Origin of the sequence: Streptomyces diacarni (assembly GCF_003323715.1) — a bacterium.
GTDB lineage: Bacteria > Actinomycetota > Actinomycetes > Streptomycetales > Streptomycetaceae > Streptomyces > Streptomyces diacarni.
This window is the reverse complement of the sequence record NZ_QOIN01000021.1, coordinates 1-55,899: the sequence shown is the minus strand read 5'-3', so window position 1 is coordinate 55,899 and position 55,899 is coordinate 1. Positions and strand designations below refer to the sequence as shown.

Annotated in this window: 50 protein-coding genes and 1 pseudogene; 26 read left to right on the top strand and 25 right to left on the bottom strand. The window is 74.1% G+C overall.

Annotation, left to right across the window (positions count from 1 at the left end):
* Window positions 1-163 precede the first annotated feature (163 nt).
* Entirely contained in the window at window positions 164-961 is a 798-nt protein-coding gene (gene erm / locus DTL70_RS01005) for a 23S ribosomal RNA methyltransferase Erm (RefSeq protein WP_114019888.1), read from the bottom strand.
* Between the two features lie 361 nt (window positions 962-1,322).
* Window positions 1,323-1,865, bottom strand: a complete 543-nt coding sequence (locus DTL70_RS01000; protein ID WP_114019887.1) for a hypothetical protein — start codon at window positions 1,863-1,865, stop codon at window positions 1,323-1,325.
* A gap of 242 nt (window positions 1,866-2,107) precedes the next feature.
* Between DTL70_RS01000 and DTL70_RS00995 the strand changes: the two genes are divergently transcribed.
* A complete protein-coding gene (locus DTL70_RS00995) occupies window positions 2,108-2,311 on the top strand; it encodes a hypothetical protein (RefSeq protein WP_114019886.1) in 204 nt (67 codons plus the stop codon).
* A gap of 172 nt (window positions 2,312-2,483) precedes the next feature.
* Window positions 2,484-3,863 (top strand): radical SAM protein, encoded by a 1,380-nt coding sequence (locus DTL70_RS00990; RefSeq protein WP_114019912.1) that lies wholly within the window; start codon window positions 2,484-2,486, stop codon window positions 3,861-3,863.
* A gap of 121 nt (window positions 3,864-3,984) precedes the next feature.
* Here the strand turns inward: DTL70_RS00990 and DTL70_RS00985 are convergent, their stop codons facing one another.
* Window positions 3,985-4,503 carry a DinB family protein gene (locus tag DTL70_RS00985; protein ID WP_114019885.1) on the bottom strand — a complete coding sequence of 173 codons (519 nt, stop codon included), beginning with the start codon at window positions 4,501-4,503 and terminating at the stop codon, window positions 3,985-3,987.
* 60 nt (window positions 4,504-4,563) lie between these two features.
* Between DTL70_RS00985 and DTL70_RS34715 the strand changes: the two genes are divergently transcribed.
* The 3 genes from DTL70_RS34715 to eda all read left to right on the top strand — a co-directional run bounded on the left by DTL70_RS34715 (window position 4,564) and on the right by eda (window position 7,788).
* Complete coding sequence (locus DTL70_RS34715) at window positions 4,564-6,147, top strand: FAD-binding oxidoreductase (protein ID WP_114019884.1); 1,584 nt, start codon at window positions 4,564-4,566, stop codon at window positions 6,145-6,147.
* A 137-nt stretch (window positions 6,148-6,284) separates the two neighbouring features.
* Window positions 6,285-7,085: a peroxide stress protein YaaA gene (yaaA, locus tag DTL70_RS00975; protein WP_114019883.1), complete on the top strand. Its 801-nt coding sequence runs from the start codon at window positions 6,285-6,287 to the stop codon at window positions 7,083-7,085.
* Window positions 7,086-7,155: 70 nt separating this feature from the next.
* Entirely contained in the window at window positions 7,156-7,788 is a 633-nt protein-coding gene (gene eda / locus DTL70_RS00970) for a bifunctional 4-hydroxy-2-oxoglutarate aldolase/2-dehydro-3-deoxy-phosphogluconate aldolase (protein WP_114019882.1), read from the top strand.
* A gap of 33 nt (window positions 7,789-7,821) precedes the next feature.
* On the opposite strand, the gene DTL70_RS00965 is transcribed toward eda, so the two are convergent.
* The 3 genes from DTL70_RS00965 to DTL70_RS00960 are packed head-to-tail and all read right to left on the bottom strand — an operon-like array spanning window position 7,822 to window position 10,750.
* Window positions 7,822-9,084, bottom strand: coding sequence for a bifunctional RNase H/acid phosphatase (locus DTL70_RS00965; RefSeq protein ID WP_181860713.1), 1,263 nt, complete (start codon window positions 9,082-9,084; stop codon window positions 7,822-7,824).
* Window positions 9,081-9,824, bottom strand: coding sequence for a zinc ribbon domain-containing protein (locus DTL70_RS33365; protein WP_181860717.1), 744 nt, complete (start codon window positions 9,822-9,824; stop codon window positions 9,081-9,083). The genes DTL70_RS00965 and DTL70_RS33365 overlap by 4 nt, the downstream gene beginning before the upstream one ends.
* Window positions 9,821-10,750: a Nif3-like dinuclear metal center hexameric protein gene (locus tag DTL70_RS00960; protein WP_114019880.1), complete on the bottom strand. Its 930-nt coding sequence runs from the start codon at window positions 10,748-10,750 to the stop codon at window positions 9,821-9,823. The genes DTL70_RS33365 and DTL70_RS00960 overlap by 4 nt, the downstream gene beginning before the upstream one ends.
* Window positions 10,751-11,069: 319 nt before the next feature.
* On the opposite strand from DTL70_RS00960, the gene DTL70_RS00955 reads away from it, so the two are divergent.
* On the top strand, window positions 11,070-12,647 hold the full coding sequence (locus DTL70_RS00955; protein WP_181860712.1) for a hypothetical protein: 1,578 nt from the start codon (window positions 11,070-11,072) through the stop codon (window positions 12,645-12,647).
* Window positions 12,648-12,993: 346 nt separating this feature from the next.
* Here DTL70_RS00955 and DTL70_RS00950 read toward each other — a convergent pair whose 3' ends face one another.
* From DTL70_RS00950 to DTL70_RS00940, 3 genes are all read right to left on the bottom strand, one after another.
* Complete coding sequence (locus DTL70_RS00950) at window positions 12,994-13,938, bottom strand: 3-oxoacyl-ACP reductase (protein WP_181860711.1); 945 nt, start codon at window positions 13,936-13,938, stop codon at window positions 12,994-12,996.
* A gap of 31 nt (window positions 13,939-13,969) precedes the next feature.
* A complete protein-coding gene (locus DTL70_RS00945; RefSeq protein WP_114019878.1) occupies window positions 13,970-15,052 on the bottom strand; it encodes a Zn-dependent alcohol dehydrogenase in 1,083 nt (360 codons plus the stop codon).
* Window positions 15,053-15,120: 68 nt separating this feature from the next.
* Window positions 15,121-15,978 (bottom strand): MaoC/PaaZ C-terminal domain-containing protein, encoded by an 858-nt coding sequence (locus DTL70_RS00940; RefSeq protein WP_114019877.1) that lies wholly within the window; start codon window positions 15,976-15,978, stop codon window positions 15,121-15,123.
* Between the two features lie 282 nt (window positions 15,979-16,260).
* On the opposite strand from DTL70_RS00940, the gene DTL70_RS00935 reads away from it, so the two are divergent.
* Both DTL70_RS00935 and DTL70_RS00930 read left to right on the top strand, forming a co-directional pair.
* Window positions 16,261-17,586 carry a sensor histidine kinase gene (locus tag DTL70_RS00935; RefSeq protein WP_114019876.1) on the top strand — a complete coding sequence of 442 codons (1,326 nt, stop codon included), beginning with the start codon at window positions 16,261-16,263 and terminating at the stop codon, window positions 17,584-17,586.
* On the top strand, window positions 17,583-18,188 hold the full coding sequence (locus DTL70_RS00930) for a response regulator transcription factor (protein ID WP_114019875.1): 606 nt from the start codon (window positions 17,583-17,585) through the stop codon (window positions 18,186-18,188). Before DTL70_RS00935 ends, DTL70_RS00930 begins: the two co-directional genes overlap by 4 nt.
* A gap of 31 nt (window positions 18,189-18,219) precedes the next feature.
* Here the strand turns inward: DTL70_RS00930 and DTL70_RS00925 are convergent, their stop codons facing one another.
* From DTL70_RS00925 to DTL70_RS00915, 3 genes are all read right to left on the bottom strand, one after another.
* Window positions 18,220-19,653, bottom strand: coding sequence for an MFS transporter (locus tag DTL70_RS00925; protein ID WP_245978891.1), 1,434 nt, complete (start codon window positions 19,651-19,653; stop codon window positions 18,220-18,222).
* A gap of 87 nt (window positions 19,654-19,740) precedes the next feature.
* Window positions 19,741-20,934: a lipid-transfer protein gene (locus DTL70_RS00920; RefSeq protein WP_114019873.1), complete on the bottom strand. Its 1,194-nt coding sequence runs from the start codon at window positions 20,932-20,934 to the stop codon at window positions 19,741-19,743.
* A 72-nt stretch (window positions 20,935-21,006) separates the two neighbouring features.
* A complete protein-coding gene (locus DTL70_RS00915) occupies window positions 21,007-23,331 on the bottom strand; it encodes an acyl-CoA dehydrogenase family protein (protein WP_114019872.1) in 2,325 nt (774 codons plus the stop codon).
* A 200-nt stretch (window positions 23,332-23,531) separates the two neighbouring features.
* Here DTL70_RS00915 and DTL70_RS00910 point away from each other — a divergent pair, with 200 nt between their 5' ends.
* The 4 genes from DTL70_RS00910 (at window position 23,532) to DTL70_RS00895 (ending at window position 27,288) form a co-directional block, all read left to right on the top strand.
* Window positions 23,532-24,191, top strand: a complete 660-nt coding sequence (locus DTL70_RS00910) for a class I SAM-dependent methyltransferase (RefSeq protein ID WP_114019871.1) — start codon at window positions 23,532-23,534, stop codon at window positions 24,189-24,191.
* A gap of 132 nt (window positions 24,192-24,323) precedes the next feature.
* Window positions 24,324-25,181: an N-acetylmuramoyl-L-alanine amidase gene (locus tag DTL70_RS00905; RefSeq protein ID WP_114019870.1), complete on the top strand. Its 858-nt coding sequence runs from the start codon at window positions 24,324-24,326 to the stop codon at window positions 25,179-25,181.
* Window positions 25,182-25,285: 104 nt separating this feature from the next.
* A complete protein-coding gene (locus DTL70_RS00900; protein ID WP_114019869.1) occupies window positions 25,286-26,152 on the top strand; it encodes a DUF5336 domain-containing protein in 867 nt (288 codons plus the stop codon).
* A gap of 125 nt (window positions 26,153-26,277) precedes the next feature.
* Window positions 26,278-27,288 (top strand): LLM class F420-dependent oxidoreductase, encoded by a 1,011-nt coding sequence (locus DTL70_RS00895; protein ID WP_114019868.1) that lies wholly within the window; start codon window positions 26,278-26,280, stop codon window positions 27,286-27,288.
* Between the two features lie 49 nt (window positions 27,289-27,337).
* Here the strand turns inward: DTL70_RS00895 and DTL70_RS00890 are convergent, their stop codons facing one another.
* From DTL70_RS00890 to DTL70_RS00880, 3 genes are all read right to left on the bottom strand, one after another.
* The gene (locus DTL70_RS00890) at window positions 27,338-28,405 is read right to left on the bottom strand and encodes a prenyltransferase/squalene oxidase repeat-containing protein (RefSeq protein WP_114019867.1); all 1,068 of its coding nucleotides are present in this window, start codon (window positions 28,403-28,405) and stop codon (window positions 27,338-27,340) included.
* Window positions 28,402-29,190 carry a class I SAM-dependent methyltransferase gene (locus tag DTL70_RS00885; RefSeq protein ID WP_114019866.1) on the bottom strand — a complete coding sequence of 263 codons (789 nt, stop codon included), beginning with the start codon at window positions 29,188-29,190 and terminating at the stop codon, window positions 28,402-28,404. The genes DTL70_RS00890 and DTL70_RS00885 overlap by 4 nt, the downstream gene beginning before the upstream one ends.
* 68 nt (window positions 29,191-29,258) lie before the next feature.
* A complete protein-coding gene (locus tag DTL70_RS00880) occupies window positions 29,259-30,644 on the bottom strand; it encodes a glycosyltransferase family 4 protein (protein ID WP_114019865.1) in 1,386 nt (461 codons plus the stop codon).
* A gap of 259 nt (window positions 30,645-30,903) precedes the next feature.
* Between DTL70_RS00880 and DTL70_RS00875 the strand changes: the two genes are divergently transcribed.
* A complete protein-coding gene (locus tag DTL70_RS00875) occupies window positions 30,904-31,614 on the top strand; it encodes a TetR family transcriptional regulator (RefSeq protein WP_245978889.1) in 711 nt (236 codons plus the stop codon).
* 12 nt (window positions 31,615-31,626) lie between these two features.
* Here DTL70_RS00875 and DTL70_RS00870 read toward each other — a convergent pair whose 3' ends face one another.
* Genes DTL70_RS00870 through DTL70_RS00860 form a run of 3 tightly spaced genes read right to left on the bottom strand, consistent with a single transcriptional unit; the run spans window position 31,627 to window position 34,015 of the window.
* Window positions 31,627-32,496 carry a 5-oxoprolinase subunit C family protein gene (locus tag DTL70_RS00870; RefSeq protein WP_114019864.1) on the bottom strand — a complete coding sequence of 290 codons (870 nt, stop codon included), beginning with the start codon at window positions 32,494-32,496 and terminating at the stop codon, window positions 31,627-31,629.
* Window positions 32,496-33,227 carry a 5-oxoprolinase subunit B family protein gene (locus tag DTL70_RS00865; RefSeq protein WP_114019863.1) on the bottom strand — a complete coding sequence of 244 codons (732 nt, stop codon included), beginning with the start codon at window positions 33,225-33,227 and terminating at the stop codon, window positions 32,496-32,498. Before DTL70_RS00865 ends, DTL70_RS00870 begins: the two co-directional genes overlap by 1 nt.
* 17 nt (window positions 33,228-33,244) lie before the next feature.
* The gene (locus DTL70_RS00860) at window positions 33,245-34,015 is read right to left on the bottom strand and encodes a LamB/YcsF family protein (protein WP_114019910.1); all 771 of its coding nucleotides are present in this window, start codon (window positions 34,013-34,015) and stop codon (window positions 33,245-33,247) included.
* 151 nt (window positions 34,016-34,166) lie between these two features.
* Between DTL70_RS00860 and DTL70_RS00855 the strand changes: the two genes are divergently transcribed.
* The 5 genes from DTL70_RS00855 (at window position 34,167) to DTL70_RS00835 (ending at window position 38,643) form a co-directional block, all read left to right on the top strand.
* The gene (locus DTL70_RS00855) at window positions 34,167-34,865 is read left to right on the top strand and encodes a GntR family transcriptional regulator (protein ID WP_114019862.1); all 699 of its coding nucleotides are present in this window, start codon (window positions 34,167-34,169) and stop codon (window positions 34,863-34,865) included.
* Window positions 34,866-35,026: 161 nt separating this feature from the next.
* On the top strand, window positions 35,027-35,785 hold the full coding sequence (locus tag DTL70_RS00850; RefSeq protein WP_114019909.1) for a DUF969 domain-containing protein: 759 nt from the start codon (window positions 35,027-35,029) through the stop codon (window positions 35,783-35,785).
* Window positions 35,782-36,750 (top strand): DUF979 domain-containing protein, encoded by a 969-nt coding sequence (locus DTL70_RS00845; protein WP_114019861.1) that lies wholly within the window; start codon window positions 35,782-35,784, stop codon window positions 36,748-36,750. The genes DTL70_RS00850 and DTL70_RS00845 overlap by 4 nt, the downstream gene beginning before the upstream one ends.
* Window positions 36,751-36,760: 10 nt before the next feature.
* Entirely contained in the window at window positions 36,761-37,456 is a 696-nt protein-coding gene (gene pcp, locus DTL70_RS00840) for a pyroglutamyl-peptidase I (RefSeq protein WP_245978887.1), read from the top strand.
* A gap of 86 nt (window positions 37,457-37,542) precedes the next feature.
* Entirely contained in the window at window positions 37,543-38,643 is a 1,101-nt protein-coding gene (locus DTL70_RS00835) for a DUF2891 domain-containing protein (protein WP_114019907.1), read from the top strand.
* Between the two features lie 40 nt (window positions 38,644-38,683).
* On the opposite strand, the gene DTL70_RS00830 is transcribed toward DTL70_RS00835, so the two are convergent.
* From DTL70_RS00830 to DTL70_RS00805, 6 genes are all read right to left on the bottom strand, one after another.
* Window positions 38,684-39,565, bottom strand: a complete 882-nt coding sequence (locus tag DTL70_RS00830) for an LLM class flavin-dependent oxidoreductase (RefSeq protein ID WP_114019860.1) — start codon at window positions 39,563-39,565, stop codon at window positions 38,684-38,686.
* Window positions 39,566-39,646: 81 nt separating this feature from the next.
* The gene (locus tag DTL70_RS00825; RefSeq protein WP_114019859.1) at window positions 39,647-40,315 is read right to left on the bottom strand and encodes a response regulator; all 669 of its coding nucleotides are present in this window, start codon (window positions 40,313-40,315) and stop codon (window positions 39,647-39,649) included.
* Window positions 40,312-41,475: a sensor histidine kinase gene (locus tag DTL70_RS00820; RefSeq protein ID WP_220183584.1), complete on the bottom strand. Its 1,164-nt coding sequence runs from the start codon at window positions 41,473-41,475 to the stop codon at window positions 40,312-40,314. Before DTL70_RS00820 ends, DTL70_RS00825 begins: the two co-directional genes overlap by 4 nt.
* Window positions 41,472-42,287 carry a hypothetical protein gene (locus DTL70_RS00815; RefSeq protein WP_114019858.1) on the bottom strand — a complete coding sequence of 272 codons (816 nt, stop codon included), beginning with the start codon at window positions 42,285-42,287 and terminating at the stop codon, window positions 41,472-41,474. The genes DTL70_RS00820 and DTL70_RS00815 overlap by 4 nt, the downstream gene beginning before the upstream one ends.
* Window positions 42,288-42,503: 216 nt before the next feature.
* Window positions 42,504-42,743 carry a ferredoxin gene (locus DTL70_RS00810; RefSeq protein WP_114019857.1) on the bottom strand — a complete coding sequence of 80 codons (240 nt, stop codon included), beginning with the start codon at window positions 42,741-42,743 and terminating at the stop codon, window positions 42,504-42,506.
* Window positions 42,744-42,857: 114 nt separating this feature from the next.
* Window positions 42,858-44,309: an aldehyde dehydrogenase gene (locus DTL70_RS00805; RefSeq protein ID WP_114019856.1), complete on the bottom strand. Its 1,452-nt coding sequence runs from the start codon at window positions 44,307-44,309 to the stop codon at window positions 42,858-42,860.
* 294 nt (window positions 44,310-44,603) lie between these two features.
* Between DTL70_RS00805 and DTL70_RS00800 the strand changes: the two genes are divergently transcribed.
* From DTL70_RS00800 to DTL70_RS00770, 7 genes are all read left to right on the top strand, one after another.
* Window positions 44,604-45,731, top strand: a complete 1,128-nt coding sequence (locus tag DTL70_RS00800) for a Strvi_7410 family MBL fold metallo-hydrolase (RefSeq protein WP_114019905.1) — start codon at window positions 44,604-44,606, stop codon at window positions 45,729-45,731.
* A gap of 488 nt (window positions 45,732-46,219) precedes the next feature.
* Window positions 46,220-47,596 (top strand): SCO2321 family membrane protein, encoded by a 1,377-nt coding sequence (locus tag DTL70_RS00795; RefSeq protein ID WP_114019855.1) that lies wholly within the window; start codon window positions 46,220-46,222, stop codon window positions 47,594-47,596.
* A 29-nt stretch (window positions 47,597-47,625) separates the two neighbouring features.
* Complete coding sequence (locus DTL70_RS00790; protein ID WP_114019854.1) at window positions 47,626-48,441, top strand: SCO2322 family protein; 816 nt, start codon at window positions 47,626-47,628, stop codon at window positions 48,439-48,441.
* A 3-nt stretch (window positions 48,442-48,444) separates the two neighbouring features.
* Window positions 48,445-49,836 carry an energy-coupling factor transporter transmembrane component T gene (locus DTL70_RS00785; protein WP_114019853.1) on the top strand — a complete coding sequence of 464 codons (1,392 nt, stop codon included), beginning with the start codon at window positions 48,445-48,447 and terminating at the stop codon, window positions 49,834-49,836.
* Window positions 49,833-51,488, top strand: coding sequence for an ABC transporter ATP-binding protein (locus tag DTL70_RS00780; protein ID WP_114019852.1), 1,656 nt, complete (start codon window positions 49,833-49,835; stop codon window positions 51,486-51,488). Before DTL70_RS00785 ends, DTL70_RS00780 begins: the two co-directional genes overlap by 4 nt.
* Before the next feature lie 353 nt (window positions 51,489-51,841).
* A complete protein-coding gene (locus DTL70_RS00775) occupies window positions 51,842-52,762 on the top strand; it encodes an ECF transporter S component family protein (RefSeq protein ID WP_245978897.1) in 921 nt (306 codons plus the stop codon).
* A gap of 643 nt (window positions 52,763-53,405) precedes the next feature.
* The gene (locus DTL70_RS00770) at window positions 53,406-54,080 is read left to right on the top strand and encodes a TetR/AcrR family transcriptional regulator (protein ID WP_114019851.1); all 675 of its coding nucleotides are present in this window, start codon (window positions 53,406-53,408) and stop codon (window positions 54,078-54,080) included.
* 120 nt (window positions 54,081-54,200) lie between these two features.
* On the opposite strand, the gene DTL70_RS00765 is transcribed toward DTL70_RS00770, so the two are convergent.
* Window positions 54,201-54,641 carry a hypothetical protein gene (locus DTL70_RS00765; protein WP_114019850.1) on the bottom strand — a complete coding sequence of 147 codons (441 nt, stop codon included), beginning with the start codon at window positions 54,639-54,641 and terminating at the stop codon, window positions 54,201-54,203.
* A 151-nt stretch (window positions 54,642-54,792) separates the two neighbouring features.
* On the opposite strand from DTL70_RS00765, the pseudogene DTL70_RS00760 reads away from it, so the two are divergent.
* Window positions 54,793-55,779, top strand: a pseudogene (locus tag DTL70_RS00760) (sensor histidine kinase); the annotation flags it as partial.
* Between the last annotated feature and the right edge of the window lie 120 nt (window positions 55,780-55,899).

Sequence of the window (55,899 nt, the reverse complement as noted above, 5' to 3'; positions counted from 1 at the left end):
GCCTTCCGTCCACACGCAGCCAGCATGATGGATACGGATACGACGAGTCTCGCACCGGGCACTGACAACGGCCCGCAGAAGCCGGGGCGCCCTCAGGGTCCGCGGCGGGAAGCTGTGGCCCGGCCTCCGGGCCGCGTCGCTCCGGGCACCCCTGCGTGCCGCCTCAGGAGTGCCCCTCCGCCAGTTGGAAGAGTTCCGCCCACTGCGGGGCCGTCAGTGACTTGGGGAGGGCCGAGGCGGACAGGCCCTGGCGGCGCAGCCACGGGACGATCCGCCGCCGGGGCAGGCCGCGTGCGGCGAGCGGCAGGATCTCGGCCAGGCCGCGGCCCCGGCCGGTGAAGACCCGGTGGACGAAGTCCTGGTACCGGCGGCGCGTACCGGCCGCCAGCAGCGGCTCGGGGCGGCGGGTGACGGTCACCAGGCCTCCGTCGACTCCCGGCCTGGGGCTGAAGGCCCCCGCGGGAACGCGCTCGACCAGCCGGAACTCGTACCAGGGCCACCACTGGGCCGTCATCATCGTCGCCCCGCCCACGCCCGCGCGCCGCCGCGCGACCTCCCACTGGACGAGGAGGACGGCGTCCGTCCAGCCGGGTGCGTGCAGGATGTGGCGGAACATGGCGGTGGTCCGGTGGAAGGGGAGGTTGCCGACCAGGACGTGCGGGGTGCGGGGAGCCTTCCAGCGCAGGAAGTCGGCCTGGCGCACGGCGGTGGTGTCCGTCACCCGCCGGCGGAGCCGGGCGGCCGTGCGGGCGTCCACCTCCAGGACGGTCAGCGGCCGGCCGAGCCGCTCCAGCGGCACCGTCAGCGCGCCGTCGCCGCCGCCGATCTCGATGACCGGTCCCCGGGTGCGGGCGATGAGGGCGACGATCCGGCGGATCGTCGCGGGGTCGGTGAGGAAGTTCTGGCCGAGCTCGTGGCGGCCGTCGTGGAAGGTCGTGTGTCGTGTGCTGTGCCTGGGCACGGGAACTCCGCGGCTTCGGAAGGGAAGCCGGGCAGCACGAAGAGCCGCCCGGCGCTGACGCGCTGGAGCGGCGGAGCTTCTCGCAGAGAGACGGCCGCCGCTACGGGCGGCGGAGGCGCGTCATGGCGGCGCACGCGGCGCAGGAGCAGGCCGCGAAGGCGCAGGAGCAGGCACTCATGGCGCGCACTCTAGGCGGCGCGCTCGTCAGCGCCAACCGAATTACCCGGCCGGGTAGGGCCGGGGCGTGCTATTGCCGTGTCCGGCAGGGCACACGGGAAGGGCGCGGCTCCCACGTCGGCCGCGCCCTTCGTCCGTGGTGGCTGCCTGGCGGAGCAGCCTGGCCCGCACGGGCCGAGCGTCCTCACATGGCGAACATGCGGCCCATGCTCTGCGGGCTCAGGAGGCTTCCCGTCTCGGTGCCGTCGACGGGGCGCACGGTCTCGCGCATGTCCTGCGGCCGCCCCTGCCCTTCCCCGTCCACCCGGCCCTGCTGCTGCGGCCTGGCCTGTTGCGGCCTGGTCTGCTCGACCTGCTGAGGCCCGGCCTGCTCGGGCCGGGTCTGGTCCGGCCCGCCCGGCTGCTGGGGTCCGGCCTGCTCCCGGCCGCTCTGCTGCTCAGGCGCCATCGGCCGCTGGGGCCCCAGCTGTTGCCGGGGGCCACTCGGCTGCTGGGGCCGCATCTCCTGCTGGGGCTCCGTCTGCTGCTGCGGCCCGCTCTGGTGCTGCGGTCGCGTCTCTTGCTGAGGCCCACTCTGCTCGTGCGGCCGCAGCCCGTGGGAGTGGGGGGCGCCGTTGCCGTGGTCGCGGCCGCCCTCGTGTGCGGGGCAGGCGGCGGCCGTTCCCGCCGCGGCGAGCAGTGCGGTGGCGGTCAGTGCGGCGGTGGCGAGCGCGGTGCGCTTGAGCATGGGGTGCCTTTCTCGTGCGCGGCGGCCAGACCCGGTGACGGGGCGTGGCGTCCACCCGGACGGGCGGATGCGGACACGTGCGGGGCTGCCCGGGGCGCGGTGGGGCCATTCGGGATGTATGCGCACTTCACTCGATATACCGGCGCCGAGGTGAGGCGTGCTGACGCCCCCGGGTCCGGGAGCCGAGGGCGTGGGGACCCGGAGGAGGTGCGGGGCGTTGGCCTGGGCTGCACGCTGGGGGTATGACTCCACCGATCGTCGTACACCCTCCGTCCACCACCGGGGGACGGAAGGTGACCGCCCACGCGGAGAGCCTCGGGTTCGCGCACCGGCCCGAAGACGTGGTCGAGTTCCTGCGCCGCGCCGGGCTCGACCCCGCCGACATCCAGCTCGACGACCCGAACCTGATCGAGTGGCGCGGCGGCGGCCCCGACGTGTGGGAGTGAGCGCGGCGGCGGCCCGGGCACGTGTGGGAGTAAGCGGGGCGGCGGGCGACCGAAACCGAACCAAGAGGGCAGGTGTGCGGCTCATTCGGACGCGGGAGTACCGTCGGGTACGCCCCCGGGCCGCGAAGTGAGGAGCCGATCGCACATGCCGCCAACGCCCACTCCCCTGCCGATGCCGTCCCGCCTGCCCTCGGGCAGGCCCCCGCAGCACGAGCAGGAGCAAGGCAACAGGACCGCCCTGATCGAGGACCTGATGCAACGCTTCGAGCACATCCCGCGGGAGGCCGTGCTCAAGGAGGACCTGCTCCGCGGCGGGATGGCCTTCGACGACTCGGCGCTCAGCGACACCACCGACGAGGCCACCGGCGAGGTGAAGCCGAAGTCGTACTTCATCTTCTCCTTCGACCACCGCACCCTGCCCGAGCTGGGTGAGGCCGCGCTGCGCCGCCCGCCGGAGGAGGTCGTACTGACGGGCGGTCCGTACGACCTGCGCCGCACCGTCGTCTCCGTACGGGTGAACCCGGACTCGCCGTACCGCGTGAAGGCGGGCGAGGACGGCGCTCTCGGGCTGTACCTGGACGGGAAGCGGATCGCGGACGTCGGGCTGCCGCCGATGCCGGACTACTACCGGCACGCGCTCGCGAACGGGAAGTCCGTGATGGAGGTGGCGCCGACCATCCAGTGGGGCTACCTGATCTATCTGACCGTCTTCCGGGTGTGCCAGTACTTCGGTGCCAAGGAGGAGTGCCAGTACTGCGACATCAACCACAACTGGCGGCAGCACAAGGCGGCCGGGCGCCCCTACACGGGCGTCAAGCCGGTCGAGGAAGTGCTGGAGGCGCTCCAGATCATCTCTGACCACGACTCGCTCGGCGCCTCGCGGGCCTACACCCTCACCGGCGGCTCGATCACCTCCAAGGTGCAGGGCATGGACGAGGCCGACTTCTACGGCCGGTACGCCAAGGCCATCGAGGAGCGCTTCCCGGGGCGCTGGACGGGCAAGGTGGTGGCCCAGGCGCTGCCCAAGGAGGACGTGCAGCGCTTCCACGACTACGGCATCAGCATCTACCACCCCAACTTCGAGGTGTGGGACAAGCGGCTGTTCGAGCTGTACTGCCCCGGCAAGGAGCGCTATGTCGGCCGCGAGGAGTGGCACCGCCGCATCCTCGACTCGGCGGACGTCTTCGGCCCGCGCAACGTGATCCCGAACTTCGTCGCGGGGGTCGAGATGGCGGCTCCGTACGGCTTCGGCTCGGTGGACGAGGCGATCGCCTCCACGACCGAGGGCCTGGACTTCTTCATGTCCAACGGGATCACCCCGCGCTTCACGACCTGGTGCCCCGAGCCGACCACGCCGCTGGGCAAGACGAACCCGATGGGTGCGCCGCTGGAGTACCACATCAGGCTGCTGGAGGCCTACCGCAGCGCGATGCAGCGGCACGGGCTGTCCTCGCCGCCCGGATACGGTCCCGCGGGCGCGGGCCGCGCGGTCTTCTCCGTCAGCTCGTTCATGGACACGCTCCCGTCGGAGGAGGGCGCGCCCGTAGCGTAGGGCGGACCCCGCGCCCCGGAAGGGGCGCGGGGAACGGCGCGACAAGCCACACCCCACCCGCAGCCCGCACACTGCGAGCAGTGTCACTCCCTGCCGGAGCAAGCCCGAAAACGCCTGGCGCCTAGCGCCCCGTCGCTCCGTCGGTCTGCTCGCGGAGGATGTCGGCGTGGCCCGCGTGGCGGCCGGTCTCCTCGATCATGTGGACGAGGAGCCAGCGCATCGTCGGGCCTTCGGCCCCCGCGCGCAGCGAGCGCGCGCCGCGGCGGCCGAGGTCGTCGCAGGAGGCGATGATCTCGTCGGAGGCGCGGATCGCGTCCTGGTAGGCGGCGATCAGCGCCTCGCCGGTCTCCCCCGCCTCCGGCGGCGCGTCGTCGTCCAGCGGCTGTTCACCGCCGTCGCCCGCGTAGCCCCACACGAACCAGTTGTGCTCGACCCGGGTCAGGTGCTTGACGAGGCCCAGCAGGCTGGTGCCCGACGGCACTCCTGGCGCGAGGCCGACCTCGTCGGTGAGCCCGGCGGCCTTCGCGATCACCGCCTTGCGCATATATCCGAGGAAGGCCGTCAGGGTCTCCCTCTCGCCGCCCTCCGCCTGGGGCGGCCCTACATCTCCACGCGCGGAAAACCCGGTCACATCAGTCATGCGCCCGACTGTAACCACAATTGGCTGGCGGGCGCCCCCGCCTGCTGGTTGGCTACGGTGATGACTCCCCCGCACCCGCCCCTTCCCGTGGCCGGCACGAGTGGTGAGGCGGGGCGGCCACCGGGGGGAGCCGGGGGTGCGGCGCGGGGGCACCGGGCGCGCGGGGCCGGCCGCCCGGAGCGGCTCGGCGAGGCGGCGTGGGCGGCGCTCGGCGCGGGAATGGACGGCACGCTGCTGCGCCCCGGGGACCGGGACTTCACCGCCGCGCGCAAGTTGGCCAACCCGCGCTTCGACGCGGTCCGTCCGGCCGCCGTGGCCTACTGCGCGGGCCCCGGCGACGTCGCCGAGTGCCTGGCGTTCGCCCGCAGGTTCGGGGTGCCGGTGGCCGTCCGCAGCGGCGGGCACTCGTCCGCGGGCTGGTCCACGGGCTCGGGCAGGCTCGTCGTCGACGTGCAGAGGATGGCGGAGGTCAGCGCGTCGGGGCGCAGCGCCACCGTCGGGGCCGGGGCGAAACTGCTGGACGTGCACGCCGAGTTGGCCTCGCACAAGCGGACCATTCCGGCCGCCGCCGCGCCGACGGTGGGGATCTCGGGGCTGGCGCTGGGCGGCGGGATCGGGGTCGTGGCCCGCGCCTACGGGCTGACGTGCGACAGCCTCACCGGGGCGACGCTCGTCACGGCAGACGGGCGGGAGCGCCGGGTGGCCGAGGACGGCGACGCCGACCTGTTCTGGGCGCTGCGCGGCGCGGGGAACGGCACCTTCGGCGTCGTCACCTCCCTGGAGTTCCGCACCCATGTGGCGCCCGCCTGCCTCACGTTCTTCCTGACGTGGCCGTGGGAGCACGCGGCCGACGTGGTGCGCGAGTGGCAGCGGTGGGCGCCCGTGGCGCCGGAGGAGATCTGGGCGAACCTGCACTTGTCGGCTCCGGCCGGCGGCCGCCCCGGCAGCGTGCGGGTCTCGGGCCTGTCGCTCGGGGCCCGCCGCGAGCTGGAGAACCACCTCGACCGGCTGGTGGGCCGCGCCCGGGGCCCGCGCCGCGGTCCGCGGACGCAGGGGATGCCGGCGGACCTCTCGCTGCGGCGGCACTCGTTCCTGGACGCCGTCAAGGTGCTGGGCGGCGTCTCGGGGTGGACCCTGGCCCAGGCACACCAGCGGGGCACGCTGCCCGGCCGTACGAAGCGCGGCAGGGTGCCCCGCCAGTCGTACGCGGTGCGCTCGGACTTCTGCACCCGCCCCCTGCCACCCGAGGGCATACGCGCGCTCGTGGCACGCGTCGAGCAGCTGGTCCGGCTGCGCGGCGACGGGTCGGGCAGCGTCACGCTGCACGCGCTGGGCGGCGCGGTGCAGCGACCGCGCCCGGACGCCACCGCCTTCGTGCACCGCGACGCGCGGTTCCTGGCGCAGTACGCGGCCGGCTGGCAGGAGACCGCGGGCGCCGAGGCGGTGGCGGGTCTCCGCGGCTGGCTGGACGCCACGCACGCGGCGATGCGGCCGTGGGCCAGCGGCTTCGCCTACCAGAACCATCCGGATCCGGCGCTGCGCGACTGGCGGCACGCCTACTACGGCAGCAACGCCGAGCGGCTGACCAAGATCAAGGCCATGCACGACCCCGACCGGCTCTTCTCCTTACCGCAGGCGCTGTGAGCCCCCACGCCTCTCCTACCGCGTAGCAGCGTGAGCCTCGCACGCCCGGCGGCGCACGGTTCCGTACGCTGGCTCTCACACCGTCACCCCGCTTCCGGACCCCTGCCCGGGAGCGCCCCCGGACAAGGAGAAGTGCCGTGCTCGTGCTGTTGCCGCCGTCAGAAGGGAAGGCCGAGGGCGGGCGGGAGGGCCCGTTGGAGTTGGCCTCGCTCTCCCTTCCCGAGCTGACGTCGGCCCGCGAGACGGTGCTGGAGGAGCTGGTCGCGCTCTGCCGGGCGGACGAGGAGAAGGCCCGCGAGGTGCTCGGGCTCAGCGAGGGGCTGCGCGGCGAGGTCGCCAAGAACGCGGGACTGCTCACGGCGCCCACCAGGCCGGCGGGCGAGCTGTACACCGGGGTGCTGTACGACGCGCTGGACCTGGGTGGTCTCAGCGCCGCTGCCGCCCGCCGTGCCGCACGCTCGCTGCTGGTCTTCTCCGCGCTGTGGGGCGCCGTCGGCACCGGGGACCGCATCCCCTCCTACCGGCTCTCGGGCGGCGTGAAGCTGCCCGGCACGGGGTCGCTGGGCCGGTACTGGCGGGGGCCGTTGGAGTCGGCGCTTCCGCAGGCCGCCGGTGAGGGCCTGGTGCTCGACCTGCGCTCGTCGGCGTACGCCGCGATGTGGAAGCCCAAGGGCGACACGGCGCGGCGGACGGCCACCGTGCGGGTGTTGCAGTCGAAGACCGTGGACGGTGTGGAGAAGCGGTCGGTCGTCAGCCACTTCAACAAGGCGACGAAGGGCCGCCTGGTGCGGGCGCTGCTGGAGGAGGGCGCAGAGCCGCGGACCCCGCAGGAGCTGGCCGACGCGCTGCGCGACCTCGGCTACGTGGTGGAAGGCCCGCAGGGCGAGCCCAAGCCGGGGGCGGCGAGCGCGCTCGACGTGGTGGTGACGGAGCTGTAGGGGAAGCCTCGCGTTGCAGGGGGCGCAACGGCTGTTGCGCGGCGTGCGCGAGGAGGGGCAGCATACGCGTATGAGCAGCCCCGCCGCCCCCTCCGTCCTCGATCTCGCCCCCGTCATCCCCGTCGTCGTACTGGACGACGTCGAGGACGCCGTGCCCCTCGCCCGGGCGCTCGTGGCAGGCGGGCTGCCCGCGATCGAGGTGACGCTGCGCACCCCGGCGGCGCCCGCGGCGATCCGGGCGATCGCCGAGGCCGTCCCCGAAGCCGTCGTCGGCGCGGGGACCGTGCTGGGCCCGGACAACGTGCGCGAGGCGGTGGAGGCGGGCGCCCGCTTCCTGGTCAGCCCCGGGTGGACGGACACGCTGCTGGAGGCCATGCGCGCCTCTGGCGTGCCGTTCCTGCCCGGCGTCTCGACGACCTCCGAGGTCGTCGCCCTCCTGGAGCGCGGCGTGCGGGAGATGAAGTTCTTCCCCGCCGAGGCGGCGGGCGGCACCGCCTACCTCAAGTCGCTGGCCTCGCCCCTCCCCCAGGCCCGCTTCTGCCCCACGGGCGGCGTCTCGGCCGCCAACGCGGGCTCGTACCTCGCCCTGCCCAACGTCGCCTGCGTGGGCGGCACCTGGATGCTCCCGGGGGACGCTCTCGCCGCCAAGGACTGGAACCGCGTCAAGGCGCTGGCGGCGCAGGCCGCGACGGCGGGCCGCTGACCCGCCGCCCTCCGTGCGGCCTTCCGGCGGGGGCTACCGCAGGTGGGCCGTGTCGTTGAGCAGGCGCAGCGAGGCGTTGCCGTCGGCGTAGTAGGCGACGGCCGTAAGGGAGGCGGCGGCGAGCTCCATGCGGAAGAGGGACTCCACGGGCGCGCCGAGCGCCAGCCTGACCAGGGTCTTGACCGGGGTGACGTGGCTGACGACGAGCACGGTGCGGCCCGCGTAGCGGGCCAGGAGCTGGTCGCGGGAGCGCGCCACCCGCCGGGCCACGGCGTCGAACGACTCGCCTCCTGAAGTGGGCGAGGCGTGGGCCGAGCCCAGCCAGGCCTGAAGGTCCTCGGGGTGGCGTTCGCGGACCTGGGCGAAGGTCAGCCCCTCCCAGGCGCCGAAGTCCGTCTCGCGCAGCCCGTCCTCCGTGCGGACGCTCAGCCCGAGGCGCCCGGCGACCGCCGCGGCCGTCTCCTGGCAGCGGCGCAGGGGCGAGGCGACGACGGCCTCGATGGTGCCCCGCGCGGCCAGCGCGTCGGCGACGGCGGCGGCCTGCCGCCGCCCGACGGCGGAGAGTTCGGGATCGCTGCCGCCGCTGCCGGAGAACCGTTTCTCGGGGGTGAGCGCCGTCTCGCCGTGCCGCAGCAGCACGAACGTGGTGGGCGTCCCCATGTCCGGGCCCCAGCCGACGCGGACGGCGGGAGCGGTCGGCCCCGGGTCGGTGGAGGCCGGCCCCGGGTCGGTGAAGCCGGCGTCGGCGGAGCCCGTGTCGGCTGACCCCACGCCTGCGGAGCCCGTCGCGGCGCCGGCCGTGTCGAGTTCGGCGGTGGAGGCGCCGGGCTGCCAGCTGACGCCGCGCTTGCCCGCGTCCATCGCCTCGTTGGCGAGCCGGTCGGCGTGCTTGTTCTCCGCGCGGGGGATCCACTCGTAGGTCACGGCCTCCGGCGGGAAGACGGAGCCGGCCTCCAGCGCGAGAGGCCGCATGTCCGGGTGCTTGATCTTCCAGCGCCCCGACATCTGCTCGACGACGAGCTTGGAGTCCATCCGCACCAGGACGGCGGCATCGGCGTCCAGTTCGTGGGCGGCGCGCAGCCCGGCCAGCAGACCGCGGTACTCGGCGACGTTGTTGGTGGCATGGCCGAGGAACTCGGCGGTCTCGCGCAGGGTCTGCCCCGAGGCGGCGTCCCGGACGACGGCGCCGTAACCCGCCGGGCCCGGGTTGCCCCGGGAGCCGCCGTCGGCCTCGACGACGAACGTCCGCCGGGCCGGGGCACCGCCGGTCTCCGGCCGGGGGTGCCCCCAGCTCACAGGCCGGACTCCGGGGTCCGCACCAGGATGCGGCGGCAGTTCTCGCAGCGGACCACGGTGTCGGCGGGCGCCTCGCGCACCTCGTTGAGCTCGGTGATGTTCAGCTCCAGGCGGCAGCCCTCGCAGCGGCGCTGGAAGAGCTTGGCGGCACCGACGCCGCCCTCGCGCTCGCGGATCTTGTCGTAGAGCTTGATGAGGTCGTCGGGGACGGCGGCGGCGATGGTCTCGCGCTCCTTGCGGACGCTCTCCACCTCCGCGTCGATCTCGGCGAGCGCCGCGTCCCGGCGGGCGGTGGTCTCCTGGAGCTCGGTACCGACGGACTCGACGCGCTCGCCGAGTTCGGCCGCGCGCCCTGTGGCGGACTCGCGGCGCTCCATCACCTCCAGCACGACGTCCTCCAGGTCGCTCTGGCGCTTGGCCAGCGAGGCGATCTCGCTCTGGAGGTTCTCCAGGTCCCTGGGGTTGGTGACGGCGCCGGAGTCGAGACGCTGCTGGTCGCGGGTGGCGCGCTGGCGGACCTGGTCGACGTCCTGCTCGGCCTTGGTCTGCTCGCGCGCCGTGTCGCTCTCCTCCGTCTGCGCGGCCACGAGCAGGTCGCGCAGCTGGGCGTGGTCGGCCTCCAGCCGCTGGATCTCCTCGTGCTCGGGCAGGGTCTTGCGCTTGTGCGCGAGCTGCGACAGGCGGATGTCGAGTGCCTGGACGTCGAGCAGGCGGATCTGATCGGCGGGCGCGGCGTTCAGTTGGGGGCTCCCGGGGTGAGGTCGTGGGCGGTCGGTGCGGTGGGGCTGGGCGTGGCAGGCGAAGTGAGCGGGGACGCCTGCGGCAGCGAGGGCGCGTGCGCGGTCCACGGGTCGGTCACGGTGCGGGAGACCTGGGTGCGCAGGTCCCAGCCCTCCCGTTCGGCGATCGCGTCGAGCTGCGCGGCGGCCTGCTCGCACCAGGGCCACTCGGTGGCGAAGTGCGCGGCGTCCAGCAGGGCGAGCGGCGCGTGTTCGCGGGCCTCGGAGGCGGGGTGGTGGCGCAGGTCGGCGGTCAGGTAAGCGTCGACCCCCGCGGCGCGTACGGCGTCGAAGAGGCTGTCGCCCGAACCGCCGCACACCGCGACGGTCCGCACGGTCGCGGTCGGATCGCCGGCGACGCGGACACCCTGCGCGGTGACCGGCAGCGCGGCGGCGGCCGCCTCGAGCAGGTCGCCGAGGGCGAGCGGGCGGTCGAGCGCGCAGACCCTGCCCAGCCCGCGGCGCCCCTCGGGGTCCGTGGGGTCGGGCACGAGGGGCCGCAGCACGCGCAGCCCGAGCGCGGAGGCGAGCGCGTCGGAGACGCCCGGGTCCGCTGTGTCGGCGTTGGTGTGGGCGACGTGCAGGGCCACTCCGCCGCGGATCAGGGTGTGGACGACGCGGCCCTTGAAGGTGTCGGCCGCGACGGTGGTCGTCCCGCGCAGATAGAGGGGGTGGTGGGTGACCAGGAGTTGGGCGCCCGTGGCGACGGCCTCGTCGGCGATCTGCTGCACGGGGTCGACGGCGAACAGGACGCGGCTGACGCGGGCCTCGGGATCGGTGACGTCGCCGCACACGGTGCCGACGGCGTCCCACTGCTCGGCACGCTCGCGCGGCCACAGGGCGTCGAGCGCTGCGATGACTTCGAAGAGGGCGGGCTGTGCTGGCACGGGGGCAAGGCTACCTGTCCCGCCCGAGGTCTCCCCCGGCCCCTGCGGCCCCTTCTTTCCGGGCGCCGGGCCCGGCGGTCCTCCGCACGTCCCGGGGTCGGCGGTCGCGGACGGGTGGGCGCCCGCCGCGCGCGGACACGGCCCGTTTCCGGCCCGGCGCGCACCGCCGTCGCCGGCGTGGACCGCCGGTCCCAGCACACCGCGGGGCGCCGTCGCAGGCGAACACCGTCTTCGGTCACCCTTACGCGTGAAGCGCCTCGGTCCCCGTCGTGCGCCCGCGACGGCGCCCCTAGTTTCGGTCACCGGAGGTGATCGAGGCATGACGGCGAGTGTCGCGAAGGTCATGAACGGGAGCTTCACGGTCGCGGCGGACGGCTCGTATGCCGCCCGTCTCACCACGCGCGCCGGCACGGAGCTGTGGTACCCCGAGCGCTGGACGCTCGGCGGTCCCGAACCGTACGCGGTGCCGCTGCCCGTGAAGCAGCCCGAAGACCCCGGCAGCGGCGTGCTGCCGCTCGCGGACGGGCGGGTGCTCATCGCCCGCCCGGCACCGGGGCACCACTCCCTGGCCCTGCTCTACCCCTCCGGGCCCGACACCGGCGAACTGCGCCTGGGCACCGTGGAGACGGACGAGCTGCGGCTGCTGCCCCCCGCCCCCTGCGGCATCCGCGCCTACGCGCTCGCCGCGGCAGCGGGCGGCCGCGCCACCGACGTGTGGCGGGTGACACCCGGCGCCCCGCGTGCGCTCGAACGCGTCGCGCGGATCGAGGCCCGCTGCTCCGGCGGCGCCTGGCTGGACCCGGAGGGGCGGCTGCTCGCGGTCGAGGCCCAGGGGCCCGGAGGCGAGGGGCCGACCAAGACGGTCGCCGTCGATCTCGCCGCGGGTGGCGCGGTCTCGCCGCTCCTCCAGATCACCGAGAAGAGCAACGACCGCCTGCTGCTGGCCGACCCGGACAGCGGACTGCTGCTCGTGAGCTCCGACGCGCCCGGCGAGGAACGGCTGGGCTGGGGCGTGCTGGGCAGCCACCGTCCGGTGCGCTTCCCCGAGGTGCTGCACCCGGCCGGGACCCGGCTCACCCCGATCGCCGTTCAGCCGGGCCAGACGCTGCTGCCCGAACGGTGCGGGGTGGCGCTGCGCGTCGACGCGGCGCAGGGCACCTGGCCGGCCGTGTGGCGCCCGGGGCTCAAGGAGTTGCGGCACGTGGCGAGCCCGCCGGGCTGGCTGACGGGCAAGGGTCTGTGGACGGCCGACGGCGAGCTGCGGGTCCCCTACTCCACGGCACACAACCCGTGCGGGCTGGCCCGCATGCGCGCGCCTCTGCCTGACGGTGAGGAGTCGGCGGCCGGGAGCGAGCGGCGGCCCGAGGACCCCACGAAGGGAGCCGGGACGCCCGCGCCGGGTGCGGACACACCACCGTCCGGGGCCCCGCCGGCGCCCCGGACGCCGACGCGGGCAGCGGCCCCCTCCCCGGGCTCGCCTCCCTCCCCGTCCGCCTCCCCTGTCTCGTCCCCGCCGCCCTCTCCGCCGCCGCCCTCGTCGGAGTCTCAGCCCCCCTCGCATGCACAGCCCCCCTCGCATGCACAGCCCCCCTCGCATGCGCAGCACCCGCCCGCGCACCCGGCGCGTCCGGCGTCTCCTCCGCCCTCCCCCGGGGCCGGCGAGCCACCGCGGCAGGCCGAGCCCCAGCGGCAGGCCGGACCGCCGGCTTCCGGCACGGGCGGTGACGTCACGGGTCTACAACATCGAGGTCACGGAGGGTCGCCCTCCGGGCTGCTGGGTTCCCTGGTCCGCCGGGCCGTTTCCGCAGGCGGCACGGGCTCGTTCGGGGCCCTGGGAGAGACGGCGCGCAAACCGGTGCCGCTCCAGCAGGCTCCGCTGCCCACCGGCACGGCGTGACCAGCGGCTGAAACGGCCTGAAGTCGGCTGCTCCCGGTCGTTAAACTCCGCCGGGTACGACGGCAGCAAGCGATTGACGGAGTGACATCACGATGTCCGACACCCAGACCGAGACGCCGAGCGACACGCAGACGGCCGGCGAGGGGACTCACCGGGGGAAGCACAGGGGGGAAGCCGCCGCACGAGAGGAACAGACCGTACCCGCGCAGGGACGCCACCGCCGTCCCGAACCCGCGTAGTGCCCCGTGCCGCGCGGCGATGTCCGCCGCGCGGCACGGCGAAGCCCCGGCCGCCCGCCCGACCCACGGCGGCCGGGGCTTCGCCGTACGGCCCTTCCCGCGCGCGCTCAGCCCTTCGAAAGGCCGAGCACCTCGCCCGCCGCGAAGGTCTCCTGCGGGGAGCGCGCGCCGAAGAAGGGGGTCAGCTTCTCGTCCAGTTCCGCCACGGTGAAGACCTCCTTGTCCGTGTCGAACTTCGCCGCCACCTTCGGCCTCTCCAGCAGCGCCACCATGCCGCCGTGCACCACCAGGAGCTGCCCGTTGACGCGAAAGGCGGCGGGCGAGGCCAGATAGCCCACCAGCGGGGAGACGTGTTCGGGCGCGAGCGGGTCGAGCCCCTCGTCGGGCGCCGCGAAGCCGGCGAAGACGTCCTCGGTCATCCGGGTGCGCGCCCGGGGGCAGATGGCGTTCGCCGTCACCCCGTACTTGGCCAGCGCGCCCGCCGTGGAGGTGGTCAGACCGACGATGCCGCCCTTGGCCGCCGCGTAGTTGGGCTGGCCCGCCGAGCCCGCGACGAACGCCTCGGAGGAGGTGTTGACGATCCGCCCGTAGACCGGGCCGCCGGCGGCCTTGGACCTCTCGCGCCAGTGCGCGGCGGCGAAGCGGGTGGTGTTGAAGTGCCCCTTGAGGTGGACGCGGACGACCGAGTCCCACTCGTCCTCGCTCATCGAGAAGACCATCCTGTCCCGCAGGATGCCGGCGTTGTTGACCAGGATCTCCAGCGAACCGTAGGTGTCGACGGCCAGCCGCACGAGCTCCTCGGCCTGACGGAAGTCGGCCACGTCGCCCTGGTGGGCGACGGCCTCGCCGCCCGCCGCGCGGATCTCGGCGGCGACCTGTTCCGCGGGACCGGCCGACGCCTCGCCGCTCCCGTCCCTGCCGGGCCGCCCGAAGTCGTTGACCACGACGCGGGCCCCGAGGCGGGCCAGCTCAAGCGCCTCGGCGCGGCCCAGTCCGCGCCCGGCACCGGTGACGATCGCGGTCCTGTCCTGCAAACAACCCGCCACTGACATGTCCGTCCTCTCGAAGTCGCTGCGGTGGCCGTCAGAGAGAGATGCTGGTGCGCAGCGCCTCGCCGGTGCGCATCTGGTCGAGCGCGTCGTTGATCTCGCCGAGGCTGACCCGGTGGGTGATCAGCGACTCCAAATCGATGCGGCCGGCCCGCCACAGCGCCACCGCACGGTCGTAGGAGCGCAGCACGTCGCCGCCGCCGTAGAGGGAGGGCAGGATGCGCTTCTCGTCGAAGAACAGCTCGAACATGTTGAACTGGAGCTGGTCGTCCATGGCGCCCGCGCCCACCACGCACAGGGTGCCGCCGCGCCGGGTGGTCTCGTAGGCGGTACGGGCCGTCGCGGACCTGCCGACCACCTCGAAGACGTAGTCGAAGCCCTCGTCGCCCGTCAGGCGCTGCTTCGCCGCGGCCAGTTCGTCGGGGGCGACGGCCTCGGTCGCGCCGAACCGCAGCGCCGCCTCGCGACGGGAGGCGACGGGGTCGACGGCGACGATCCGCGCGGCGCCGCACGCCCTGGCCCCCTGGATGGCGCTGACGCCGACACCGCCGCAGCCGAGGACGGCCACCGACGAGCCCGCCTCGACCCGCGCGGTGTTGAACGCCGCGCCCAGCCCCGTGGTGACCCCGCAGCCGATCAGGGCGGCGATCTCGAAGGGCACGTCGTCGGGGATCGGCACCGCGCACGGCGCGTCGAAGACGGCCTCCTCGGCGAAGGTGCCGGTGCCGGCGAAGCCGAAGACGTCCGTGCCGCCGGTGGTGCGGCGGAAGTTGGCGGTGCCCGCGTTCATGAACCCGGTCAGGCACAGGTGCCGCTGGCCGCGCCGGCAGGAGGGGCAGGTGTTGCAGGCGGGCAGCCAGCACACCAGGACCCGGTCACCCGCCCGTACGTGGGTGACGCCGTCCCCCACCTCCAGCACCTCGCCCGCGCCCTCGTGGCCCGGCACGAACGGGGCGGGCTGCGGGAGGGTCCCGTTCATCGCGGACAGGTCGGAGTGGCACAGCCCGGTGGCCCGGATGCGGACGCGTACCTTGCCGGGGCCGAACCCGGCGGGCTCGACGTCGTCGACGACCTCCAGCTCGTCCTGACCGGTCTCGTGCAGTACCGCTGCGCGCATCTCGGACTCCTTCACGTCGAGAGGTGGTCGAGGGGTGGTCGAGAGGTGGTCGAGGGTTGGGTACCGGCTCAGGTGTGCGTGACCACGGCGTCCCCCAGCACGACGGCGTCATCCCGCTCGGCAGCCGTGGCCGTCAGCTGGAGGCGTGCCTCGTCCAGGCGCCAGACGCGCACCCGCAGGGTCTCCCCCGGGTAGACGACCCCGGCGAACCTGACGGCGTAGGAGGAGACGCGGGTGACGTCCCCGCCGAGCACCTCGTCGACCACGGCCTTCAGCGCCATCCCGTACGAGCACAGTCCGTGCAGGATGGGCCGCTCGAACCCGGCCAGCCGGGCGAAGTCGGGGTCGGCGTGCAGCGGGTTCCAGTCCCCGGAGAGGCGGTAGAGCAGCGCCTGCTCCTCCCGGATGGGGCGGTCGGCGACGTGGTCGGGGTCCCGCTCGGGAAGCTCCATGCGGGCCGAGGGGCCGCGCTTGCCGCCGAAGCCGCCCTCACCGCGGACGAAGAGCTGGGCCTCGCTGGTCCACAGCGGCCCCTCCGCGTCGGTGACGTCGGTGCGCAGGACGAGGACGGCGGCCTTGCCCTTGTCGTAGAGGTCGGCGAGCCGCGAGGTGGAGGTGGCGCGGCCGCCCACGGGGAGCGGCCTGTGGGTGACGACGGACTGGGTGCCGTGCAGCACCGCCGCCAGGTCGACCTCGATGCCGGGCGCGGACAGGCCGCCGACGACACCCATGCCGGCGCCCGCGACGGTGGCGAACGAGGGCAGGACGTGCAGCCTGCTCTCCAGTGTGTAGCGCAGCTCGGCCGGGTCCGTGGCGGGTACACCTGCGCCGAGGCCGAGGTGGTAGAGCTGGACGTCCTTGTGGTCCCAGGAGATCTCGGTGCTGCGGGGTTCGGCCGCGAGGGCCTTCGCTGCGTCGATGGGCATGGGGTGGCGGGCTCCTTGCGTCCTACGGGCTGCTCTCGGCGGGGGTCCTGGCCCGGTCGTCCGCACCGTCGGCCGGGCCAGGACCGCTTCGGGCCGGTCGGAATGAGAACACGTTCTAACCGATCCGGGGGCTACCTGTATAACGCAGCGTCCCGCACATGGGAAGACCTGATGCCCCGTCAGCCAAGGCGGGGATCCGGGCCCGGCCGTGACATTCGTCCTGCTCGGCCGCCCACATCCGGATCTGCACCGCCCGCCGCCCGGCGCCGTACCGTCGTCGCCATGACGACAGTCGCAGGCACACCCACAGCGCCGCCGGGGGCACCGGCCGATCCCTCGGCCGAGCGGCACCGGGAGCGGGCCGCCCTGGGCAAGGGGCCCGGCAAGTACACCTTCCTGCCCTGGCTCCTCATGGGACTGGGCGCCTTCTCCCACGTGATCCAGGGAAAGTCCGGCAACCCCTGGATCGGCGGGGCCGCGCTGCTCGCCTTCAACAGCCTCTACATCCTCGTCGTCTTCACCGCCTTCGACCCGCGCCACCGCGACCGGCGCACCCCGCTGTACGGGCTCGCCGGGCTGACCGCGCTCACCCTCGCGGTGGCCGTCGGCTACGGCGGGGCGTGGACGATGTTCTTCCCACTGCTCTCACTCGCCTCCGGCGCCGTACGGCAGCTGCGCGGCAGGCACCTGGGCGTGTGGCTGATCGCGCTGAGCGGCACCGCCGGATTCGTCACCGGCTGGGACCACGGCCACGGCGACATCTCCAGCGCCGTGGGCGTCGGCTACGGCACGTTCGTCTCCGGCATGGTGACCGCAGCGGTGCTGGGGCTCTTCGACACCGTGCGGCAGCTGGAGGACACCCGGCAGGAGCTGGCACGGACCGCCGTGGAGCGCGAGCGGCTGCGCTTCTCCCGCGACCTGCACGACCTGCTCGGCCACACCCTGTCGGTGATCGTCGTCAAGGCGGAGGCCGTCCGCCGGCTGAGCGCCCGCGACCTGGACGCCGCACTCGCACAGGCCTCCGACATCGAGGCCGTCGGCAGGCAGGCGCTCACCGAGATCCGCGAGGCGGTCAGCGGCTACCGCGAGGGCAGCCTGGCCACCGAGCTGGAACGGGCCCGCTCCGTGCTGGAGGCGGCCGCCATCGCCCCCGAGGTGCGCTGGTCGGGCCCACCGCTGCCACCGCAGACCGAGGCGCTGCTGGGCTGGGTGATCCGGGAGTGCGTCACCAACACGGTGCGGCACAGCCATGCAGGACGCTGCGAGATCGAGGTGCGGACGACGGCGGACCTGGTGCGCGTGACGGTCACCGACGACGGACGCGGCCCCGCACAGGACGGGCGCGGGGCCGGCGCGGAGGGCTGCGGGCCGGGTGAGCCGGACTCCCGCGTACGCTCCGGTGACGCACAGCGCGCCGCCTTTGGCCCGCGGACCGCCGCGGGCCCGAGGGCCGGTACCGGACTGAAGGGGCTGACCGAGCGGCTGGCGGCGGCGGGCGGCACCCTCCACGGCGGCGCCGACGGGCGGCGCGGCTTCCGGGTGGTCGCCGAACTGCCCGTGGACGCCGAGACGGCCGAGGCCACGACCGAGGAGAGGACGCGCCGGTGACCAGGGTCCTGCTGGCGGAGGACCAGGGCATGATGCGCGGCGCGCTCGCCCTGCTGCTCGATCTGGAGGAGGACATGGAAGTCGTCGCCCAGGTCGCCTCCGGCGACGAGATCGTCCCCACCGCGCTGGAGGCGGAACCCGACGTCGCGCTGCTCGACATCGAGCTGCCGGGGCGCAGCGGGCTGGACGCGGCCGCCGAGCTCCACGAGAGGCTGCCCTCCTGCACGGTGCTCATCCTGACCACGTTCGGCCGGCCCGGCTACCTGCGCCGCGCCATGGAGGCGGGCGCGGGCGGCTTCCTCGTCAAGGACGGCCCCGTCGAGGAGCTGGCCTCAGCCATCCGCAGGGCCCTGGCGGGCGAGCGCGTGATCGACCCGACGCTGGCGGCCGCCGCGCTCAGCGCCGGGCCCAACCCGCTGACCCGGCGCGAGTGCGAGGTGCTCTTGGCCGCGGCCGACGGGTCGACCGTCGCCGACATCGCCGCACGGCTGCACCTGTCGGGGGCGACGGTGCGCAACTACCTGTCCGCCGCCATCGGCAAGACCTCCACCCGCAACCGCATGGAGGCCGTCCGCGCGGCCCGCCAGAACGGCTGGCTGTGACGGCGCCCCGCAGCGGCGGATGCCCGCGCTCTCAGGGAAGTTCGGGCGCCGGAGCCGGCTCCCGCTCCGGCACCACCGGGGCCCGCTTCAGCGTCCTGGGCAGTGCCGCCAGCATGAACAGCGTGCACGCGCCCAGCAGGACCGCCCCGACGGAGAAGGCCATGCCGTATCCCGCGGCCAGCGAGGCGGCGTCGTGCCGCCCGCCGGTGCGGGCCGCGGCGGCCGTGGACAGCACGGCCAGCCCCAGCGCCCCGCCCATCGTGCGTCCCGTGCCGAACAGCCCGGACAACAGGCCCGCCTCGCCCGGCTTTTCGGTCGCCGTCGCGATGGTGGCCAGCGGCGTCGCGGCCAGCCCCGCGCCGAGCGCCATCACCACGCCGGGCCCCAGGATCGCCGTCACGTACTCGCCCTGCGCGTCCATGGTGCCCTGCCACAGGTAGCCGAGCCCGGCCATCGCCGCGCCGACCACCGCCAGGTACCGCTCGCCCATCCGCGCCATCAGCAACGGCGCCACCTTGGAGCCCAGCACGATCGTCAGCGAGTGCGGGACCAGCGCGAAACCCGCCTGGAGCGGCGTGTATCCGAGCACGTTCTGGGTGTAGAGCGACAGGAAGTACCACATGGCGAACATGGCCAGGCCGTTGATGAAGATGGCGGCGTTCGCGGCGGAGACGGCACGGTTGCGGAAGAGCCGCAACGGCACCAGCGGCTCGGGCGACCGCGCCTCGGCCAGGACGAACAGCCCCAGCAGCACGAGCCCCGCCACCAGCGGGCCCAGCGCGCTGGGAGCCGCCCAGCCCGCGCTGTCGGTCCGCACGATGCCGTAGGCCACCGCGCCCAGGCCCAGCGTGACCAGCAGCGCGCCGGGCACGTCGAGCCTGCGCACCGTCTCCTCGCGGCTCTCGGTGAGCCAGACGGCGGCCGCCGCGACGACCAGCGCGCCGATGGGCACGTTGATCAGCAGCACCCAGCGCCAGGAGAGCGCGTCGGTGAGCACCCCGCCCACGAGCCCGCCCGCGGCGCCGCCGCCCGCGCCCACCGCCGACCACGTGGCGATCGCCTTCGTCCTGGCCGGGCCCTCGGGGACGGACGTCGTCAGCAGCGTCAGTGTGGCGGGGGCCAGGATGGCGGCGCCCATGCCCTGGATGCCGCGGGCCGCCAGCAGGTGCCACGGCTCCTGCGCGAGGCCGCCCGCCAGGCTCGCCGCCGTGAACAGGGCGAGGCCCGCGAGGAAGACCTTCTTGCGTCCGAACAGGTCGGCGGCACGGCCGCCGAGCAGCATCAGCCCGGAGAAGGTGAGGGTGTAGGCGTTCACGACCCACTGCAGGCCCGTCTCGGACAGCGCGAGGGTGTCGCGCATCGAGGGCAGGGCGACGTTGACGACGGACACGTCCAGCACGACGAGGAACTGGCCTGCGCAGGCGGCCAGCACGACCGCCCAGAGGCGGGGCGCGGAGAGGGGCATGCGCGCAAGTGTGTCATTTTCACCTGCCCCCTCCCCCGTGGTTTTCCGCCCCGGCGAAGGTGCGGTCATGCGGGGGGCCGGGGGGACTCAGCGCCGCAGCAGCGTCACCACCGCGGCGCCGCCCAGGCCGATGTTGTGGGCCAGGCCCACGCGCGCGCCCGCCACCTGGCGGGACTCCGCGGTGCCGCGCAACTGCCAGACGAGTTCGGCGCACTGGGCGAGGCCCGTCGCCCCGAGGGGGTGCCCCTTGGAGATCAGCCCGCCCGAGGGGTTGACCACCCACCGGCCGCCGTAGGTCGTCGCCCCCGACTCCACCAGCGGTCCCGAGCCGCCCTCCGCGCACATGCCCAACGCCTCGTAGGTGAGCAGTTCGTTGACCGAGAAGCAGTCGTGCAGCTCGACCACGTCGACGTCCTCGATGCCGAGTCCGCTCTCCTCGTACGCCTGGCGCGCGGCGGCCCGCGACATGGGGCGGCCCACGACGTCGATGCACGAGCCCGTGGCGAAGGAGTCCTCGGTGTCGGTCGTCATGGCCTGCCCGACGATCTCCACGGCGTGCTCCGTCAGGCCCCTCTCGCGCACGAAGCGTTCGGAGGCGACCAGGGCCGCCGCCGCGCCGTCGGAGGTGGGCGAGCACTGGAGCCGGGTCAGCGGGTCGTGGATCATCTTGGCGGCGAGGATCTCGTCGCGTTCGTAGACGTCGCGAAACTGTGCGCGCGGATTGCCCGCCGAGTGGCGGTGGTTCTTCTCGCCCACGGCGGCGAGCTGTTCACGCGTGGTGCCGTACCGCTCCCTGTGCTCGCGGGCCGCGTTGCCGAAGATCTGCGCGGTGGGCGGACTCGCCTCGAAGCCGTGCCCGGCCGCCATGACGCCGTAGTGCCGGGCGACGGGCGAGGTGGCGAAGTCGCCCGAGTCCGCGCCCGCGCCCAGTGCGCCCTTCTGCATCTTCTCGAAGCCGAGGGCGAGGACGCAGTCGTTGACCCCCCAGGAGACGAACTGGCGGGCCAGCATCAGCGCCGTGGAGCCCGTGGCGCAGTTGTTGTTGACGTTGTAGACGGGGATGCCGGTGAGGCCGAGTGCGTAGACGGCGCGCTGGGCTGCGGTCGAGGGCTGGTGGCAGTGGCCGACGGCGGCCTGTTCGACGGCGTCGTAGGCGAGTCCCGCGTCGCTCAGCGCCGCGCTGCCCGCCTCCTGGGCCATGTCCCAGTACTGCCACTCGCGGGTTTCGGGCTTGACGAAGGGGGTCATCCCCACGCCGATGACGAACGCCTTGCCTGTCATGGCTGCTCCTTGCGTCGGGGAGAGCGTTCGGACGAGCTCGTCGCGCGAGCTCCGGATGAGGGGGAGCGCGCTTCAGATGAGGGGGCGCGGCTCCGGGTCGCGTGGCAGTCCGAGGAGGCGTTCGGCCACCACGTTGAGCTGCACCTGGGTGGTACCGCCCGCGATGGTCAGACAGCGCGACATCAGGAACTCGTGCACGGCCCGCTCACCCTCGCCCTCGCACACCGCGCCGCCCGCGCCGAGGAGTTCGAGGGCCAGCTCGGCGATCCGCTGCTGGTGCGGGGTCTGGATGAGCTTGCGGACACTGGCGCCGGCGCCCGGATCCAGGCCCTCGACCCGCTGGAGCGTGGTGCGCAGCCCGATGCAGGCCAGCGCGTGCGCCTCGGCCGCCAGCGCGCCGATCCGCTCCCGCACCGTGTCGTCGATGCCCTCCTGTGCGCCGCCGCTGGGATCCAGCCGGGCGAGGAGCGCTTCGAGCCCCGTACCGAAGGTGAGCTGATCGGCCATGTGGACGCGTTCGTTGCCGAGGGTGTGCCGGGCCACCCGCCAGCCGTCGTTCACCTCACCGACCACCGCGTCGGCCGGCAGCACGGCGTCGTCGAACCACACCTCGTTGAACAGCGCGTCGCCCGTGATCTCCTTCAGCGGGCGCACCTCCAGCCCGGGGGTGTGCGCCATGTCGACGAGGAAGAACGTCAGCCCCTCGTGCTTGGGCGCCTCCGGGTCCGTGCGCGCCAGCAGAATGCCCCACCGCGCCCACTGCGCCGCCGACGTCCACACCTTCTGGCCGTTGATCCGCCAGCCGCCGTCCCCGGTCCGCTCCGCACGGGTGCGCAGGGAGGCCAGGTCGGAGCCCGCCTCCGGCTCGGAGAAGAGCTGGCACCACAGCACCTCGCCGCTCAGCGTCGGCAGCAGGTGGCGCTCGCGCTGCGCCTCGGTGCCGTAGGTGAGCAAGGAGGGCACGACCCAGGTGGCGATCCCCAGGTCGGCGACCTTCACGCCGTGCTCGTCCAGCTCGCGCTGCACCGCCAACTGCCGCACGGGCCCCGCCCCCAGGCCGTACGGCTTTGGCAGGTGCGGGGCCGCGTAGCCGGTCGGCGCCAGTGCGCGGCGGACCGCCGCCGGGTCCTGTCCCCGCAGCGGCGCGATCACCTCGCGCGCCTGCGCGCGGTAGCCCTCCGCCTCGGACGGCAGCCGCATCCGCAGTCTGCGGCGGGCGCCCGCGCCCGCGAGCCGGGCGGCGCGCAGCCGGTGCGCTGCGCCGGTGCCCAGCAGCTGCCGGGCGACCACGGCGCGGCGCAGGTACAGGTGCGCGTCGTGTTCCCAGGTGAAGCCGACGCCGCCGAGGATCTGCACACAGTCCTTGGCGCAGGTGTGGGCCGCCTCCAGCGCGGCCGAGGCGGCGAGCGCCGCCGTCAGCCCGCGGACCGCCTCGGGGTTCTCCTCGCCGTGCTGTCCGGCGGGCACATCCGCCGCCCGCGCCGCCTCCTCGTCCGGCGTGCGGGAGGCGCGGGCCGCGTCCCAGGTGAGGGCCCTGGCCTGTTCGAGGCGGACGAGCATGTCGGCGCACAGGTGCTTGACGGCCTGGAACTGGCCGATGGGACGCCCGAACTGCTCGCGGGTCCTGGCGTACTCGGTCGCGGTCGCCAGCGCCCAGGCGGCGAGGCCGCACGCCTCGGCGGAGAAGAGGACGGCGGCGACCTCGCGTACGCGGTCGTCATCGAGAGGCAGCGCGCGGGCCGCCGGCACCTCAAGGCCGCGGGCGGTGACCTGGGCGGTGGGGCGCAGGGGGTCGGCGCTCTCCTGCGGGCTGATGTCGAGCGCTTCGGCGTCGACGGTGAGCCACACGGTGCCGGACGGGGTGCGCGCGGCGAGGAGCAGCACGTCGGCCTGGGCTCCGCCGAGAACGGGTGGGGCGGTGCCGTCGAGCACGTAGGAGGGGCCGTCTCCGTCCCCGGGCGCCGCGGTGAGGGAGCCGGGGGTGAGGGCGAGGGCCGCGACGCGCGCGCCGGTGGCCAGCGCCCCGAGCAGTGCGGTGTCCGAGCCGCCCGCCGTGCACAGGAGTTCGGAGGCGAGCACGTGCGGCAGGTAAGGACCCGGAAGCGCGGCCCTGCCGGTCTCCTCCACGACGACGGCCAGGTCGAGCAGGGAACCGCCCGCGCCGCCCGCGTCCTCGGGCAGATGGATGCCGCACAGGCCCTGTTCCGCGAGCCCCTTCCACCAGTCAGGACGCTCCCGGCCCGGCGGCGCCTCCAGCGCCGCGCGCCGCTTCGCACCGGGGACGGCGCGCGCCAGCCCGCCCCGTACGGAAGCGGCCAGGTCCCGGTGCTCCTGGGTCGTTCCGATGCCGCCTGCGATGCGCGTGCTTGCGCTGCTCACGGTGCTCCCGTCGGCCATGCGGGCACACTAGAACACGTTCCACCAAGAGGGAAGGTGCGCGCCGACAGCGAGACGGACACCGGGGACCGCCCGCCGAGGACCCCACGGCACCTACCCCGGGAGGGAAAGCGGCGGTAGGGCAGCATGACCCGGTAGCGCTCCGGCCGGGCAAGGGCCGCACAGCGCGGGCGCGCGTCCACGACAGGTAAGGAACACCGATGAACCAGCCCTCCCCCACCCCCGGCGGCGCCGCCGCTCCACAGCCGCGTACCCTCGCCGCGTTCGAGGCGGCGAAGGGCTTCATGCCCCGGGACGAGGGCCTGGCGCTGTACGCGGCGGCAGCGGAGGCGGGGGCGCTGGGGCTGCCCCTGCTGGAGGTGGGCACCTACTGCGGGCGCTCCACACTGCTGCTGGCGGACGCGGCGCGCGCGGCCGGGGTGACGGCGCTCACGCTCGACCACCACCGCGGGAGCGAGGAGCAGCAGCCCGGCTGGGAGTACCACGACCCCGAGGTCGTCGACCCGGTCGTGGGCGCGATGGACACCCTGCCCACCTTCCGGCGCACGCTGCACGCGGCCGGCCTGGAGGAGCACGTGGTCGCGCTGGTCGGACGCTCACCGCGGGTGGCCGCGCTGTGGGGGACGCCGCTGGGTCTCGTCTTCATCGACGGCGGCCACACGGAGGAGCACGCGAGCGCCGACTACGAGGGCTGGGCCCCGCATCTGGCACCCCGCGGACTGCTGGTGATCCACGACGTCTTCCCCGACCCGGCGGACGGCGGACAGGCGCCGCACCACATCCACGAGCGCGCCCTGGCCTCGGGCGCCTACGACGCGGTTTCCGCGACGGGTTCCCTGCGGGTCCTGCGGCGGCGCTGAGCGCGGCCCCCTCCGCTCCCCCACCGGGTGCCCGCGGCCACCGCGCCAAAGGCGGCGCGGTGGCGAGGGCTACCATCTACGCCCGTGTCGAATGGAGGCTACGTGAGGCGACGGCGGCGGACGGGTCAGCGGATGGCGGCGGCGGTGACTGCCGCGCTCGTGTGCCTGGGCACCGCCGGATGCGGCGCGTTCGGCGGGGACGGTGACGAGGACGGCAAGCCGCGCGCGAAGGACGGGGACCACTCCGCCGCATCCTCCCCGGCCTCCCCCAGCGCACGGGGAGGCAAGAAGCCGGCGGACGAGCCGCTGCGCGGCAAGGTGATCGTCGTCGACCCCGGCCACAATCCGCACAACCGCGACCAGCCTGGCAAGATTTCCCGGAGCGTCGATATCGGCACGGGGAAGAAGGAATGCGACACCACGGGCACCGCGACCAATTCCGGTTACGCGGAGGCCGACTTCACTCTCGACCTGGCGCACCGGGTCCGTACGCAGCTTCGCGAGCGCGGGGCCACCGTCAGGTTCACCCACGACGGCGACGAGCCGTACGGCCCATGCGTGGATGAACGCGCGGAAAAGGGAAATCAGGCGCAAGCGGACGCGGCCATTTCACTCCATGCGGACGGCGCGCACGCGGGAAGCCGCGGTTTCCATGTGATTCTTCCCGCATCCGTCCACGAGGGCGCCGCTGACACCCGCGACATCGTCACGCCTTCTCGACGGTTCGGTACCGATCTGCGCGACGCTTTCCACGCGGCCACCGGCGAACAGCCCGCCAACTATCTTGGTGACGGCAACGGCCTGGACACCAGAGGGGACTTGGGGGGCCTCAACCTGAGTAAGGTGCCCAAGGTCTTCCTCGAATGCGGCAACATGCGTGATCCGCGCGACGTCGCCCATCTCACGTCGGCGAAGTGGCGCGAAAAGGCGGCACGCGGGGTCACGGACGGGATCACCGCTTTCCTCGCAGCCGGGAAGGGGAAACCGTGAAACCTGGGAGCGAACCCCCACGGCCCGCCCGTAGTCTCATCCGTACGATGGGGTGCTCACCCCCGGCAGACTTCAACCATGACCAGACCGATTAAGGACCCCACGTGAACATCCGCTCGCTCACGCGAGGCGACGGTGCGGTGATAGGAGCAGCGGTGCTGCTGTTCATCGCTTCGTTCCTCGACTTCTTCTCCATCGAATGCTCCGGTTCGCTGTGCGACGAGGTACCGAACGCCTGGGACACGGAGAAGCTCCAGCTGATCCTGCCCTCGATCTTCCTGACCGGGATCCTCGGTGCCGCGGCGCTGGTCGGTGGCCGTTTCCTGCCGGAGGGCCGCAAGTTCGGCGCCGTCACCCTGCCGCAGTTCGGTGCGAGCCTGATCGTGGTCTCACTGTGGTCCATGATCTGGGAGTTCATCGTCGCCCCTGACGGCGCGGACATGGGTGCCGGGGCCATCCTCGGGCTCATCGCGGTTCTGATCGGTGCCGCCGCGGCGCTCATCACCCCGGTCGTCCCGGCGCTGGCGGCTCCGCTGGTGCCCGCCGGCGGTGCGGGCGGTCCCGGCGCGGGTGCGGCGCCCTACGGCTACCCGCAGCAGGGCGGCTACGGCTACCCGGGCGGCCCGCAGGCCGGCCAGCCGGGCCCGTACGGCGCGCAGGGCGGTCAGCCGGGCCAGCCGCAGTACGGACAGCCGGGTGCGCAGCCGGGTCAGCCGGGGCCGGGCCAGCCGCACGGGGGCGCGCAGGGCGCCCCGGGCGCTCCCCAGGACGCCGGGTTCCAGCCGTTCTGGTTCGCCGTTCCGATGGCGCGTCCGCTCTTCCCGGAGGACGGCTCGCCGCAGCCGATCGCCGAACTGGCCCCCGGTACCTGGTACCTGGCGGTCGAGCAGCGCGGTCAGGCGCTCATCGCCCAGACGCAGGACGGCCGCCGCGGCATCCTGCAGGACACCTCCAACATCCAGCGCGGCTGAGCCTCCGGGCCGCCCGCACGGGTCAGCGGCCCCTCGCCCTTCCGGGCGGGGGGCCGCTGTCGTACGCTGCCCCGGCGAACTGACGCCTTGTCAGTTGCTGGGAGGGCGGACGAGAGGGGCGGGCGATGCGGCTCGGACTGGCGCTCGGGTACTGGGGCCGCGGCCCCGACCCCCGCCACCTGGAACTCGCCCGCGAGGCGGAGGACCTGGGCTACCACTCGGTGTGGACCGCCGAGTCCTGGGGCTCGGACGCGTTCACGGCCCTGACCTGGATCGCCGCCCACACCACCCGCATCCGCCTGGGCACCGCCGTCGCACAGATGGCGGCCCGCACCCCCACGGCCACCGCCATGCACGCCCTCACCCTCGACCACCTCAGCGGCGGCCGCATGCACCTCGGGCTGGGCCTGTCGGGCCCGCAGGTGGTCGAGGGCTGGTACGGGCGGCCCTTCCCCTCCTCGCCGCTGACCCTGACCCGCGAGTACGTGGACGTCGTGCGCCAGGTACTGCGCCGCGAGGCCCCGGTGACGCTGGAAGGGCGCTACCACACGCATCCGTACGCGGGCCCCGGCTCCACCGGCATGGGCAAGCCCCTGCGGTCCCTCACCCATCCGCTCCGCGGCGACCTGCCCGTCCTGCTCGGCGCGGAGGGCCCCAAGAACGTCGCCCAGACCGCGCGCATCGCCGACGGCTGGCTGCCGCTGTACTGGTCGCCGACGCGCCCCTCGGTGTACGAGGCCGCGCTCGCGCAGGCGCCGCCCGGGTTCCTCGTGGCGCCCCTGGCGCAGGCCAGGATCTGCGACGACGTGGCCGAGGGCCTGCTGCCCGTCAAGGCCATGCTCGGCTTCTACGTCGGCGGCATGGGCCACGCCCGCCGCAACTTCCACGCGGAGCTGATGGCGCGGATGGGGTACGCGCAGGACGCCGAGCGCGTCCAGGCGCTGTTCGCCCAGGGGCGGCGCGAGGAGGCGGTGCGCGCCGTACCCGACGCGTTCGCCGACGAGATCTCGCTGGTGGGCCCGCGCGCGAGAGTCGCGGAACGGCTGGAGCTGTGGCGCGCGGGTCCGGTGACCGACCTGCTGGTGCTGGCGCCCGACCCGCACACGCTGCGGGTACTGGCCCAACTGGCCGGGTAGCCGGGTAGCCGGCAGTTCGCCCGCTCCTTCGCGTCCCCCGGGGGGTGCCTCAGCAGCAGTCGGGGTCCAGGCCCGCCGGCAGGGCGTCGCCGCGGAAGACCTGGACCGTCGCGTCGTCGCCGCCCAGCGCCGCGACGGCCAGCAGCAGCGCCCCCGCCGTCCAGGTGGTGCGCTCGACGGGCCAGACGGCCTCGTTCTCGAAGACGTACCCCGTCCAGTACATGCCGTCGTCGGCGCGCAGGTGGCCCATCCACTGGAGCACGTCCAAGGCCCGGTCCGACTCGCCCATCGCCCACAGGGCGAGGGCGAGTTCCGCGCTCTCCCCGCCGGTCACCCACGGGTTGGGGACGACGCAGCGGCAGCCGAAGCCGGGCACCACGAAGCGGTCCCAGCCCTCCTCGACGCGCTCCTTGGCCGCGGTGCCGCGCAGGGCGCCGCCGAGGACGGGGTAGTACCAGTCCATGGAGTAGCGGCTCTTGTCGAGGAACCGCTCGGGGTGGCGGCGGATGGCGTGGCCGAGCCAGCCCGCGGCCAGTTCCCAGTCGGGCTGCGGTTCCTCGCGGTGCTCGGCCATCGCCAGCGCGCAGCGCAGCGCGTGGTGGATGGAGGAGGACCCGGTCAGCAGGGCGTCGGTGTGGGCGGTGCCGTCGGCCTCGCGCTTCCAGCCGATCTGGCCGCCCGGCTGCTGGAGTTCGAGCACGAACGCGACGGCCGCGGTGACCACGGGCCACATGCGGTCGAGGAAGGCGTCGTCCCCTGTGGCCAGGTAGTGGTGAAAGATACCGACGGCCGGATAGGCGCAGAAGTTGGTCTCCCGCGCCCGGTCGGTGGGGGCCGCCGCGTCACCGTCGGCGTAGGCGGCGTACCAGGAGCCGTCGGGCTGCTGGTGCGCGGCGAGCCAGCGGTAGGCGGCCTCGGCGCGGTCGTGTTCGCCCGCCGCGTCCAGGGCCATGGCCGCCTCGACGTGGTCCCACGGGTCGAGGTGGTGGCCGCGGAACCACGGTATGGCGCCGTCGTCGCGCTGCTGGGCCGCGATGCCTGCGACGGTCTGCCGGGCCTGCTCCGCGGTCAGGACGCCGGGCAGTACGAGCCGCTCGGTGCGCTCGGGGCTGGTCACTTGGCCGCCGCCGCGCTCTCGCCGGCGCGGTGCCTGAGGCCGTCGGCCGCGGCGAGGTGCGGAAGGTGCGGCTTGGTCGCGTAGGCGACGAAGCTCTTGCCGATGACGGGGTCGAGGGCGCGCTCGGCGAGCCGGGTGGCCAGCGGGCGCTTCATGATGTCCCACACCAGCAGCTTGTGGTAGGCGCGCACCGGGAGCGCTGCCTCGTCACCGTCGCGGTCCACCCCGAACGCGCACTTCAGCCACCAGTACGGTGCGTGCAGCCCGTGGGCGTGGTGGCTGCCGTAGGGGCGCAGCCCGGCCCCGCGCATCTTGGCCAGGAGTTCGGTGGCGCGGTAGATGCGGATGTGGCCGCCCTCCACCTCGTGGTAGGCGTCGCTGAGCGCCCAGCAGACCTTCTCGGGGCCGTACCTGGGCACGGTGACCGCTATCCGGCCGCCGGGCCGCAGGACGCGCACCATCTCGGCGAGGACGCCCTTGTCGTCGTGGATGTGCTCCATGACCTCGGAGATGATGACGACGTCGAAGCTGTCGTCGGGGAACGGCAGGGCGAGCGCGTCGCCCTCCATGGCGGTGGCGGTGGCGCCCTCGGGGGCCTCCCCCTCCGCGGCCATGGCGGCGAACCAGGTGGCGACCTCGCTGATCTCCTCGGCGTTCCGGTCGAGGGCGACCACGCGTGCGCCGCGCCGGTAGCACTCGAAGGCGTGCCGACCCGCCCCGCATCCCAGGTCGAGCACGCGGTCGCCGGGGGCGAGCGGGAAACGGGCGAAGTCCACGGTCAGCACGGGCGATCAGCCTTCCAGAAAGTCATGCGGGGCGGGAGCGGGCCGACGGGGCGGCGGGTCGGCGGGGTTCAGCGGCTTTCAGCGACCTGTGTCGGCTTTCGGCGGCTTCCGGCGGCGGCGTGCGCCGGCTCGACGGGCGGCCGCGCCACGGGCGGCGAGGCCTCGCGCGCGGGCGTGCCCATGGCGGCGCGGTAGCGCTCGACGGTGCCCAGCGCCGCCTTCTCCCAGGTGAACTTCCCCAGCACCCGCTCCCGTCCGGCGGCCCCGATCCTGGCCCGCAGCGCGCTGTCGGACAGCAGCCGTACGAGCCCGGCGGCGAGCGCTCCGGCGTCGCCCGGCGGCACGGCCAGGCAGGTGTCGCCGTCCCGCCCGGCGACCTCGGGGATGGCGCCGCCCGTGGTGGCGAGCAGGGGGGTGCCGGTGGCCATGGCCTCGGCGGCGGGCAGGGAGAAGCCCTCGTACAGGGAGGGGACGCAGGCGACCTGTGCCGAGCGCACCAGCGCGGCCAGCTCGGCGTCGCTGATGCCCTTGACGAACTCGACGGCGCCGTCCAGGCCGTGGGCCGTGATCGCGTCGGCGACCGGACCGCGTGCGGGGCGTTCGCCGACGACGACCAGGTGGGCCTCGGGCTGCTCGGTGCGCGCCTTGGCCAGCGCCTCGATGAGGAAGACGAGGCCCTTGAGCGGCACGTCGGCGCTGGAGGTCGTCACGATCCGGCCCGGCGTCTCGGGCACGGACGGGTCGGGCGAGAAGAGGCGGGTGTCGGCGCCGATGGGCACGACGTGGATGCGGTCGCGGCGCACACCGAGGTCCTCGGCGATCTCCTGGCGGGAGGAGCCCGAGACGGTGACCACCGAGGGCAGCCGGCGGGCGACCCGGCGCTGCATGCGGGTGAAGCCGTACCAGCGGCGCACGGAGGCCTGCTGCCGCCAGCCGGACGCCGCCTCCAGCTCCAGCCTGCGGTCGACGGTGATGGGGTGGTGGATGGTGGTCACGAGGGGCGCGCCGAGCGCCCCGGGGCCGCCCAAGAGGCCGTAGCCGAGGGTCTGGTTGTCGTGGACGACGTCGAACGCGCCGCGCCGCGCGGCCAGGTGGCGGCGGGCGCGCAGCGAGAAGGTGAGCGGCTCGGGGAAGCCGCCGGTCCACATGGTGCCGACCTCCAGCAGGTCGACCCAGTCGCGGTACTCGCCGCGCCGCGGGGTGCGGAAGGGGTCGGGCTGGCGGTAGAGGTCGAGGCTGGGCAGCTCGGTGAGGGTGAGGCGCCCTGACACGTCGGGGACGTCGTCGAGCACCGGGTAGGGCTGGGCGCCGATGACCTCGACGGTGTGGCCGAGCCGGGCGAGTTCGCGGGAGAGGTGGCGTACGTAGACGCCCTGGCCGCCGCAGAAGGGGTTGCCCTTGTACGTCAGCAGCGCGATGCGCAGCGGGCGGTCCGTTACGGCCTGACCGGTCACTCGCGGCCCCCTTCGTCACTGCTTTCCGCCGGAGCGTAGCCGCTCGCGCTAACCTAGAACAAGTTTCAGGTTGCTGTTCGGGAGGACGGCACCGGGCGGTGACACCACCCGGGACGCGTCCCGGACTGAGAAATTTACCGGCCAGTCACTTCGGGCGAACCACCGGAGCAGGTGATTCGCGCCACCCCTGCGAGGCCTGCAACAATGCACGGCTCACCCCAGGGCTTCACGACGCCACGGAAACGGGACGAACAACGCGATGCCGACACCGCCGCAGCCCAAGCCCCCGCACACGGCCCGCGCCAAGCGGCCGTCGCGCCCGCAGCCGCTCACGCATCCGCTGACGCAGTCTCCGCCGCTGACCGAGCGCCAGGAGGCGAGGCGCCGCCGCATCCTGCACGCCAGCGCGCAGCTGGCCAGGCGGGGCGGGTTCGACGCGGTGCAGATGCGCGAGGTGGCCGACTCCTCGCACGTCGCCCTCGGTACGCTCTACCGCTACTTCCCCTCCAAGGTGCACCTGCTGGTGGCCACCATGCAGGACCAGTTGCAGCACATGCACGAGACCCTGCACAAGCGGCCTCCGGAGGAGATGGAGGCGGCGGCCCGCGTCGCCAAGACGTTGATGCGCGCCTTCCGCGCCCTCCAGCGCGAGCCCCAGCTGGCCGACGCGATGGTCCGCGCCCTCAACTTCGCCGACCGCTCCGTCAGCCCCGAGGTGGACACCGTCTCCCGGCTGACGACGGCGATCATCCTGGACGCCATGGGCCTGGAGGGTCCCGCCACCCCCGAGCAGCTCTCCGCGGTCCGCGTCATCGAACACACCTGGCACTCGGCGCTGATCACCTGGCTCTCGGGGCGCGCCTCGATCGCCCAGGTCAAGATCGACATCGAGACGGTCTGCCGGCTGATCGCGGTGACGGCGCCCGCGCCGGAAGAGGAAGAAGGCGAAGAGGCCGACGAACACGGCTGAGGCGCGACCCCTTCACGCTCCCGCGGGGGCGAAGCGGACCGGGGTTCCCGGCGGAGCCTGGGCGGCCGCGTCGAGCGCCTCGCGGGGAACGACGCCGACGACGGGGTAGCCACCGGTCGTCGGATGGTCCGCCAGGAAGATCACCGGACGGCCCTCGGGCGGCACCTGCACCGCTCCCAGCGGCATGCCCTCGCTGGCCAGTTCCCCCTCCCTGGCCCGCTCCAGCGCGGGGCCCTCAAGACGCAGTCCGATCCGGTTGCTGGCCGGGGAGACCCGGTAGCCGCAGGACAGCAGGGTGCGCAGCCCGCCGGGGGTGAACCAGTCGTGCCGCGGCCCCAGGACCACCGGCAGCAGCAACTCGCGCGGCGGCCCCGCCCAGACGGCGGCGTCGCAGCAGACCGAGGGCCGGTGCACGGGCGGTGCGCCGAGTGTGAGCACCGCGCCCTCGCACAGGGGCGCGGGCCCGAGCCCGGAGAGCAGGTCGGTGGCGCGGCTGCCCAGCACCGGGTCCGCGTCCACGCCGCCGTCGAACGCCACGTACGAGCGGACGCCGTGGGTGGCGGCACCGACGTCCAGGACGGCGCCCGCGGGGACGTGGACGGGCTGCCCCCAGGCGGCGGGCCGCCCGTCGACCGTCACCGGGCAGGGTGCGCCGGTGACGGCGGCGACGGTGGGGCGCAGGGCCCGCACGGCGCATCCCGTCAGCGTGGTCTCCAACGTCGCGGCCGTCTCCGGGTTGCCGAGCAGCCGGTTGGCGAGGCGGTGAGCGCCCGTGTCGAGGGCACCGGAGCGCGGTACGCCCAGGTGCGCGTATCCGGCGCGGCCCAGGTCCTGGACGGTGGTCAGCACCCCGGCCCGTGCCGTCTGCAGTCCGTCAGCCATCACGGTCGCCTCCCGGGGGCCGGTCCGGCCCCTCGCTCTCCGTGCCCGGGCCCGTCCGGGTCCAGGGGGACGAAGCGGACGCGCGTTCCGGGCGCGAGGAGGGCGGCGGGGGTGCGGTCCGCGTCCCACAGCACGGTTTCGGGTGCCGTGCCGATCAGCTGCCATCCGCCGGGTGAGGAGCGCGGGTAGACGCCCGTGTACGGGCCCGCGAGCCCGACGGCGCCAGCCGGGACGCGAGTGCGCGGATCGGCGCGGCGCGGCACGTGGTAGCGCTCGTCGAGCCCGGTCAGGTAGCCGAAGCCGGGGGCGAATCCGCAGAAGGCGACGCGGAAGGCGGCGGCCGTGTGGATACGCGGCACCTCGTCCTCGGCCACGCCCCACAGCGCCGCCACGTCGGCGAGGTCGGGGCCGTCGTAGCGGACGGGGATCTCCAGGGCGCTCTCGGCGGAGCCGGTCAGCGGCGGCACGTCCCAGCCGGGCAGCTCGGCGGCCAGCGCGCGGGCCGCGTCGGCGCTCGGGAAGCCGTCCAGCAGCACGGTCGTGGCCCCCGGGACGATCTCGGCGACGGGCGGCAGGGTGCCTCGGGCGCGGCGGCGCAGGAGTTCGGCGTGCAGGGCCTCGGTCTCCTCGGCGGTGCCGAGTTCGACGAGCAGCCCGTCGCGGCCCACCGGCAGCACGGCGGCACGGAGCTGGCCGCGGCCCGCGTCCCCTTCCCCGCCCGCCTCGCGCACCTTGTGTGCCCTCCGGTTCACGCGAAGGCCCGGACGGTGACGCCGGCCGCGGCCAGCTCCTCGCGGACGCGCCGTGCCAGTCGCGCGGCGGCCGGGGTGTCGCCGTGCACGCACAGCGAGCGGGCGGTGCTGCGCAGCAGTCCGCCGTCGGCGGCGACGAGCTCGCCGTCCCCGGCCAGGCGCAGCGACCGCTCGACCACCTGGTCGGGGTCGTGGAGCACGGCGTCCGGCTCGGTGCGGGGTACGAGCGTGCCGTCGGGGCGGTAGGCGCGGTCGGCGAACGCCTCCTCGACGGTGGGCAGTCCGGCCTCGGCGGCCGCGGCCAGCAGCCGGGATCCCGGCAGGCCGAGCACCGGCAGCGGGCCGCCGGACCCGTGCGCCGCCCGGGCCAGCCGTACGCCTTCGACGACGGCGGCGGCCTGCTCGGCGTCGCGGACGGCGCGGTTGTAGAGCGCGCCGTGCGGTTTGACGTAGGCGACGGCGGAGCCGGCCGCGCGGGCGAAGACCTCCAGCGCCCCGATCTGGTAGGCCACTTCGGCGGTCAGCTCGGCGGCGGGCACGTCCATGGCGCGGCGGCCGAAGCCGGCCAGGTCGCGGTAGGAGACCTGCGCGCCGATGCGGACGCCGCGCTCGGCGGCCAGTTCGCAGACGCGGCGCATGGTGGCGGGGTCCCCCGCGTGGTAGCCGCAGGCGACGTTGGCACTGGTGACCGAGGCGAGCAGGGCTTCGTCGTCGGTCAGGTGCCAGCGCCCGAAGCCCTCGCCGAGGTCGGCGTTAAGGTCGATCATCCGGTCCATCGCCAGCAACGTAAGCGATTGTTGAACAATCCGGCAAGGGGGCTCGGCGTCCGGTTCGCCCGGATGCCGCCACCCGACCGCCCCACCGCGTCCCCGCGTCCCCGGCTCCGCGCCGGCGCGCGCACCCACCCGAGGGAGACCCATGACCGCCGACCCGCCCGCAGGCCTGTCCGCCGCACTGCCGGACCTGGCCGCCGACCGCGCGCTGCTGGGACGCACCAGCACGGCCGAACGCGTGGCGGCCATCCTGCGCGAGCGGATAGCGCAGGGCTCCTTCCCGCCCGGCACCCGGCTCTCGGAGGAGCGCATCTGCGGCGCCCTCGGCGTCTCGCGCAACACCCTGCGGGAGGCGTTCCGGCTGCTGACGCACGAGAGGCTGCTCGTGCACCGGTTCAACCGGGGCACGTTCGTCCGCGTACTGACCGACACCGACATCGTGGACATCTACCGCGTCCGCCGCCTCGTCGAGTGCGCGGCGCTGCGCGGGCTCGGTGAGCCGCCGTACGACGTGGCCGAGGTGCGGGCGGCCGTCACGGCGGGCGAGAAGGCGGCGGCCGACGGCGACTGGCAGGAGTGCTCGACCGCCAACATCCGCTTCCACCAGGCGCTGGCCGGGCTCGCCGGCAGTGCGCGCACCGACGAGATGATGCGCGGCGTACTGGCCGAGTTGAGACTGGCCTTCCACATCATGGGCGACCTGCGCCGCTTCCACGACCCGTATCTCACGCGCAACCAGGAGCTGGTCCAGGCGCTGGAGACGGGCCGCAAGGGCGTGGCGGAAGCGCTGCTGGCGGCCTATCTGGACGATTCGCTGCGGCAGCTGCTGGAGGCGTACCCGTAAGGCGCGCCCCCAAAGCCGCGGTTCCGCCGGCCGCGCCGTGACGACCTCCACGTGACATGGCTCACTCTTGTCGGATCGTTCAACAATCCTCTAGCCTCCCGTGGAATTCGCTTCACTGGAATCCGCTTGGCGGAAGTCGCTTCATGGAAGGCGGAGGCGACATGATCGTTCTCCTCGGCGTCCTCGTGGTGGTCCTCGGCTTCGCGACGCGCCGCAACCCGCTGCTCGTCGTCGGAGTGGCGGGGATCGTCACAGGACTGCTCGGCAAGCTCTCCCCGGTCGAGATCCTGCGGACCTTCGGCGAGAGCTTCGCGTCCAGCCGGTCGGTGACGATCTTCGCGATCACGCTGCCCGTCATCGGCCTCCTGGAGCGCAACGGTCTCCAGCAGCAGGCCCGCACCCTCATCGGCAAGCTCGGCACCAAGCTGACCACAGGCCGCTTCCTGACCCTCTACCTGCTGCTGCGGCAGCTCACCGCGGCCGTCGGGCTGCAGACCATCGGCGGCCCCGCACAGAGCGTCCGCCCGATGATCGCGCCGATGGCCGAGGCCGCCACCGAGCGCATGAACGAGGACCGCCCGCTGCCCCGCAAGGTCCGCGAGAAGGTGCGCTCGCACGCCGCCGGCACCGACACGGTCGGCCTCTTCTTCGGCGAGGACTGCTTCCTCGCCATCGGCTCCATCCTGCTGATCACCGGCCTGGTCAACAGCACCTACCACACCCACCTGGAGCCGCTGCACCTCGCGCTGTGGGCCATCCCCAGCGCCGTGTGCGCCTTCTTCATCCACGGCGGCAGGCTGCTGCGCCTCGACCGGAAACTGGAGCGCGACCTGGTGACCGCGAACGCCGAGATGGCCGTGGCGCGTGAGGACGCGCAGGGGCGCTCCCCGGAAAGCACGGAAGGCGGGGCCGCCAAGTGATCAAGTCCGAGTGGTTCTTCTGGCTGGTCGGCGCCGTCTTCGTCATCATGGCGGCCCAGATGCTGCGCGACCGCACCAACCCCAAACGCCACGGCACGGCCGCCTTCTGGGGCCTGCTGGGCGTCTGCTTCTTCTACAGCACCTGGGTCAACGAGAAGTCGCTGCCCGCCGAGCCCCTGGGCGTGGCCGTCCTCGGCCTCATCTGCATCGGCGGCTTCAACCTCACCGGCAAGGGCGTACCGCAGACCACCAGCGAGTCCGAACGCGCCTCGCTGGCCGCCCGCTTCGGCGCCAAACTGTTCATCCCCGCGCTGACCATCCCGCTGGTCGCCATGGTGTGCGCCGTCCTGGTCGCCAAGGTGCGGATCGGCGGCAGCCCCGTACTCGAAGAGGGCAGCGAGACCATCCTCGGGCTCGGCCTCGGCGCCATCGTCGCCCTGGCCGTCGGCATGTGGGTGCTGCGGGAGCGGCGCGTCAGCGTGCCCCTGCACGCCGGGCGCGGACTGCTGGAGTCCATGGGCTGGGCCCTGCTGCTGCCCCAGCTGCTCGCCGTACTGGGAGCGATATTCCAGGCCGCGGGCGTCGGCACCCAAGTACGCGAGATCACCGAATCCATCCTCCCCGACGGCCAGAAGCTGGCAGCCGTCGCGCTGTACTGCGCGGGCATGTTCGTCTTCACCGTCATCATGGGCAACGCCTTCGCCGCCTTCCCCGTGATGACCGCGGCCGTCGGCTGGCCCGTCCTGATCGAGCAGATGAACGGCGATCCCGCCGCCGTCCTCGCGGTCGGCATGCTCGCCGGATTCTGCGGCACCCTGTGCACACCCATGGCGGCCAACTTCAACCTCGTCCCGGCCGCCCTGCTCGAACTCAAGGACCAGTACGGGCCGATCAAGGCCCAGGCGCCCACCGCGGTGGCGCTGCTGGCCTGCAACATCGCCATCGTCTACCTCTTCGCCTTCTAGGAGCGGCCCCGTGACCGCACCCCCACCCGCCGCACCCGACCCCTCCTCCCCCGTGAAGATACTGGTCACCGGCTTCGCCCCGTTCGACGGCGAAGAGGTCAACCCCTCCTGGCAGGCCGCCGAACTGCTCGCCGCCGACCCCCCGCCCGGGATCCGGATCCAGGCGGTACGCATCAGCTGCGTCTTCGGCACGGCCCTGCAGGAGCTGCGCGCCGCCGTCGAGGACGCCGGGGCCGACCTCGACCTGGTGGTGTGCCTGGGCCAGGCGGGGGGCCGCACCGACCTGACCGTCGAACGCGTCGCGCTCAACGTCGACGACGCCCGCATACCCGACAACGCGGGCCGCCGGCCCGTGGACGAGCCCGTGGTGGCGGGCGGCCCCGCCGCCTACTTCAGCACTCTGCCCCTCAAGGCCTGCGTCGCCGCGGCGCGGGACGCGGGCGTCCCCGCCTCCGTCTCCCAGACGGCCGGCACCTTCGTGTGCAACCACCTCTTCTACGGACTCGCGCACCTGCTGGCCACCGAGCACCCCTCGGTGCGCGGCGGATTCGTGCACGTCCCCTACACACCGCAGCAGGCCGCGGCCCACTCCCCGACCCCGCCCTCGCTGTCCGTACGCGACGCCGCGCGCGGGCTGGCCGCCATGGTGGCCACGGCGGCACACACGACGGTGGACCTGCGCGTGACGGGCGGAGCGACCCATTGAGCGGCACGACCGGACCGAAGAGCGGTATCCAGGAGACCGGGAGCAGCGCCGAGAACGCGAGGAGCCGGCGCGAGCGGTGGGAGGCGCTGGTGGAGCGGCTGCCCCACTTCGCCGAGGTCGCCCTCGCCAACGTCACCCGGGAGTATCCGAACGCCCCGGCGCACCTGCTCGCGGGGCGCGAGGAACTGGTGGAGCCGCGCCGGTTCCACCCCGCCTTCTACGGCGCCTACGACTGGCACTCGTCCGTCCACATGCACTGGCTGCTCCTGCGGTCGCTGCGGCTGCCGTGGAACGGTGCCGAACCCGCCGTGCGGGACGCGGCGGTGCGGACCCTCGACCGGCACCTGACGCCCGAAGCGCTGACGGCCGAGAGCGCCTACCTGCGGGCCCACCCCTCGTTCGAGCGGCCCTACGGCTGGGCGTGGCTGCTGGCGCTCGCCAGTGAGAGCGCCGCGTACGCGGAGACGGGCACCGAACTCACGGCGGAGCAGCACGCCGGGGCGGAGCAGCGCCTCACGGCGGAGCAGCACGCCGGGGCCCAGCAGCACGCCGGGGCGGCGGCGTGGCGGGCAGCTCTCCTTCCCGCCGCCGGGACCGCCGCCGAGCTGATCCTCGGCTGGCTGCCCAAGGCCACCTACCCCGTGCGGCACGGCACCCACGCCAACAGCGCGTTCGCCCTCGGCCTCGTACTGGACAGCGCCGAACGGGCCGGCCAGCCGCACCTTTTGGCGCCGGTGGCCGCGAAGGTCCGCGAGTGGTACGTACCCGACCACGGCGCCGCCACCCGCTGGGAACCGTCGGGGCAGGACTTCCTCTCCCCGCTGCTGTGCGAGGCCGACACCGTGCGCCGCGTGCTGCCGGCGGAGGAGTTCGCCGCGTGGCTGGGCCGGTTCCTGCCGGAGCTGGACGACGCGAGCGGGGCGGGCCTCCTCCCGCCACCGCGCATCTCGGACACGGCGGACCCCCAGATCGGCCACCTCCTCGGCCTCTGCCTCAGCCGCTCCGCGGCCCTGCGCGGCATCGCCGGCGCGCTGCCCTGCGACGATCCCCGTACCGCCGCCCTGCACGCGTCCGCCGACGCCAACCTCGGTGCCGCCCTCCCCGCCACCACCTCGGGGGACTTCACCACGGACCACTGGCTGGCGACGTTCGCCGCCCTCGCCCTGGGCAGCGGCATCCCGGACTGACGACCCCGGACCGGGGCCGCCCGCGAGGGACCGTCCGCGCTCAGTTCAGGAGCGGCCGCACCTCCCGGGCGGCGAAGCGGACGAAGGCCTCGGGGTCGGGCTCGTCCGCGGTGGGCTGGAGGACGACGGTGTCCGCACCGGCCGCGACCGCTGCACCGACCGCCTCGGCGACCGCGGCGGCGCCGCCCGCGACGCCCGGCCCCGTCTCCGGGTCGTGGCCCTCGCGCAGCCGCTCGGCGCGCAGCCTGGCCGCCGCGTCGGGTCCGGTGGCGGTGCTGAGGTAGTGGACGATCTCGTGGTGTCCTGTGCGGGAGGCCGCCGCGCGGCCCTCGTCGATGAGGTGCCGCGCGTGCCGGATGCCGTCTGGTGCGGTGTTGGCGTCCAGCACCGTGCCGTCCGCGGCCTCGCCGCTCAGCCGCAGCGAACGCGGCCCACGCGCGCCCGCGAACACGGCCCATTCCGCGGGGTCGTGGGCCGGGGGCCAGTCCAGGGCGACCTCGTCGAGCCGCACGTACCGGCCCTCGACCGTGACCTGCTCCCCGCGCAGCAGCGCCCGCATGGCCTCAAGGTGTTCCCGCAGCAGGGTGACGGGCGACTCGGCACGGGCGCCGACCTGCCCCATCCACTCCTGCACCCCGTGGCCGAGCCCGACGGCGAAGCGGCCGGGGAAGAGCCGGCGCAGGGTGGCCGTCTCCATGGCGGTCAGCGCGACGTTGCGCAGCGGGACGGGGAGGAGGCCGACACCCACCCGCAGCCGCTGTGTCCAGGCGAGCGCGGCGGCGGCCGCCGCGACACCGCTCTCCAAGAAGCAGTCCTCCCACAGCCACAGTTGCTCCAGTCCGGACTCGTCCGCGGCCTGGGCGACCTTCCGCAGGTGTTCCGGGGGGAGTTGGGGACGGAAGACAGCACCGAGAGACGTCATGCTGCTGTTCCTATCCCGCGTGGCGCCCCTCCGGCAACGGAATAGCGTCCCGCCCGGACACGAACGGCACGGGCGTGCCACTCACGGCGCGGGCATGTCGGTACTCCACCAGCCGGAGTCGCGGACAAGAAGCGCTATCTGCACCCGGTTGGACAGCCCCAGCTTGGTGAGCGAACGGCTCACATGGACTTTGACGGTGGTTTCGGTCATTCCGAGCTCCCGGCCGATCTCGGCGTTGGCGAGTCCGCGGGCGACCGCCCCCACGACTGTGCGTTCGCGGTCGGTGAGGACGGACAGCCGCGCCCTGGCCGCGTGGGGGTCCGCGGGCCGTTGCTCGGCGAAAGTGTCGATCAGCCGCCTGGTGACCGTCGGCGAGAGCATGGCGCTGCCGTCGGCCACCGCGCGGACGGCAGCGATCAGGCCGCGCGGGGAGGTGTCCTTCAGCAGGAACCCGGCGGCCCTGGCGCGGAGGGCGCTGTGGACGTACTCGTCACGGTCGAAGGTGGTGAGCATGACCACGGCCGGTGGGTCAGGCAGCCGGTTGATCTCCCTCAGCGCGGTCACACCGTCGGTGCCTGGCATCCGTACGTCCATCAGGACGACGTGCGGCCGGTGACCGATGACCGCGGTGACGGCCGCCGACCCCGTGTCCGCGTCGGCGACCACCTCGATGTCCTCCGCGGCTTGCAGAATCATCCGCAGCCCCGTCCGGACGAGGGCCTCGTCGTCGGCGATCAGTACCCGGATCATGTCGGCAGCCTCGCGGTGACGACGAATCCTCCACCGGGTTCCGAGGCGGCGGTGAAGTGACCGCCGAGCAACTCGACCCGCTCTTGCAGGCCGAGGAGCCCCAGTCCGCTGCCCGGCATGGTCCGGGTCTGGCCGCTCACGGCGTCGTTCGTGATCGTGACCTCCAGTGCCGAGGGCAGGTGCCGCACCACGACCCGGGTGGCGGCCCGGCCGGCATGTTTGTGGATGTTGGTCAGTGCTTCCTGCACGACCCGGTAAGCGGTGTGTTCCACCACGGCGGAGACGCCGTCGCCCGCCGCGCCCTCGTCCCGCCGTGCGACGGGAACACCTGCCGACCTGGACTGGTCGAGCAGGCGATCGAGATCGGCGAGCGTCGGTCGCGGCCGGAAGGACTCCCCGTCCGGCTCGCTCAGTATCCCCAGTACGGCTCTGAGTTCGGTGAGCGCTTCCTTGCCCGTGGTCCGGATGAGCTCCGCTTCCGCCGCGGTCTTCTCCTCGGTGGCGTTGATCTCCATCGCTCCGGCGCGGAGCACCATCAGCGAGACCCGGTGGGCCACCACGTCGTGCATGTCCCGGGCGATACGGGCACGTTCCTGTGCCCGGGCCTGCTCTGTGCGTGTGGCCTGCTCCCTCTCCAGCCGCTCGGCCCGCTCACGCAGTCCGGCGACTACCTGCCCGCGGGCGGTCCGCCACAACCCGGCCGTGACGGGAACCCAGACGAACAGCGCCACGCCGCCGAGCGCGGAGGCGAACTCGACACCGGGCCGCGGTACCGCCACCAGCACGCTCGCGACCAAGGTGAAGAGCACCACGTCGCGGGGGCGTCGGCACGTCGTCGCCGCCACATAGGAGGCGACCGCGACCAGCAGTCCCGGCGCCCTGACCACCGCGTCGACGGCCGTGATCAGAAACAGCGGCCACCTGCGCTTCGGCACCCTCATCATCGCCACAGCCGCCAGGACCCCGACCACGGCGCTCATGGCGTGGCCGGGCACGGCGGCCAGCCCTGACAGCCCGGGCCCGTACAGGGGCGGTCCGGGGAGGGCCGCCGGGAAGAAGGCGCCGCAGAAGGCGACAGCAGCGGGCAGCCACGGGGCCAGCAGTCGCGACAGCCTGGTCGGTACCGATGTCGGACCACGGTCGCAAGCGCGATATGTCACCAGCTCAGGATCCTCAAGGGGCCCCGGCCGGTCGCGGGCGGCCCCTGTGTGGGCAGCTCTGGCACACCGCCACGCAGCACCCGGATGCCGAGGGGCACCAGCACCGGGCACAGGGCGACGGCCGAGACGACGCCGTCGAAGAGGCCGCTCTCCTTGAGCACGCCGGTCCACAGCGTCCCCGAAAGGAGGAACAGCAGCAACCGCGCCGTACCGAACGTTCCCGCTCGGTAGGCCCCCACGGCGAGTACCAGCGTTCCGATGTAGAGGCCGAAGGCGGCCGTGACGGGGACCCGCCATGGCCCGTAGGAGATGTCCCCGTAAGTGTCCAGCACCGTGCTGGTGGCCTGGTCGAGGCCTAGCTCCTCGACCAGCTGGAAGGCGGTGTGGTCGACCCCGGCCCAGTACAGGCGGGAGAAGAGACCCACGACGACGAGTGTGCCGCCGACGCGGGCGAGTCCCGGGCACCGCGGGGCGACGATCCTGGCGAGTGTGATGAAGGCCGGGCACAGCACAACGGCTCCGCCGGCGAAGCACGCGTAGCCTGCCGTGACCAGTACGGGATGCGCCTGGTACGCCGCCAGTTGGGCGGGAGCGGCGAACGGCTGCTGGTCGAACCACGTCTGCTGCTCCGGTGTGAAATCTGCCGACCGGGTGGCCAGATGGCGCAGGAGCAGACCGGCGAACCACACGAGGGGGCCGAGGACGAGGGCCGCTCCTCCGATGCGCCTCCCGGGGATCCAGGCGTCACGGTGGACGTGAGCAGGGGTTGGCCGGGTGCCGTCCGCCACGACGGGCGTGTGGTGTCTGGACATGGCCGCCAGCCTGGGCGCAGGGCAGCGCGAGCACATCCTTCGATCGAGACGGGCGGGCGTCTCTTTGGTTGCGGCTGTCCGATCAGTACCCGCCCAGTAGCCCCACAGCGCGTGGGCGGCGACCGCCCACGCGCTGTGGCGCAAGGTCCGCGACGAGGCCGGGCGCCCGGTGCGCGGAGGTGCTGGGACCGGGGTCGGCCAGCGGTGGGAGCCGGGTCACTCCTCCGGTGGGAAGACCGCTTCCCCCGTGTCGGCCAGGGTCACGGTGATGGCCTCGACGGGGCACCCCTCTGCGGCGGACAGCACCTCCTCCGAGGGGGAGCGCTCCGTCTGGACGGGCCGGGACTGGCGGGCGGCGTCCAGCCGGAACGCCTCCGGTGCGCCTGCGGTGCACATGCCCGAACCGATGCACAGGTCCCTGTCCACCTCGATGTGCCAGCGGTCGGCCGTGGCCATGGGCGCTCCCCCTTCACTGCTCGTCTCTCGTTCCGGCGGTCCGTGCCTGTGCGCCGCGGCCCCGCGGCCCCGCAGCCCCGCGGCCGCGTGTAGAGGGGGCCTGCGGCCCGGCGCTCACGCCTCGGCCGGCAGGTGGATCATCTTGTGCTCCAGGTACTCCGCGTATCCCTCGGGGCCGAACTCGCGGCCGATGCCGGAGTTCTTGTAGCCGCCGAAGGGGCCGAGCATGTCGAGGCTGAAGGTGTTCACGGAGTAGGTGCCGGTGCGCACGCGGCGGGCGACGCCGACGCCGCGTTCGGTGTCGGCCGTCCACACGCTGCCGGAGAGCCCGTAGTCGGAGTCATTGGCGATGCGGACCGCCTCGTCCTCGTCGTCGTACGGCAGCAGGCAGATGACGGGGCCGAAGATCTCCTCGCGGGCGATCCGCATGGAGTTGTCGACGTTTCCGAACAGGGTGGGCTCCACGTACCAGCCTGTCGGCATCGCCTCGGGCGTCCCCCCGCCCGCCAGGACCTGTGCGCCCTCCTTCCGGCCGAGGGCGATGTAGTCGAGGGAGCGCTGCCGCTGGCGCGCCGCGACCAGGGGGCCGACCTCGGTCGCGGGGTCGAGCGGGTCCCCGACGGTCAGCGCCTCGGCGGCGGCCCGGAAGCGTGCGGCGATCTCGTCGTAGCGCTCGCGCGGCGCCAGGATCCGCGTCTGGGCCACGCAGGCCTGGCCGTTGATCATCCAGGCGAACGGGGTGATGCCCGCCACCGCCGCGTCCAGGTCGGCGTCGGGCAGGATGACGGCCGCCGACTTGCCGCCCAACTCCAGCGTGACCCGGGTCAGGTTGCGGGAGGCCACCTCCATCACACGCCTGCCCGCCGCGACCGAGCCGGTGAAGGAGACCTTGTCGACGCCCGGGTGGCCCACCAGGTACTCGCTCACCTCCCGGTCGGCGGGGAGGATCGACAGCACGCCCGGCGGCAGCCCGGCCTCCTGCGCGATCTCGGCCAGCACGTAGGCGTCCAGCGGGGTCTCGGGCGAGACCTTGAGCACCACCGAGCAGCCCGCCAGCAGCGCGGGTGCCAGCTTGGCCGCGGCCGTGAACTGCGGCACGTTCCAGGGCACCACGCCCGCCACCACGCCCACCGGCTCCCGCCGCACCAGCAGCGGGCCGAGCGCGCCCGCCCTGCGCTCCTCGTGGGGGAAGTCGGCGGCGACCTTGAGCGCCGCGTCCCACACCATCATCGCGGCGAGCGACTGCACCATCACGCCCGAGGTGTAGGGGGTGCCGTTCTGCGCGCTGATGAGGTGGGCGATCTCCTCGCTGCGCGCCGCGAAGGCGTCCTTGACACGGGTGACGGTCTCGATGCGCTCGGCCTGCGAACGCCCCGACCACACACCCGAGTCGAAGGACTCGCGCGCGGCCCGCACCGCGCGGTCGACGTCGGCGCGTGAGGCGTGCGGTACGCGCCCGATGGGCTGTTCGGTGTGCGGGGAGACCACCTCGATCGTCCCGTCGCCGGCGGGGTCGGTGAACGCACCCCCGATGTAGAGCTGCTGGTGTTCGACGTACATGCCCATGCCCTCCTCGGCCTCCCTCTCCCACCCGCGCGGCCGCGCGCCGCGCGGTGCCGTGTGACGCCCGCCACCCCGCTGACAGCGCATCAGAACTAGTACCAGTTCTAGTTCTAGGGAACAATGCCTGTGCCAGCCCTCGTCTCCAGGCCGGCCGGACCTCCCGGCGGCCGGACTCGCGTACGCAACCCTCCGGGAGTCGCCGCCATGACGGACGCGCCGCACGCGCCGCGGACCACCGGGCCCCAGCCGGGCGCAGAACCGCGGCGGGCCACCGAGCCGCAAGCGACCGCCGAGCCGATGCGATCCGCCGAGCGGGCCACCGAGCCGCGACAGGCCCCGGAGGGGGCCGCCCAGCCGCCACGGGTCACCGATCACAGGGGCGGGATCTGGAGCATCCCCGTCCCCATTCCGGACAACCCGCTCGGCCACACCCTCGTGTACGTCATCGACACGGACGCCGGACCCGTCCTGGTCGACACCGGCTGGGACGACCCGGCCTCCTGGCAGACCCTCGTCGACGGACTGGCCGCCTGCGGCACCTCGGTGGACTCCCTGCACGGCGTCCTGGTCACCCACCACCACCCCGACCACCACGGCCTGTCGGCGCGCGTGCGCGAGGAGTCCGGCGCGTGGATCGCGATGCACGCCGCGGACACCGCCGTGGTGCGCCGCTCCCGCACCTCCGACAAGCGGCAGTGGCTCGGCTACCTCGTCGGGAAACTCGCCGCGGCCGGCGCCCCCGAGGAGCACACCGCGCCGCTGCGCGCCGCCCTGGCCGACGGCTCGGGCGGACCGCTGCCGGGCGCACACGCCGCGCTGCCCGACCGCGAGATCGAGCCGGACGCGCTGCTCGCCCTGCCCGGGCGCCGCCTGCGAGCGCTCTGGACGCCGGGCCACACCCCGGGGCACGTGTGCCTGCACCTGGAGGAGCGGCACCCGAAGCGGCGACCGCAGCCGGGCGCAGCGGCCACGGACCACGGCGGCGGCCGGCTCTTCTCCGGCGACCACCTGCTGCCGGGCATCAGCCCCCACATCGGCCTGTACGAGGACCCGGACAGCGACGAGGCCACCGACCCGCTCGGCGACTACCTCGACTCCCTGGAACGGATCGCCAAGCTCTCCCCCGCCGAGGTGCTGCCCGCCCACCAGTACGCGTTCACCGGGGCCGGGTCCCGGGTGGACGAGCTGACCTCCCACCACGCGGAGCGCCTCACCGACCTGCGCGCGCTGCTCGCCGAGCGGGAGCTCACCCCCTGGCAGCTCGCCGAGTCCATGCGCTGGAACCGGCCCTGGGAGCAGATCCCCTTCGGCTCCCGCAACATCGCCGTGGCGGAAGCCGAGGCCCACCTGCGCCGCCTGGTCACACTCGGCCACGCGGAAGCCGTCCCCGGCAGCGCCCCCGTCACCTACCGCGCCACCGGCTGACGCCGACCGCCCCCGGCTGACACCGGCTGACACCGGCACCGTCACCCCACCGGGACCGGCCCCGAAACCGGCCCTGCGCGGTCCAGGCGCGGGCCGCTCAGGGCCGAGGGGGCCGCCGGGTGCCTGGTCCCGCTACAGTGGCCGACAGACGAACAACGCCTCCGACCGGGGGAAGCCGGTGCGAATCCGGCGCTGACCCGCAACCGTGAGCGGACCACCGCAGCGTCGTCGTCCGTACCGCCGTGCGCCGCAGCAGCAGCCGTCGCCGCAGCCGCACGGCGTACGTACGTGCGACGACCGGCGGCGGCCGCGAGCCGGGGCACCCGGTCGAAGGTGGGCTCTCGTGGCCGGACAGGCCACCGGCACCGTCGAGGTATACGGAGCCGAGCCCGGTGCACCGTGGTGCGGACCGCGCGGTCGTGCGGACCCGTACGGCGGGGCGGCCGTGCCCGGCTGCGGTCCGTTCCCGTCACCGAAAGGCACTCGCAATGTCACCGCGTCGCCGCCGCGCCACGGTCCTCGCCGCCGCCACCGTGCTGTGCGCGAGCGCCGCACCCGTGGCATCCGCCACCGCACCCGCGGCCCCCTCCCGCGCCGTCGCGGCCTCCGGCCCGGCACAGCACGCGAAGCCGTCCGACCTGCCGGACGGGCTCTACGGCGACGCCGACCCCCGGTACGACGGGGTGTGGCGGCAGTCGATGGCGCTGCTCGCCCTGGACGGTGCCGGCGCCGTGCCGGCGAAGAAGGCCGTGGACTGGCTCACGGGCCAGCAGTGCGCCGACGGCTCATTCACGGCATACCGGGCGGATACGGCCAAGAAGTGCGATCCGGACGCCGCCCCCTCCGACGTCAACGCCACCACCCTCGCCGTGCAGGCCCTCGCGGCGATCGGCGGACGCGGCCAAGAGGTCCGCGAGGGGGTGGAGTGGCTGGTGTCCGTGCAGAACAAGGACGGCGGCTGGGGCTCGGGGGACGGCGAGCCCTCCGACGCCAACTCCACCTCGCTGGCCATCGGCGCCCTGCACGCGGCGGACAGGAACCCGGCGAAGACGACCGCGCCGGGCGGTGAGTCGCCGTACGACGCACTGCTGTCCCTCCAGCTCACCTGCTCCTCCAAGGGCATCGAGGACGCACCGGGCCAACAGGGCGCCTTCGCCTACCGGCCGGACAAGAAGGGCAAGCTCACCCCGAACAACGACGCCACGGCCGCCGCCTCGCTCGCGGCCCTGGGCGAGGGCGTCCTCGTCGACCCGGAGAACGCCGGCCCGAAGAACAAGAACGCCAAGAGCAAGCCGGTGACGCCGCTCAAGTGCGCGACCGGCAGCGGAGGCCAGGAGGGGGACGGCGACGGCGGAGGTGTACCCGGCGGGCGCGAGGAGGCCGCGGGCGCGGGCGCCGCCTACCTGGCCTCGGCCCTGAAGAAGAACGGCGGCCACTTCACCACGGTCATGCCGGGCGACGACAAGGAACAGCCCGACTACGCCAACACCGCGGACGCCGTGATCGCCCTGGCCGCGGGCGGCCACCGCAACGAGGCGAAGTCGTCCCTCACTTGGCTGGCGGACAACCTCGACAAGTGGGACAAGTCCAAGAACGATCCCGCCGCCCTCGGTTCCCTCATGCTCGCCTCCCGCGCCACCGGCGGCGACCCGGCGAAGCTCGGCGGCACCGACCTCCTCGCCCGCCTGACCGACACGGGCCCCCGGCCCGCCCAGCTGCCCGACGCGGACAACGGCTCCTCGAAGCCCGAGAAGAAGGACGACGGCGGCACCATCCCCGTCTGGGCCTTCGTCCTCGTCGGCCTGGCCGTCGGTGCCGGCTTCGGCATCCTGCTCAGCGGCCGCCGCAAGAGGCAGCAGCTGTGAGGGGCCGCACGGTGCCCGCCGCCATACCGATGAAGGCCGGGCCACCCCGCTCGCCGGGCGCCGGGGCCCTTGCCCGCGCCCGGCCCGTGCGGGCGCTCCTGGCCGCCGCCGTCACCGTCGCCGCCCTCGCCGCCTTCGCCGTCGCGGTCTTCGCGCTGCCCGCCCCGCAGGCGCACGCCGCCGACTCCGTGCGGCCCGCGGCCGGGACGGGCTACCGCTACTGGTCCTTCTGGCAGCGGGACGGCTCCGACTCCTGGGCCTACGCCACCGAGGGCCCGGCCACCCAGCGCCCCGACGACGGCGACACCCTCGGCTTCCGCTTCGCCCTGAGCGAGGACTCCCAGCAGGCCGCGAAACCGCGCGGCACCACGACGTTCGCGGCCGCCTGCGAGAAGACCGAGCCCGAGGACGGCAGCAAGCGCGTCGCCGTCCGCATCGACTTCGGCACCCGCACCGACGCCCCCGCGAGCGAGCCCGAGGCGCCGCCCGCGCCCAGAACCCGGTGCGCCCTCGTGCCCGAGAAGGCGTCCGCCGCCGAGGTCCTGGCCGAGGTCGCCTCCCCGCTCCGTTACGGTTCGGGGTCCCTGCTGTGCGCCATCGACCACTACCCCGCCAAGGGGTGCGGCGAGCAGGCGGGCAGCGACGAAAGCTCCCAGAACGGTGACAACGGCGAGAACGGCGACGACGGACAGGGCGGTGACCGCGGCACCCGGAGCGACGAGGGCAGCGGCAACCACGCCGACGGCGAGGGCATGTCGTCCGGCCTAGGAGTGACCGCGGGCGTCGCCGCCGTCGCGATCCTGGGCCTCGCGGCGTTCTGGCAGGCGCGCCGCCGAAGGCGCTGACCGATGCGCCGCTTCCGCACCGAAACACCGCACACCCGCGGGCGTCGGTTCTCCGCCCGCCCCCTGGTCAGGGCGCCGCTCACCACCCGCAGCACCGCACTCCACCCCGGCGCCTGGTGGCTGTGGGCGCTGGGGCTGGCAACCGCCGCCTCCCGCACCACCAATCCGCTGCTCCTCGCACTGGTGATCGCCGTGGCGGGATACGTCGTCGCCGTGCGCCGCACCGACGCCCCCTGGGCCCGCTCGTACGCCGCCTTCCTCAGGCTGGGCCTCCTGGTGCTCGCCATCCGGCTCGTCTTCGCGTTCTTCCTCGGCTCGCCCGTACCCGGCACCCACCTGCTCGTCGAACTGCCCGAGGTGCCGCTCCCCGAGTGGGCGCAGGGCGTACGGATCGGGGGGAGAGTGACGGTGGAGGGCATGGTCTTCGCCCTCTACGACGGGCTCAAACTGGCGACCCTGCTCGTCTGCGTCGGCGCCGCGAACGCCCTCGCCAACCCCGCCAGGCTGCTCAAGTCGCTGCCGGGCGCCCTCTACGAGGCCGGGGTCGCGGTGGTGGTCGCGATGACCTTCGCGCCCCACCTCGTCGCCGACGTGCGACGGCTGCGGGCGGCGCGCCGGCTGCGGGGGCGCGGTGAGCGCGGGCTGCGCGGCGTGGTCCAGGTCGGGCTCCCCGTGCTGGAGGGCGCGTTGGAGCGCTCGGTGGCACTCGCGGCGGCGATGGACGCGCGCGGATACGGCCGCACGGCACGCGTACCGGTCGCGGTACGGCGCACCACCACCGCGCTCACCCTCGGCGGACTCCTGGGCGTGTGCGCCGGCACCTACGGCCTGCTGGCCGCGCAGGGCGCCGGTTTCGGGCTGCCGGTGCTGCTGGCCGGACTGGCACTCGCGCTGGCCGGGCTGTGGCTCGGCGGCAGGCGAACGGTCCGCACCCGCTACCGCCCCGACCGGTGGGGCCCGCGCGCCTGGCTCGTCGCCGCGTCCGGGGCCGCCGTCGCCGGACTCATGATCAGCGCCGCCGACGCGCTCCCCGCGGCGCTCGCACCTCCCACCGTCCCGCTCCAGGCCCCCGAACTGCCCCTGTGGCCCGCCGCCGCCGTTCTCCTCGGCCTGCTCCCCGCCGCCGTCGCCCCCGCACCCGCCCCAGCGACCGGCCCCGACCCGGGCCCCGGGTCCGGTTCCCGCCCAGGTTCCGGTTCCGGCTCCCACCCCGGCTCCCGCGCCGGTTCCGGTTCCGGCACGGCGTCCGCCGCGGACACCGGGAGCCGCACGAGAAGAGCGGGGCGCCCCCGGGGCGACGCCCCCTCGCCCCGTCCGGGCAGTGACGACGGCGGCCCCCGCCGGACCGCGCGGGCGCTGCGGGGCCGGAACGACGACGAGGAGCACACACAGTGATCCACTTCGACCACGTCTCGGTCGTCTACGAGGACGCGCGGCAGCCCGCCCTCCCCACCGTCGACGCCCACCTCCCCGAAGGGGAACTGTGCCTGCTGATCGGCGCGAGCGGATCGGGCAAGTCCACGCTGCTGGGCACCGTCTCGGGCCTCGTCCCGCACTTCACCGGCGGCACCCTGCACGGCCGCGTGACCGTGGGGGGCCGCGACACCCGCACCCACAAACCCCGCGAACTCGCCGACCTCGTGGGAACCGTGGGTCAGGATCCGCTCGCCCACTTCGTCACCGACACCGTCGAGGACGAGCTGGCCTACGGCATGGAGTCGCTGGGACTGCCCGCGGCCACCATGCGCCGCCGCGTCGAGGAAACCCTCGACCTGCTCGGCCTCAACGACCTCCGCGACCGCCCCATCGCCTCCCTCTCCGGCGGCCAGCAACAGCGCGTGGCCATCGGCTCGGTCCTCACCCCGCACCCCGAGGTCCTGGTACTCGACGAGCCCACCTCGGCACTCGACCCGCCCGCCGCCGAGGAGGTGCTGGCCGTCATCCAGCGCCTGGTCCACGACCTGGGCACCACCGTGCTCATGGCGGAACACCGTCTTGAGCGCGTGGTGCAGTACGCCGACCAGGTGCTGCTGCTGTCCCCCGACTTCACCGCACGCCTCGGCGACCCGGCCGCGATGCTCGCCGTCTCACCCGTGCGGCCGCCCGTCACCGAACTCGGCGACCTCGCAGGCTGGGACCCCCTCCCCCTCTCCGTACGCGACGCCCGCCGCAGGGCGCACGGCCTCCGGGAACGATTGGCGCCCCGGATACCTGGTGGAGGCGCGGCCCCGGCGACCCCCGCCCCGTCGGCCTCCCCAGCCCCACCGGACTCCGTCGTCCCACCGGACGACTCCGCCCCGCCGCTCGCCGAGACCTCGCGCCTCGGGCTCGTCCGCGGTCGGGTGACGGCCCTGCACGACGTCAGCCTCCGCATACGCGCGGGAGAGACCGTCGCGCTGATGGGACGCAACGGCGCCGGAAAGTCCACCCTCCTCAACACCCTCGTCGGCATGCACCGCCCCACCTCGGGCCGAGTCACGGTGGACGGCCGAGTGCCGCACCGGACGCGCCCCGCGGAGCTGCTGCGCCACGCCGGACTCGTGCCGCAGGAACCACGCGATCTGCTGTACGCCGACACCGTCGCCCGGGAGTGCCGGACCGCCGACACGGACGCGGGCGCGGACCCCGGCACCTGCCGCGCCCTCGTCTCCCGGCTGCTGCCCGACATCCCCGACACCGCACACCCCCGCGACCTGTCGGAGGGCCAACGGCTCGCCCTCGCCCTGTCCGTCATCCTCACTGCCAGGCCACCGTTGCTGCTGCTGGACGAGCCCACGCGCGGCCTGGACTACGCCGCGAAGGCCCGGCTGGTCACGCTGCTGCGCGAACTCGCCGACCAGGGGCACGCACTGGTTCTGGCCACCCACGACGTCGAGCTGGTGGCCGAGATCGCCCACCGGGTCGTCATCCTCGCCCAGGGCGAGACCGTGGCCGACGGGCCCACCCACGAGGTCGTCACCTCCTCTCCCGCCTACGCCCCGCAGGTCTCCAAGATCCTCGCCCCGCAGCCGTGGCTGACGGTCGCCCAGGTCAGGGAGGCACTGTGAAACGACGCCCGGACCCGGCAGCGGAGCCGGAGCCCGCCCACACACCCGCGGCCGAGGCCCCGGCACCGGAGCGCTCCACCCCGTCCACGGCACCCGCACCTCCGGCCACGCGCGGCCACGCCGAGGCGCGCGCCTCGGATGCGGAGTACGTTTCGGACGCGGGGCACGTTTCGGACCTGGCGCAGGTCTCGGAATCGGCGCAGGTATCGGACGCGGCGCACGCCACGGACGCAGCGCACGTCTCGACCGAGGCAGATGTTTCGGACGCGGCGCACGCCTCGGACGCGACACAGGTTTCGGACGCGGCACACGTCTCGGCCGATGCCCCGGCCGGCGACTCGCCCTCGGCTCAGATGCCCGCACCAGCACCCGCGCATGCGCCTGGCGCACCCGTGCCCGGGGCCGGGCCCGGGCTCTCATCGAGGGTCAGGGCGATTCGGCTCGGGCCGCGGTCGATCGCGGCGCTCACCCTCACCAGCGCCACCGGCCTGGCCGCCTTCGCCTGGCCGCTGTTGGCCGGACGGGGCTCCGGGCTGGCGCACTCGCAGGACGCGCCATGGCTGTTCGCCGCGCTGCTCCCCCTTCTGCTCGCGGTCGCCGTCGCGACCGTGTCCGACACCGGGCTGGACGCCAAAGCCGTGGCCATGCTCGGCGTACTGGCCGCGGCCGGTGCCGCGCTGCGGCCGCTGGGCGCGGGCACCGCCGGGCTGGAGCCGATGTTCTTTCTGATGGTGTTGGCGGGCCGGGTCCTCGGGCCCGGTTTCGGTTTCGTGCTCGGTGCCGTCTCGATGTTTGCCGGGGCCCTGCTCACCGGCGGGGTCGGGCCGTGGATGCCGTTCCAGATGCTGTCCATGGGCTGGGTTTCCATGGGGGCGGGGCTGCTGCCGGGCGCGGCCACGCTGCGAGGCCGCAGGGAGCTGCTGCTTCTCGCCGCGTACGGGGCGGTCTCCGCACTGCTCTACGGGCTGGTCATGAATATGCAGGGCTGGCCGTACATCGCCGGGCTCGGTTCCGGCCTCTCCTTCGTGCCCGGCGATCCGGTGCACGAGAACCTGGCCAGGTACGGGGCCTACGTGGTGGCCACCTCCTTGGGGTGGGACGTTCCGCGGGCCCTTCTCACCGTCGTGCTGACTGCCACGTTGGGGGGCACGGTGCTGCGGGCACTGCGCCGGGCCACTCGGCGTGCCGCCTTCGACGCGTCAGCCGCGTTCGCGGCGCCGCCGGAGAGAGGCGAAACCGGCGATGACCGGGCGCGGGTGGGGCCCCGGGCGTGAGGCGGCCCGGGCGGGCGTGGGCTCGGGCCGCCTGACGGAGTTACCGCGTTCCTGCCCGACCCCGACGGGCAGGAACGCGGGGTCTCGGGTGAGGTCCCGCCGGCGGGACCTCACAGTTCGTGCGGCGACGCGGACTCGCCGCTCCTCTCCGTTCGAGGCGACGCCCTCGCCGGAGGGAGGGCACGGGGGAGGGCACCGTTTCCGGAGCCCCCGGCAGCGGCGCGCGGAGGGGCGCTGCCTCAGCCGCGCTCGGCGAACGGCCGACCGGACGCGCCGACCCGTCTCGCGTGCAGGCGTCTTGCGTGGCGGCGTCTCACGGGGAGGTCTCTCACACGGGGACGTCTCGCACGGAGACGGTTCGCACCCTGGCAGGAGATGCCGACAGGTCTGTCGGCAGGTCTCACGGCGGCACCCGGCCTCTCGGCAGGGGCGCGCGGGATGTGCGCACCGACGACGGCCGGGGCTGCGCTCAGCCCGGCCCCCGCCAGCTCACCTAAGCGTGTCCATCGCGACGTCGTGCGCTCGGCCATGCTTCGGTCCCCCCGTTCACTCCCCGTTACGGACGCGAGAACGCTCGTTCTCGATTCCGGTAAGACCGTATCGTAGAGAACGGCGGTTCTCAAGACCTGGGGAGAACGGAAGCATGAACGTCGACGACACCATCGAGACCCGCGTCCTCAGCGCTGCGGACGCCCTCTTCTACCAGTACGGCGTGCAGTCCGTGGGGATGGACAGGATCCGTGACGCTTCCGGCGTCTCACTCAAGAAGATCTACCAGTGCTTCCCCTCGAAGGGGGCGCTCGTGGAGGCCTATCTCCGCCGCCGCGACCGGTGGGCGCGCACCGCGCTGGAGGAGCGCGTGGCCGACCACACCGACCCGGAGTCCCGGGTCCTGGCGGTCTTCGACTGGCTCTACGACTGGGTGGACGGGCCCGACTTCCACGGCTGCGCGTTCATCAACGCCTTCGGCGAACTGGGCGCGGGCTCCCAGGGAGTCGTCGAGGCGGTCCGCGAGCACAAGTCGGCGGTCCGCACCTTCCTGCGCGGCCTGGCGTTCGAGACGGGCGCGACCGACCCCGACTGGCTGGCCTCCCAGCTGTCCGTGCTGCTCGACGGCGCGATGAGCAACGCGTCCATCAGCGACTCCCCCGCCCCGGCGCGGCACGCGCGCTCCGCGGCGAGGACGCTGCTGCACGATGCGGCCGTGGCGGCGGACGCGCCGGCGGAGTCGGCAGCGGGGCCCGAAGAGCCGCCGGCGGGGCACGAGGAGCCGGCAGCGGGCCCGCGGGAGCCGGCGAGCACGGCGCCGGGCGGCTGAGGGCTCACGACCGGCGAGCGACCGCTCACGCCCAACCGCTCACCGTCGACGGCCGGCTGGAAGGCCAGGGCAGACGCGGGTCCCTCGGGGAGGCCGCGCGGAGCGGCACCCGACGCCCGGTCAGCGCCCCTTGGGGAAGGCGGCGCGCAATGCGGAGCCGCGGGTGGTGAACGCGACTCGGATGACGGGCAGCATGCAGACGACCTGCATCAGGGAGTACCACGGCGGACAGACACCCGGGATCAGGTCGACGCCGATGATCGCTATCGGCATGATGACGGCGAGAGCCCTCACTCGCTCGAAGGCCCGTCGGGATCCCCGGGAAGCGGAGACGGCCATCCGGTGGATCAGGACGGCGACTACGGGCAGCAGGACTGCCCGGACCCACATGAACGTGTTCACCGTGTGACCGCTGATCGCCACCGCGATGACCGCCAGAACGGCGACGGCGCTCAGAGCGCCGTACACCTTGATGCCGCTCTTCACTGTGTCGAACGCTCGTTGGGCGCGGGGGGTGTCGAGGAGTGCCGCATCGGCCGCGGTGTGCGGGGTGGTTTCCATGCTCACCGACGCTACGAAGAGCTTGACCGACCCGGTATCCGCCTGGACGCACAGGCAGGTGGGGGTAGCCCCACTCCCTGACTGACCAGGGAAGGAACGGACTCCGTGCGGTGCACAGTGGGAGCACCGAACGGCAAGCGAAGGATGCGTCATGAGACAGGTGGGTTCGTGGGTGGCGCGCGTCGGCGTGGGGTTCGCGCGGGCATGCGTCGTGACGGTCGTCAGCATGCTGGTCCCAGCCGTGTGGGCCGCCGCCGTGGCACTGGGGATCTGGTGGGGTGCGGCGAACCCCTGGTCGTGGGTGGCGCCGCTCGTGCTGGTGTGCGGGGGGACGCTCGTGTTGTCCCGCCCGGTCTGCCGGATGGTCCGCTTCCTCGTCGCACGGTGGACCGCCACCGTCACCCCGGCCGGATACCGGCAGGCCGGGCCGGTGACACGGATGTCCACCGGGTACTGGTGGAACGGCTTCTCCTACGAGCGCACCCGTCGCGACGCCCTCCTGGATCAGAAGTGGCGGCTCCGGTGGAAGGACCCCGCCACCTGGCGCGACCTGCGGTCCACAGGGATCGTGCCACTCACCGCGGGCGTGGTCGCCGCCGTCCCACCGGCCGGGGTGGCCGCGGCGGCCCTCGGGCTCAGCCGGCCCGGGCTCGTCGCGCGCCTCGTCGGGGCACTCGGCCTGGCCGTGGCCGTCGCCTCCGCCCCGTACGCTTGGCGGCTCGTCGAGCCGGTGGCCATCCGCTTCCTGCGTCCGTCGCCTGCGATGGTGCTGGCGGACCGGGTAGCCGAACTTACCGCCCAGCGCGCGGACTCGACGGTCGCGCAGGCCGCCGAGATCCGCCGGATCGAACGGGACCTGCACGACGGGGCGCAGGCCCGCCTGGTCGCGCTCGGACTCTCCCTGGCCACCGCGGAGAAACTGATGGAGACCGACCCGGAGCGGGCCAAGGCACTGATGCGGGACGCGCGGGTCGGCGCCACCGCCTCGCTGGCCGAACTCCGCGAGCTGATCCGGGGGATCAGTCCTCCCGTGCTGAACGAGAGGGGGCTCGTCGACGCGGTGCGCGCCCTCGCGCTGGACATCCCGCTCGACGTGACCGTCAGCGCCGGCGGCCGGCTGTCCCTGGACCCGCCGATGATGGCGTCCCGCTGTGTGGTGTAGGGGATCTTCGCGGTTGAGTGCGCGGGTTCTGCTCCCTGGGGTGCACCGTCTGCCGGTGTCTGCTCCCTGCTCAACTGGCAGGCCACCGTGCAACTG

Excerpts from the sequence above, each read along its gene's own strand:
- DTL70_RS00925 (WP_245978891.1), bottom strand. The coding sequence starts at position 19,653 with ATGCCCCTCTCCGCGCCCCGCCTCTGGGCGGTCGTGCTGGCCGCCTGC.
- DTL70_RS00990 (WP_114019912.1), top strand. The coding sequence starts at position 2,484 with ATGCCGTCCCGCCTGCCCTCGGGCAGGCCCCCGCAGCACGAGCAGGAG.
- DTL70_RS00985 (WP_114019885.1), bottom strand. The coding sequence starts at position 4,503 with ATGACTGATGTGACCGGGTTTTCCGCGCGTGGAGATGTAGGGCCGCCC.
- DTL70_RS00810 (WP_114019857.1), bottom strand. The coding sequence starts at position 42,743 with ATGGCCACGGCCGACCGCTGGCACATCGAGGTGGACAGGGACCTGTGC.
- DTL70_RS00895 (WP_114019868.1), top strand. The coding sequence starts at position 26,278 with ATGCGGCTCGGACTGGCGCTCGGGTACTGGGGCCGCGGCCCCGACCCC.
- DTL70_RS00860 (WP_114019910.1), bottom strand. The coding sequence starts at position 34,015 with ATGATCGACCTTAACGCCGACCTCGGCGAGGGCTTCGGGCGCTGGCAC.
- DTL70_RS34715 (WP_114019884.1), top strand. The coding sequence starts at position 4,564 with ATGACTCCCCCGCACCCGCCCCTTCCCGTGGCCGGCACGAGTGGTGAG.
- DTL70_RS00765 (WP_114019850.1), bottom strand. The coding sequence starts at position 54,641 with ATGGAAACCACCCCGCACACCGCGGCCGATGCGGCACTCCTCGACACC.
- DTL70_RS00805 (WP_114019856.1), bottom strand. The coding sequence starts at position 44,309 with ATGGGCATGTACGTCGAACACCAGCAGCTCTACATCGGGGGTGCGTTC.
- DTL70_RS00855 (WP_114019862.1), top strand. The coding sequence starts at position 34,167 with ATGACCGCCGACCCGCCCGCAGGCCTGTCCGCCGCACTGCCGGACCTG.
- DTL70_RS01000 (WP_114019887.1), bottom strand. The coding sequence starts at position 1,865 with ATGCTCAAGCGCACCGCGCTCGCCACCGCCGCACTGACCGCCACCGCA.
- DTL70_RS00915 (WP_114019872.1), bottom strand. The coding sequence starts at position 23,331 with ATGGCCGACGGGAGCACCGTGAGCAGCGCAAGCACGCGCATCGCAGGC.
- DTL70_RS00870 (WP_114019864.1), bottom strand. The coding sequence starts at position 32,496 with ATGGCTGACGGACTGCAGACGGCACGGGCCGGGGTGCTGACCACCGTC.
- DTL70_RS00920 (WP_114019873.1), bottom strand. The coding sequence starts at position 20,934 with ATGACAGGCAAGGCGTTCGTCATCGGCGTGGGGATGACCCCCTTCGTC.
- DTL70_RS00775 (WP_245978897.1), top strand. The coding sequence starts at position 51,842 with ATGCCCGCACCAGCACCCGCGCATGCGCCTGGCGCACCCGTGCCCGGG.
- DTL70_RS00910 (WP_114019871.1), top strand. The coding sequence starts at position 23,532 with ATGAACCAGCCCTCCCCCACCCCCGGCGGCGCCGCCGCTCCACAGCCG.
- DTL70_RS00790 (WP_114019854.1), top strand. The coding sequence starts at position 47,626 with ATGAAGGCCGGGCCACCCCGCTCGCCGGGCGCCGGGGCCCTTGCCCGC.
- DTL70_RS00875 (WP_245978889.1), top strand. The coding sequence starts at position 30,904 with ATGCCGACACCGCCGCAGCCCAAGCCCCCGCACACGGCCCGCGCCAAG.
- DTL70_RS00995 (WP_114019886.1), top strand. The coding sequence starts at position 2,108 with ATGACTCCACCGATCGTCGTACACCCTCCGTCCACCACCGGGGGACGG.
- DTL70_RS00770 (WP_114019851.1), top strand. The coding sequence starts at position 53,406 with ATGAACGTCGACGACACCATCGAGACCCGCGTCCTCAGCGCTGCGGAC.
- DTL70_RS00850 (WP_114019909.1), top strand. The coding sequence starts at position 35,027 with ATGATCGTTCTCCTCGGCGTCCTCGTGGTGGTCCTCGGCTTCGCGACG.
- DTL70_RS00945 (WP_114019878.1), bottom strand. The coding sequence starts at position 15,052 with ATGCGCGCAGCGGTACTGCACGAGACCGGTCAGGACGAGCTGGAGGTC.
- DTL70_RS00830 (WP_114019860.1), bottom strand. The coding sequence starts at position 39,565 with ATGACGTCTCTCGGTGCTGTCTTCCGTCCCCAACTCCCCCCGGAACAC.
- eda (WP_114019882.1), top strand. The coding sequence starts at position 7,156 with ATGAGCAGCCCCGCCGCCCCCTCCGTCCTCGATCTCGCCCCCGTCATC.
- DTL70_RS00940 (WP_114019877.1), bottom strand. The coding sequence starts at position 15,978 with ATGCCCATCGACGCAGCGAAGGCCCTCGCGGCCGAACCCCGCAGCACC.
- DTL70_RS00785 (WP_114019853.1), top strand. The coding sequence starts at position 48,445 with ATGCGCCGCTTCCGCACCGAAACACCGCACACCCGCGGGCGTCGGTTC.
- DTL70_RS00905 (WP_114019870.1), top strand. The coding sequence starts at position 24,324 with ATGGCGGCGGCGGTGACTGCCGCGCTCGTGTGCCTGGGCACCGCCGGA.
- DTL70_RS00950 (WP_181860711.1), bottom strand. The coding sequence starts at position 13,938 with ATGTCAGTGGCGGGTTGTTTGCAGGACAGGACCGCGATCGTCACCGGT.
- DTL70_RS00955 (WP_181860712.1), top strand. The coding sequence starts at position 11,070 with ATGACGGCGAGTGTCGCGAAGGTCATGAACGGGAGCTTCACGGTCGCG.
- DTL70_RS00800 (WP_114019905.1), top strand. The coding sequence starts at position 44,604 with ATGCGATCCGCCGAGCGGGCCACCGAGCCGCGACAGGCCCCGGAGGGG.
- DTL70_RS00935 (WP_114019876.1), top strand. The coding sequence starts at position 16,261 with ATGACGACAGTCGCAGGCACACCCACAGCGCCGCCGGGGGCACCGGCC.
- DTL70_RS00815 (WP_114019858.1), bottom strand. The coding sequence starts at position 42,287 with ATGTCCAGACACCACACGCCCGTCGTGGCGGACGGCACCCGGCCAACC.
- DTL70_RS00825 (WP_114019859.1), bottom strand. The coding sequence starts at position 40,315 with ATGATCCGGGTACTGATCGCCGACGACGAGGCCCTCGTCCGGACGGGG.
- DTL70_RS00795 (WP_114019855.1), top strand. The coding sequence starts at position 46,220 with ATGTCACCGCGTCGCCGCCGCGCCACGGTCCTCGCCGCCGCCACCGTG.